The 48,786-nt window shown below is 40.6% G+C and carries 49 protein-coding genes; 29 read left to right on the top strand and 20 right to left on the bottom strand.

Features of this window, described 5'->3' with window-relative positions:
- The first annotated feature begins 280 nt into the window (after positions 1–280).
- From E7C97_RS01795 to groL, 11 genes are all read left to right on the top strand, one after another.
- A complete protein-coding gene (locus tag E7C97_RS01795; RefSeq protein WP_316107914.1) occupies positions 281–1,264 on the top strand; it encodes a substrate-binding domain-containing protein in 984 nt (327 codons plus the stop codon).
- Entirely contained in the window at positions 1,264–2,580 is a 1,317-nt protein-coding gene (locus E7C97_RS01790) for a sensor histidine kinase (protein WP_316107913.1), read from the top strand. Before E7C97_RS01795 ends, E7C97_RS01790 begins: the two co-directional genes overlap by 1 nt.
- Before the next feature lie 6 nt (positions 2,581–2,586).
- Positions 2,587–3,270 carry a response regulator transcription factor gene (locus E7C97_RS01785; RefSeq protein ID WP_006147185.1) on the top strand — a complete coding sequence of 228 codons (684 nt, stop codon included), beginning with the start codon at positions 2,587–2,589 and terminating at the stop codon, positions 3,268–3,270.
- Entirely contained in the window at positions 3,267–4,565 is a 1,299-nt protein-coding gene (locus tag E7C97_RS01780; RefSeq protein ID WP_316107912.1) for a sugar ABC transporter substrate-binding protein, read from the top strand. Before E7C97_RS01785 ends, E7C97_RS01780 begins: the two co-directional genes overlap by 4 nt.
- A gap of 140 nt (positions 4,566–4,705) precedes the next feature.
- Positions 4,706–5,143: a PTS fructose transporter subunit IIA gene (locus tag E7C97_RS01775; protein WP_316107911.1), complete on the top strand. Its 438-nt coding sequence runs from the start codon at positions 4,706–4,708 to the stop codon at positions 5,141–5,143.
- Between the two features lie 14 nt (positions 5,144–5,157).
- Positions 5,158–5,652, top strand: a complete 495-nt coding sequence (locus tag E7C97_RS01770) for a PTS sugar transporter subunit IIB (RefSeq protein WP_000261775.1) — start codon at positions 5,158–5,160, stop codon at positions 5,650–5,652.
- 56 nt (positions 5,653–5,708) lie between these two features.
- The gene (locus tag E7C97_RS01765; RefSeq protein WP_006151610.1) at positions 5,709–6,551 is read left to right on the top strand and encodes a PTS sugar transporter subunit IIC; all 843 of its coding nucleotides are present in this window, start codon (positions 5,709–5,711) and stop codon (positions 6,549–6,551) included.
- Positions 6,535–7,389 carry a PTS system mannose/fructose/sorbose family transporter subunit IID gene (locus E7C97_RS01760; RefSeq protein ID WP_045763711.1) on the top strand — a complete coding sequence of 285 codons (855 nt, stop codon included), beginning with the start codon at positions 6,535–6,537 and terminating at the stop codon, positions 7,387–7,389. Before E7C97_RS01765 ends, E7C97_RS01760 begins: the two co-directional genes overlap by 17 nt.
- 102 nt (positions 7,390–7,491) lie before the next feature.
- Complete coding sequence (locus E7C97_RS01755) at positions 7,492–7,785, top strand: DUF202 domain-containing protein (protein WP_316107909.1); 294 nt, start codon at positions 7,492–7,494, stop codon at positions 7,783–7,785.
- A gap of 135 nt (positions 7,786–7,920) precedes the next feature.
- Entirely contained in the window at positions 7,921–8,205 is a 285-nt protein-coding gene (gene groES, locus E7C97_RS01750; RefSeq protein ID WP_316107908.1) for a co-chaperone GroES, read from the top strand.
- Positions 8,206–8,220: 15 nt separating this feature from the next.
- Positions 8,221–9,840, top strand: coding sequence for a chaperonin GroEL (gene groL, locus E7C97_RS01745; RefSeq protein ID WP_316107907.1), 1,620 nt, complete (start codon positions 8,221–8,223; stop codon positions 9,838–9,840).
- Positions 9,841–10,044: 204 nt separating this feature from the next.
- On the opposite strand, the gene serS is transcribed toward groL, so the two are convergent.
- The 3 genes from serS to E7C97_RS01730 all read right to left on the bottom strand — a co-directional run bounded on the left by serS (position 10,045) and on the right by E7C97_RS01730 (position 13,271).
- Positions 10,045–11,319: a serine--tRNA ligase gene (gene serS, locus E7C97_RS01740; protein WP_045763674.1), complete on the bottom strand. Its 1,275-nt coding sequence runs from the start codon at positions 11,317–11,319 to the stop codon at positions 10,045–10,047.
- 213 nt (positions 11,320–11,532) lie between these two features.
- Complete coding sequence (locus E7C97_RS01735; RefSeq protein ID WP_045763675.1) at positions 11,533–11,904, bottom strand: DUF956 family protein; 372 nt, start codon at positions 11,902–11,904, stop codon at positions 11,533–11,535.
- A 2-nt stretch (positions 11,905–11,906) separates the two neighbouring features.
- Positions 11,907–13,271 carry an aspartate kinase gene (locus E7C97_RS01730; RefSeq protein ID WP_045763676.1) on the bottom strand — a complete coding sequence of 455 codons (1,365 nt, stop codon included), beginning with the start codon at positions 13,269–13,271 and terminating at the stop codon, positions 11,907–11,909.
- A gap of 203 nt (positions 13,272–13,474) precedes the next feature.
- Here E7C97_RS01730 and E7C97_RS01725 point away from each other — a divergent pair, with 203 nt between their 5' ends.
- The 15 genes from E7C97_RS01725 (at position 13,475) to E7C97_RS01655 (ending at position 25,934) form a co-directional block, all read left to right on the top strand.
- Positions 13,475–13,987, top strand: coding sequence for a hypothetical protein (locus tag E7C97_RS01725; protein ID WP_316107904.1), 513 nt, complete (start codon positions 13,475–13,477; stop codon positions 13,985–13,987).
- 110 nt (positions 13,988–14,097) lie between these two features.
- A complete protein-coding gene (locus E7C97_RS01720) occupies positions 14,098–14,883 on the top strand; it encodes an enoyl-CoA hydratase (RefSeq protein WP_000349594.1) in 786 nt (261 codons plus the stop codon).
- A 91-nt stretch (positions 14,884–14,974) separates the two neighbouring features.
- Positions 14,975–15,409, top strand: a complete 435-nt coding sequence (locus E7C97_RS01715) for a MarR family winged helix-turn-helix transcriptional regulator (protein ID WP_000386343.1) — start codon at positions 14,975–14,977, stop codon at positions 15,407–15,409.
- Positions 15,409–16,383 (top strand): beta-ketoacyl-ACP synthase III, encoded by a 975-nt coding sequence (locus E7C97_RS01710; RefSeq protein ID WP_316107901.1) that lies wholly within the window; start codon positions 15,409–15,411, stop codon positions 16,381–16,383. Before E7C97_RS01715 ends, E7C97_RS01710 begins: the two co-directional genes overlap by 1 nt.
- Positions 16,384–16,439: 56 nt before the next feature.
- Positions 16,440–16,664 (top strand): acyl carrier protein, encoded by a 225-nt coding sequence (locus E7C97_RS01705; protein WP_000257840.1) that lies wholly within the window; start codon positions 16,440–16,442, stop codon positions 16,662–16,664.
- A 116-nt stretch (positions 16,665–16,780) separates the two neighbouring features.
- Positions 16,781–17,755, top strand: a complete 975-nt coding sequence (gene fabK, locus E7C97_RS01700; RefSeq protein ID WP_316107898.1) for an enoyl-[acyl-carrier-protein] reductase FabK — start codon at positions 16,781–16,783, stop codon at positions 17,753–17,755.
- On the top strand, positions 17,748–18,668 hold the full coding sequence (gene fabD, locus E7C97_RS01695) for an ACP S-malonyltransferase (RefSeq protein ID WP_316107896.1): 921 nt from the start codon (positions 17,748–17,750) through the stop codon (positions 18,666–18,668). The genes fabK and fabD overlap by 8 nt, the downstream gene beginning before the upstream one ends.
- A gap of 32 nt (positions 18,669–18,700) precedes the next feature.
- On the top strand, positions 18,701–19,435 hold the full coding sequence (gene fabG / locus E7C97_RS01690; protein ID WP_316107894.1) for a 3-oxoacyl-[acyl-carrier-protein] reductase: 735 nt from the start codon (positions 18,701–18,703) through the stop codon (positions 19,433–19,435).
- Between the two features lie 22 nt (positions 19,436–19,457).
- A complete protein-coding gene (gene fabF / locus E7C97_RS01685; protein WP_045763683.1) occupies positions 19,458–20,693 on the top strand; it encodes a beta-ketoacyl-ACP synthase II in 1,236 nt (411 codons plus the stop codon).
- Between the two features lie 2 nt (positions 20,694–20,695).
- A complete protein-coding gene (accB, locus tag E7C97_RS01680; RefSeq protein ID WP_045763684.1) occupies positions 20,696–21,166 on the top strand; it encodes an acetyl-CoA carboxylase biotin carboxyl carrier protein in 471 nt (156 codons plus the stop codon).
- Positions 21,163–21,585, top strand: a complete 423-nt coding sequence (gene fabZ / locus E7C97_RS01675) for a 3-hydroxyacyl-ACP dehydratase FabZ (protein ID WP_006145014.1) — start codon at positions 21,163–21,165, stop codon at positions 21,583–21,585. Before accB ends, fabZ begins: the two co-directional genes overlap by 4 nt.
- Positions 21,586–21,596: 11 nt before the next feature.
- The gene (accC, locus tag E7C97_RS01670) at positions 21,597–22,964 is read left to right on the top strand and encodes an acetyl-CoA carboxylase biotin carboxylase subunit (RefSeq protein ID WP_316107889.1); all 1,368 of its coding nucleotides are present in this window, start codon (positions 21,597–21,599) and stop codon (positions 22,962–22,964) included.
- Positions 22,965–23,148: 184 nt separating this feature from the next.
- On the top strand, positions 23,149–24,012 hold the full coding sequence (gene accD, locus E7C97_RS01665) for an acetyl-CoA carboxylase, carboxyltransferase subunit beta (RefSeq protein WP_316107887.1): 864 nt from the start codon (positions 23,149–23,151) through the stop codon (positions 24,010–24,012).
- Positions 24,012–24,779, top strand: a complete 768-nt coding sequence (locus E7C97_RS01660; RefSeq protein ID WP_316107885.1) for an acetyl-CoA carboxylase carboxyl transferase subunit alpha — start codon at positions 24,012–24,014, stop codon at positions 24,777–24,779. The genes accD and E7C97_RS01660 overlap by 1 nt, the downstream gene beginning before the upstream one ends.
- Before the next feature lie 429 nt (positions 24,780–25,208).
- Positions 25,209–25,934 (top strand): type II CAAX endopeptidase family protein, encoded by a 726-nt coding sequence (locus tag E7C97_RS01655; protein ID WP_316107884.1) that lies wholly within the window; start codon positions 25,209–25,211, stop codon positions 25,932–25,934.
- Between the two features lie 54 nt (positions 25,935–25,988).
- On the opposite strand, the gene nusB is transcribed toward E7C97_RS01655, so the two are convergent.
- The 9 genes from nusB to gatC all read right to left on the bottom strand — a co-directional run bounded on the left by nusB (position 25,989) and on the right by gatC (position 33,265).
- Positions 25,989–26,411, bottom strand: coding sequence for a transcription antitermination factor NusB (nusB, locus tag E7C97_RS01650; protein ID WP_000203647.1), 423 nt, complete (start codon positions 26,409–26,411; stop codon positions 25,989–25,991).
- Positions 26,404–26,793, bottom strand: coding sequence for an Asp23/Gls24 family envelope stress response protein (locus E7C97_RS01645; protein WP_049503061.1), 390 nt, complete (start codon positions 26,791–26,793; stop codon positions 26,404–26,406). The genes nusB and E7C97_RS01645 overlap by 8 nt, the downstream gene beginning before the upstream one ends.
- A gap of 28 nt (positions 26,794–26,821) precedes the next feature.
- The gene (efp, locus tag E7C97_RS01640; RefSeq protein WP_000568646.1) at positions 26,822–27,382 is read right to left on the bottom strand and encodes an elongation factor P; all 561 of its coding nucleotides are present in this window, start codon (positions 27,380–27,382) and stop codon (positions 26,822–26,824) included.
- 80 nt (positions 27,383–27,462) lie between these two features.
- Positions 27,463–28,590 (bottom strand): SPFH domain-containing protein, encoded by a 1,128-nt coding sequence (locus E7C97_RS01635; RefSeq protein ID WP_316107881.1) that lies wholly within the window; start codon positions 28,588–28,590, stop codon positions 27,463–27,465.
- Between the two features lie 9 nt (positions 28,591–28,599).
- Positions 28,600–29,556, bottom strand: coding sequence for a zinc-ribbon domain-containing transport protein (locus tag E7C97_RS01630; protein WP_316107879.1), 957 nt, complete (start codon positions 29,554–29,556; stop codon positions 28,600–28,602).
- A 50-nt stretch (positions 29,557–29,606) separates the two neighbouring features.
- Positions 29,607–29,999 (bottom strand): hypothetical protein, encoded by a 393-nt coding sequence (locus E7C97_RS01625; RefSeq protein ID WP_045763692.1) that lies wholly within the window; start codon positions 29,997–29,999, stop codon positions 29,607–29,609.
- Positions 30,000–30,051: 52 nt separating this feature from the next.
- A complete protein-coding gene (gene gatB, locus E7C97_RS01620; RefSeq protein WP_316107876.1) occupies positions 30,052–31,497 on the bottom strand; it encodes an Asp-tRNA(Asn)/Glu-tRNA(Gln) amidotransferase subunit GatB in 1,446 nt (481 codons plus the stop codon).
- Positions 31,497–32,963, bottom strand: coding sequence for an Asp-tRNA(Asn)/Glu-tRNA(Gln) amidotransferase subunit GatA (gatA, locus tag E7C97_RS01615; RefSeq protein WP_316107874.1), 1,467 nt, complete (start codon positions 32,961–32,963; stop codon positions 31,497–31,499). Before gatA ends, gatB begins: the two co-directional genes overlap by 1 nt.
- The gene (gene gatC, locus E7C97_RS01610) at positions 32,963–33,265 is read right to left on the bottom strand and encodes an Asp-tRNA(Asn)/Glu-tRNA(Gln) amidotransferase subunit GatC (protein WP_004251926.1); all 303 of its coding nucleotides are present in this window, start codon (positions 33,263–33,265) and stop codon (positions 32,963–32,965) included. The genes gatA and gatC overlap by 1 nt, the downstream gene beginning before the upstream one ends.
- Before the next feature lie 212 nt (positions 33,266–33,477).
- On the opposite strand from gatC, the gene E7C97_RS01605 reads away from it, so the two are divergent.
- From E7C97_RS01605 to E7C97_RS01595, 3 genes are all read left to right on the top strand, one after another.
- Positions 33,478–34,164: a TIGR02206 family membrane protein gene (locus tag E7C97_RS01605; protein ID WP_316107872.1), complete on the top strand. Its 687-nt coding sequence runs from the start codon at positions 33,478–33,480 to the stop codon at positions 34,162–34,164.
- A gap of 9 nt (positions 34,165–34,173) precedes the next feature.
- Complete coding sequence (locus E7C97_RS01600) at positions 34,174–34,866, top strand: TIGR02206 family membrane protein (RefSeq protein ID WP_316107871.1); 693 nt, start codon at positions 34,174–34,176, stop codon at positions 34,864–34,866.
- A 240-nt stretch (positions 34,867–35,106) separates the two neighbouring features.
- Positions 35,107–36,651 (top strand): peptide chain release factor 3, encoded by a 1,545-nt coding sequence (locus E7C97_RS01595; RefSeq protein WP_316107869.1) that lies wholly within the window; start codon positions 35,107–35,109, stop codon positions 36,649–36,651.
- Positions 36,652–37,262: 611 nt separating this feature from the next.
- Here E7C97_RS01595 and E7C97_RS01590 read toward each other — a convergent pair.
- The 8 genes from E7C97_RS01590 to trkA form a co-directional block, all read right to left on the bottom strand.
- Positions 37,263–38,591, bottom strand: a complete 1,329-nt coding sequence (locus tag E7C97_RS01590; RefSeq protein ID WP_316107867.1) for a dipeptidase — start codon at positions 38,589–38,591, stop codon at positions 37,263–37,265.
- Positions 38,592–38,609: 18 nt separating this feature from the next.
- On the bottom strand, positions 38,610–40,118 hold the full coding sequence (locus E7C97_RS01585) for a YfcC family protein (RefSeq protein WP_045763699.1): 1,509 nt from the start codon (positions 40,116–40,118) through the stop codon (positions 38,610–38,612).
- A gap of 93 nt (positions 40,119–40,211) precedes the next feature.
- Positions 40,212–41,159, bottom strand: a complete 948-nt coding sequence (gene arcC, locus E7C97_RS01580; protein ID WP_045763700.1) for a carbamate kinase — start codon at positions 41,157–41,159, stop codon at positions 40,212–40,214.
- Between the two features lie 258 nt (positions 41,160–41,417).
- The gene (argF, locus tag E7C97_RS01575; protein WP_198921496.1) at positions 41,418–42,431 is read right to left on the bottom strand and encodes an ornithine carbamoyltransferase; all 1,014 of its coding nucleotides are present in this window, start codon (positions 42,429–42,431) and stop codon (positions 41,418–41,420) included.
- A 67-nt stretch (positions 42,432–42,498) separates the two neighbouring features.
- Complete coding sequence (gene arcA, locus E7C97_RS01570) at positions 42,499–43,728, bottom strand: arginine deiminase (protein WP_301559751.1); 1,230 nt, start codon at positions 43,726–43,728, stop codon at positions 42,499–42,501.
- Between the two features lie 356 nt (positions 43,729–44,084).
- A complete protein-coding gene (locus tag E7C97_RS01565; protein WP_049527337.1) occupies positions 44,085–44,777 on the bottom strand; it encodes a CPBP family intramembrane glutamic endopeptidase in 693 nt (230 codons plus the stop codon).
- Positions 44,778–45,621: 844 nt separating this feature from the next.
- Positions 45,622–47,061, bottom strand: coding sequence for a TrkH family potassium uptake protein (locus tag E7C97_RS01560; protein WP_045763704.1), 1,440 nt, complete (start codon positions 47,059–47,061; stop codon positions 45,622–45,624).
- Positions 47,062–47,064: 3 nt separating this feature from the next.
- Positions 47,065–48,414: a Trk system potassium transporter TrkA gene (gene trkA / locus E7C97_RS01555; RefSeq protein ID WP_316107860.1), complete on the bottom strand. Its 1,350-nt coding sequence runs from the start codon at positions 48,412–48,414 to the stop codon at positions 47,065–47,067.
- Positions 48,415–48,786 lie beyond the last annotated feature (372 nt).

Here is a 48,786-nt window from a genome sequence, read left to right as displayed (position 1 = left end):
TCGCTTTTCATTATAGATCTTATGGGACTTTTTTTCTACACAAAAATAGGCTCCATAATATCCATAGGGGATTTACCCACTACAAATATTATAGAGCCTCAAATAGAAGAGCTGGTTCGCCTATAGACCAGCTTTTTCTATTGTTTTTGTAGTATTGTTCGGAAATTAATTCTTAAATAGGTCAAATAAATGCACTTGTACAATAAAATCAAGCACTTTTTTTGAAAAAGTAGTAGAATAAAGTAATATATATTCAAAATTTTCAGAAAAGGAATGAAATTTGAAGAATAATAAAGAGAAAATAGAATTGTTGAAATGGCTGATAAAGCGTCTATTACTGCTGATTCCAGTGGTCTGTGTTCTCTTATGGGTTTTCGGCCGTTGTCAAACAAGTGGCACCAAGGATCAGACTAAAATTGGTGTCACCTATATGACCATGAACAATGGGTTCTATAAAAGTATTCATTCGGAAATTAGTCGAATTGCCGATGAAAGAGGAGCTCTTGTTTACGTCCGAGATCCAGAATTGGACGAAGAAAGACAGAGCCAACAGATTGATGATTTTTGTGCTCAAAAAGTTGATATGATAGTGATCAATCCGGTCAAGGGGGATAGCCAGTCAATTTTAACTGCTCTTGAAAAAGCTAGAAAACAAGGAATTAAAATCATTGCGGTCGATACCCAACTGAAGAATTTTAAGCCAGATGCAAGTATTGTTTCCGATAACTACCAAGCGGGAGTATTGATTGCTAAAGAGTTGATGAAACGTTCTTCTAGTGCTCGGGTCCTCCTTTTGGAACATAAGGGGACTGTTTCAGCAGATACGCGGATTCAGGGCTTTAAAGACACTATAGAGGAGCACAGTTCTTATCAGATTGTATCGGAACTAGAAACCAAGGGGCAAACGGAAATCGCCATGCCGGCTGTCCAGAATTTTTTACAATCAGGGGTTGAAATTGATACCTTGGTTGCCTTAAATGACCGCTCAGCTATAGGAGCTCTGGCTGCAATTAAGGAGCAAGGAATAACTTACCCTATTGCAATTTATGGAATCGATGGTTCACCAGATATGAAATCTTTGTTGCACTCGACGGATGATGTTGTGGGAACCGTTGCTCAGTCTCCTTTGAAGATGGGAGATCGCGTGATGGAGGTCATTCAAGATATTGCTGAAGGGAAGAGCTATACCAAAGAGGTGAGCATTCCAGTTGAAATAATGACAAAGGAAAACATTGATCAGTTTGATGTGAATGGGTGGCAGTAATGAGAAAGTTTAGAGGTGTTCGATACAGTTTGGCCATTCTTATGGTCGTCAATTTTATCGCTGTTATGCTAAACAGTATCATCTATCTTCAAGCAACCAACTATATCATAGCTCAACGCCAAGCTTCTCTATTATTAGAGCGCCTAGAGCGTATTCCCTTTTCTCCATCTACGACTTTTTGGTTGTCTGCAGTTTTGTTTGCTGGGATTGCTTTGATATCGATGAGTCGATATCGGCCTCAAACGAGTCGATGGTCTATTTTTGATAAGAGGAATATTCTGGAGATTCTCCTGATGCTGCTTCTGATGTGGGTTCAAAATGTAGCTTATAACGGGCTCATTCTCTTGGTTTTTGCGGATATCTTCTATGGTTCCAAAGAGTTGAATACTAAGAGAGATCGGAAGTATTGGTTTGCTTTTATCCTAGTGAGCTTCTTGATGCTTCTTGTGACAAATTCAGATGTCTTTTCGCTTTTCTTCCCGATTCCGTCCTTAGATGTCTATATTCATTTTTATCCTGAATCTATCCGCATTCTGGCCTTTTTCTTAAAGAATTCCCTATATGCCTCGAATATGGTACTCTTCATTATTTCACTTTTGTTTTATATTATGAACGTTCTTGCGGAGAACCACGAAGTAGAGGAAGAATTGGCCATGGTGTCCAAGGTTAATACGGAGTTGAACAATTATATGGCCCTGTCTGAGAAGATTGCAGAGGATCGGGAGCGTAAGCGGATTGCTCGTGAGATTCACGATACTTTGGGGCACGCACTAACAGGAATCTCAGCAGGTTTAGATGCTGTTGGGGTCTTGATTGATATCGACCCAAATCGGGCAAAAGAACAGGTAAAAAATGTGTCAGAAGTTGTCCGCGAAGGGATCCAAGATGTGAGAGGTTCTCTTAATCGTCTTCGTCCGGGAGCCCTTGAGGGACGAACTCTCAAAGACGCTTTAGAAAAGACCATCCGCGAGTATCAAATTCTTTCCAACTTACAAGTTGATCTAAACTATGAATGGATAGATGTCGATATGGATGTCATGATTGAAGATACAATCTTTCGTGTGATTCAAGAGTCTATGACCAATGCGGTTCGCCACGGTCATGCCAGCCAACTAAAACTCCATTTTTTTGAGGATAAAGAGAATTATTTGATCGCTTTGCAAGATAATGGAGTTGGGTTTGAAACCTTAACTTATGGTTATGGACTCAAACAGATGATGGAGCGTATTTCAATTCTAGGAGGCCAGCTTCAATTTGAAAGTCGCGATGGATTTTTCACACGTGTCAGTTTACCAAAATACAAAGAAGGGAGATAAGATATGGTGATAAAAGTAATGGTGGCAGATGACCAAGCCTTGATTCGAGAATCTTTGAAAATTATTTTGTCGGCTCACTCCGACATCGAAGTGGTAGCTACAGTGGAAGATGGGAATCATGTCTTGTCCAGCATTCCACAGACGCATCCGGATCTGATCCTGATGGATATTCGGATGCCAGGCATGGATGGGGTTTTGGCTACAAAAGAAGTAAAAGAACACTATCCGGATATCAAAATTATTATTTTAACAACCTTTGACGATGATGAATTTATCTATAGTGCACTCAAGTATGGTGCTTCAGGATATCTTTTAAAGGGAGCCTCGACAGAAGAACTCTATGAGGCTATTAAGGTGGTGCATCAGGGTGGAGCTATGATCAACCCCAATATCGCAAGCAAGGTCTTTCAGATCTTCTCTCAAATGGCCAAATCGAATTTCTCTATTGCTGTGGATGAGGACAACGTCAAGGATTTGAGCACGACAGAATGGCGAATTATTCAAGAAGTCGGCTATGGCGAGTCAAACAAAGAAATTGCTGCAAAACTCTTCTTATCAGAAGGAACTGTGCGCAATTACTTATCAACGATTTTGGCGAAATTAAACCTAAGAGATCGAACGCAATTAGCAATTTGGTCAGTTCAAACAGGAGTGACTAGACGCGATTTTTCAAAAGGAAATACGGAATGAAATTAAACCGAAAGCATCTTTGTTGGGGAATCGTTCTCCTTTTTGTGCTCTCTTTGAGTACTGGTTTTTATTGGTGGAAACAACAACCAATCGTTCTCCATATAGGCGTTTATGCAGGATCTAGTTGGGATGTACCGACCAGTCAACTCTCCCATGCTTTGGATCTTGCGATTCAAAAATTTGAAAAGTCCCATCCTAATGTCCGTGTGGAATATGAAAATGGGATTCCACAGTCGGATTATTCAGACTGGCTCTCAGAAAAGATTGTTTCAGGAAAGACGCCGGATGTGTTTATGGTTTCTGAGCAAGATCTGTCCTTATTGGCGGCACGTGGCGTTCTAGAAAAGTTAAATGGCTATATGAATCAAGAAGACCAAGCTGCATTTTATCCTGTTGCATTTGAATCAGGTGTCTATCAGGGGCAATCCTATGCCTTACCTTATGAAAGTAATCCTATTTTGATGTGTGTCAATAAAGATTTGCTGGACAAAGAAGGCATTGAGGTTCCCAAGGAAGGTTGGAGCTTGGAAGAGTTCTATACAATTTGTAAAAAACTAACCAAAGATACCAATGGAGATGGTCAATTGGATCAGTTTGGGAGTACAGAATATACATGGAAAGAAGCTTTGGCAGCAAATGGGGGTAGTCTCTTTCAAGGTGGGATGCTTAAACTTACGGCTCCAGAAGTCAAAGAATCATTGACTTTTTTACAAAAATTGGAAGAGCTGAATAAGAACTATAAGGTGAGTTCCAAAGATTTTGACCAGGGAAAAGTCGCTTTTTATCCCATGACTTTGGCTCAATATAGAACCTATAAACCTTATCCTTACCATGTTTCAAAATATTCAAACTTCACCTGGACCTGTATCCCTATGCCTGCTAAGTCAAAAACTACCAAGGCGACTTTGGTTACGACGACTTCTTTTGCCATGTCTGCTCGGACTCCTCATTCCAAGTTAGCTTGGGAATTGATGCAATTGTTGACAGAAGATCCAGAAATTCAACAACTCCTCTTTGCTCAATCTCAAGGGATTTCCGTTATGCCACAGGTGGTCCAAAGTCAATCTAGTAAAGATCTTTTACAGGTAGATGATTTTGGCACGGACTCCTTGACCAATCAGACCTTGAATCGTATCATGGAACAAGCTGTTGAAAGTAGTCCCAAGAATGTCTCTAAAGAAATGTTGGAAAAGCTGGACTACTTGATTGGCAATGCTTTGCGCGATCAAGATGTCGAGAACCGCTTGCCTCAAATTCAGAGGGAAATTGAAAGTAGTCTTCAGGTAGGAGTTTAAAGAAAAATAAGATGACATTGTGTCAAGTGACAGATGTCATTTTTTTGTTGCTAAATGTCATGTTTATCATGTGACATTTGACAATGTAAAAGCGCTTCCAAATATTCTACAATAGAGTCAAATAAAGGAGGTGTAGCAAAATGAAATATCTCATTTTAGTCAGTCATGGTGGATTGGCAGAAGGACTAAAAACATCGCTAGCTATGTTTGCTGGTGACAAGATGAATCAGGTCATCGCAGTTGGACTTAAAGAAGGAAAATCAGTCGATGACTTTGCAGTTGATTTTAGAGAGAGCATTTCAGAATTGACAGCAGATGATTCTGTGCTGGTCTTGGCAGACATTGTAGGTGGTAGTCCATTAACCACGGCAGCCAGTGTCCTAGAAGAAGCTGGAAAGCTAGATGGAACTTTGATTCTTGGTGGGATGAACCTGACCATGGCCCTGACAGCAGTTGTGATGAAGGATGTGTTGGATGGAGACGATTTGTCAGCAACTATCTTATCAGAAGCAAAATCTGCACTACAACCTTTTGAAGTTTCAGCCACTAGTGCTGAAGAAGATGATGACGATATTTAATTGGGAGGTACCTTATGGTAGTAACATTTGTACGGATTGATGATCGCATGATTCACGGTCAAACAGTCACACGCTGGGCAAAAGAAAAACCATGTGATGGTTTGATTGCCGTAAACGATGCAGCAGCATCAAACAAGGTTTTGATCCAAGCTTACAAAGGCGCATCAGACAAGAAAACCTTTGTATGGACAAAAGAAGCCTTTAAAGAAAAGTCAGCAAAAGTAACGGAATCTGACAGTCGGTACTTCTTGATTACCAAAAACCCAATCGATATGAAGGAAATTTTGGTGGATCAAGGTTTTGTCCCAGGAGATGTTAAAGAAATCATCGTTGGCCCTGCAAATGATAGACCTGGTGCAGTGAAATTGGGCAATAACCAATCCATCACCCAAGAAGAAGCAGAAGCCTTTCAGGCAATTCAGGCAGCAGGTTACAAGGTTAAATTCCAATTGTTGCCGGATGTCTCAATTGGTTATTGGGACGATTTCAAATCTAAATTTGGTTTTTAAACCTAACAGTTTTATTAGTTAGGTAAATAAATTTACAAACAAAAGGAGCGTTTGTTATGACAATTTCATGGATTCAAGCAATCTTGCTTGCTGTTTTCGCCAGCTTGTCTTCAATGCCAGGTATGGGAGGTTCCAGTATCGGGAACTATACACTCGGTCGTCCCTTGATCGGTGGGTTGATTTCAGGTTTAATTCTTGGAGATGTGACAACTGGTATTATGGTCGGGGTTGCCCTTCAAGTCGTTTATATCGCCTTGGTAACACCTGGTGGAACTGTATCTGCCGATGTTCGTGCCATCTCTTATATCGGTGTTCCTCTTGCTATCTTGTTTGTGCATGCAAATCACATCACAGACGAAGCTGGAATTGCCGCAGCTGCAGCCCCAATCGGTGCAGCCGTTGGGACAATCGGTACTGTTCTTTTCTACGGTACAGCTACAATGAACTTGCTTTGGCAACACATTGGTTGGAAAGCCGTTGAAGAAGGAAACTTCAAAAAACTCTACGCAGTTGACTGGGTTTATCCTTGGATCTCTCACTTCCTCTTCTCTTTCCTTCCAACTATGATTATCACCAAATATGGTGAAAACATGGTTGATTTGATGAAACTTTACCTTCCTATGGATGGTTTCTGGATGAAAGCTCTCTTTACAGTCGGAGCTCTTCTCCCATGTGTCGGTATTGCTATCTTGTTGAAACAAATTGTTACAAAAGCAACTGACTTCATTCCATTCTTTGTTGGATTTACCTTGGCTAAATCTCTCGGCTTGAACTTGGTAGCTAGTGCGGTTGTTTCATTGATCTTTGCAGTAATCTACTATGAACTTGAAGTAATCAAATCTATGAAAGCTGCTCCAGCTGGGGTTGTTTACGTAGACGATGATGAGGAGGATATTTAAAATGGCTGATAGAAAGAAAATTTCAAAGAAAACATTAGCAAAAGCATTTCATCATTGGTATTATGGTCATTTGACTTGTTTCTCTCAAGAACACATGCAAACCTTTGGGTACTTGACTTCTATGCTTCCAATCGTAGAAGAAATGTATGATACAAAAGAAGAACAAAAAGATGCTATGCAAACCTATACTGCCTTCTTCAATACTGAACCACAACTTGGCTCTCTCGTTGTAGGGATTACGGCTGGTTTGGAAGAAGCGCGTGCAAACGGAGATGCAGTGGATGGTGAAACTATCAATGGTATGCGTGCCGGTTTGATGGGGCCAATCGCTGGTATCGGTGACTCTTTGGTCGTTGGGACCTTGATTCCAGTTCTTTTGGGGATTGCCCTGGGTCTCTCTAAAGGTGGTAACATCGCTGGTGCTATCTTCTACATCATCGTATGGAACCTCTTAGTATACTTTGGTATGCGCTTTGCCTTCTTTAAAGGGTATCAATTAGGGGATAAAGCCGTTGAATTCCTAGTAGGACCAAAAGGACAAGCACTTCGTAAAGCAATCAGTGTTGTCGGCGGTATGGTTATCGGTGCGGTAGCAGCAACTTGGGTATCTGTTACAACAGCTCTTCAATTCGAGAATTCTGAAGGAAAAGTCTTCTTAAATATCCAAGAAAAGATTGATGGTGTTTATCCAGGTCTCTTGACAGCAACTTTCATCACTATTTGCTGGTGGTTAATGTCTAAGAAAAAAGTTTCACCAAACAAAGTAATGTTGCTTCTAGTTGTTGTCGCTTTGGTCGGTGTTGCTCTAGGTATCTTTGACCCACATCTTAATTACTAAGCTCAAGAAAAGCACATATTTACTAGTAGGAAATTTTGAGAATGAAGTAGACTAACCTCCTTCTCTTGCCCTTCATTCTCAATTTTTGTCAGGAGGATCCTCATGGTTACAAAACAAGAACTTGTTAATGGATATGAAACAGAAATTAAGTATCAACGTCATATGATTGAAAATCTTGGCCGTTGGTTTAGCTTACTCTTTATCATTGCCAGTATAGGTATAGTCTTAATTTATCTCTTTCATAAAAGCTTCCTCCCAATCTTAATTTTTGGAATTTTACTTGCCTTGGTTGGAATATTGGGAATGGTGGTTTTTGGATATGGTATCTATCGAGGACGGATCAATCTCCAAAAAGTCGTCGATGATTTTAATCGAAAATTAATCATTCTAAAGTGATCTTTAAGGAACATCTCATTCATTTTGAGGTGTTTTTTTCTTGACTATTTCTGACTAAGTGATACAATAGAACTATGATTTAGCACTCGTTTGTAAAGAGTGCTAACAATATGATTATGTTATGGAGGAAGACAGATGTTGAAACCATTAGGAGACCGTGTAGTCTTAAAAATTGAAGAAAAAGAACAAACTGTTGGAGGCTTTGTCCTCGCAAAATCAGCCCAAGAAGAAACGAAAACAGCTACAGTAGTGGCTACTGGACAAGGTGTTCGTACCTTGAGCGGTGAACTAGTCGCTCCAAGTGTAAAAGTTGGAGATCAAGTTTTAGTCGAAGCTCATGCAGGTATCGAGGTCAAAGATGGTGACGAAAAATATATCATCGTGGGTGAAGCTAACATCTTAGCAATCGTTGAAGAATAATAGGAGGAAGTAAGTATGTCAAAAGAAATTAAGTTTTCATCTGATGCACGTTCAGCTATGGTCCGTGGCGTAGATATTCTAGCAGACACTGTTAAAGTAACCTTGGGGCCTAAAGGACGTAACGTTGTTCTTGAAAAATCATTCGGTTCACCATTGATTACCAACGACGGTGTGACAATCGCTAAAGAAATTGAACTAGAAGACCATTTTGAAAATATGGGTGCCAAATTGGTATCAGAAGTAGCTTCTAAGACTAATGATATCGCTGGTGACGGGACAACTACTGCAACAGTCTTGACACAGGCAATCGTTCGTGAAGGAATCAAAAACGTTACAGCAGGAGCAAATCCAATCGGTATTCGTCGAGGGATTGAAGCAGCGGTTGCTGCAGCAGTAGAAGCTTTGAAGAATACGGCTATCCCTGTTGCTAATAAAGAAGCCATCGCGCAAGTCGCTGCTGTATCATCTCGTTCTGAAAAAGTTGGTGAGTACATCTCTGAAGCCATGGAAAAAGTTGGTAAAGACGGAGTTATCACTATTGAAGAATCACGTGGTATGGAAACAGAACTTGAAGTTGTAGAAGGAATGCAATTTGACCGTGGTTATCTATCGCAGTACATGGTGACAGATAATGAAAAAATGGTTGCAGACCTTGAAAATCCATACATTTTAATCACTGACAAGAAAATTTCAAATATCCAAGAAATCTTGCCACTGCTAGAAAGTATTCTACAAAGCAGTCGTCCACTCTTGATTATTGCTGATGACGTTGACGGTGAAGCTCTTCCAACTCTTGTTTTGAATAAGATTCGTGGAACTTTCAACGTAGTTGCTGTTAAGGCACCAGGTTTCGGGGACCGTCGTAAAGCTATGCTTGAAGATATCGCCATCTTGACAGGTGGTACCGTTATTACTGAAGACCTTGGGCTTGAGTTGAAAGATGCTACCATCGAAGCTTTAGGTCAAGCAGCTAAAGTGTCTGTAGATAAAGATAGCACAGTTATTGTTGAAGGTGCAGGAAATCCTGAAGCGATTGCTAACCGTGTAGCTGTCATCAAGTCTCAAATCGAAACAACAACTTCAGAATTTGACCGTGAAAAACTCCAAGAACGCTTGGCTAAATTATCAGGTGGAGTAGCAGTCATCAAGGTTGGTGCTGCGACTGAAACAGAATTGAAAGAAATGAAACTCCGCATCGAAGACGCCCTCAATGCGACTCGCGCAGCTGTTGAAGAAGGAATCGTTGCAGGTGGTGGTACTGCCCTTGTTAATGTTATCTCTGCTGTTGCTGCCTTGGAATTAGAAGGCGATGAAGCAACAGGTCGCAATATTGTTCTTCGCGCCTTAGAAGAGCCTGTTCGTCAAATCGCTTATAATGCAGGGTATGAAGGTTCAATTGTTATTGATCGTTTGAAAAATGCAGAACTTGGAACAGGCTTCAATGCTGCAACAGGTGAATGGGTCAACATGATTGAAGCAGGAATTATCGATCCTGTTAAGGTTAGCCGTTCAGCCCTTCAGAACGCAGCTTCAGTAGCAAGCTTGATTCTAACAACAGAAGCAGTCGTAGCTAACAAACCAGAACCAGCTGCACCAGCGCCAGCTATGGATCCATCTATGATGGGTGGTTACTAATAAATAAATAAAAACAGGTAGAATGAAAGATTTCTACCTGTTTCTTTTGAATTACTCAAAAAGAGGAAGCTCATACTCTTCGAAAATCAAATTCAAACCACGTCAGCGTCGCCTTACCGTACTCAAGTACAGCTTGCGGCTAGCTTCCTAGTTTGCTCTTTGATTTTCATTGAGTATCAGCCTCCTCTTTTTACATTTATTTAATTATGGTTTGATAACTTCAACTCCACCCATGTATGGACGAAGAACTTCTGGAATGGTAACAGAACCATCTTCGTTTTGATAGTTTTCAAGGATAGCAGCGACTGTACGTCCAACAGCAAGTCCAGAACCATTCAAAGTATGAAGAAGTTTAACCTTACCATCGGCTTCATCACGGTAACGGATTTGGGCACGACGAGCTTGGAAATCTTCTGTATTTGAACAGCTTGAGATTTCACGGTAGGTATTTTGAGCAGGGATCCATACTTCCAAGTCATAAGTCTTAGCAGCAGAGAAGCCCATATCTCCAGTAGAGAGAGCAACCACACGGTATGGAAGGTTGAGTTTTTGAAGGATGTTTTCAGCGTTGGCTGTCATCTTTTCTAGTTCTTCGTATGACTCTTCAGGTTTGGCAAATTTCACCATTTCTACCTTGTGGAATTGGTGTAAACGAATCAAACCACGAGTATCACGACCAGCTGAACCAGCTTCAGAACGGAATGATGGACTCATAGCAGTAAAGTAGATTGGCAAGTCTTTTCCATCAAGAATTTCATCACGGTAGTAGTTGGTCAGAGGAACTTCAGCAGTAGGAATGAGGACGTAGTTCGTATCTTTCAATTCAAATGTATCTTCTTTGAATTTTGGATATTGACCAGTACCGAACATAGAATCATGGTTAACCATGTAAGGCGTGATGACTTCGGTATAGCCCTCTTTACCATGCTCATCCAACATGAAGTTGTAGATAGCACGTTCCAAACGAGCCCCAAGTCCTTTATAGAAGAGGAAGCGCGCTCCAGTTACCTTTCCACCACGTTCCCAGTCAAGAATACCAAGATCTTCACCTAGATCCCAGTGAGCTTTTGGTTCAAAGTCGAACTCGCGAGGAGTTCCCCAACGGCGAACTTCTACGTTATCGTCTTCGTCTGCACCGATAGGCACGCTATCAGCTGGGATATTTGGAAGTGTAGTAGTAAATTCAGTCAATTTCGCATCGATTTCTGCCAATTCAGCATCAAGAGCTTTGACCTCAGCAGATAGGGTTTGCATAGCTGCAATCTTGTCGTCTGCATTTTCCTTGTTACGTTTAGCTTGGGCAATCTCAGCAGAAACTGTGTTACGTTCAGCCTTGAGGGTTTCAACCTTAACCAAGATGTCACGTCGTTTGGCATCGATTTCTTTCATCTCGTTCAAGACAGCAGCATCTACACCACGTGTAGCTAGTTTTTCAGCGACAGCATCAAAGTCTGTACGAATACGTTTGATATCTAACATATAAACTCCTTTATGAAAAAAGCACACCCGACAAAGCGTTGGAGTGGCAGGGCCACGGTTCCATCCAACTTCACAGGTGTGCACTTGATTCTGTATTTGATTTAAAACAACGGTAGAATTTCAATTAAATCTTCTATCTGCTCGCAGCATCCGCAGACTTTCTGAAAGAAGGAAGTAAGCTACTTATCCGTTGCTATGATTATACTAAACTTTTTATTTTTTTGCAAATAGATTTTTAATTTTTCGACCAATGATTTGGACTAAGGTAGGAAGTTTGACTACCTTGTCATTTCCCAGTTTTTCACGAGCTATTTTAAGAATTTTTCCAGAGTCTTTTGAGGCGAAGAGAAATTTCCCTTGATCTGTAAAGACTTCAAAATGACGACTAACCTTGCGGCCTGAAACATTGGCTCCGATCTGATTAATGCTGGACCATGGGATTTGAATATAGTCCTCGACATTACGATCTGAGTAAAATTCTAGGGCATGATCTCCGACCAGAAATTTTCCAACCTTTCCTGTAATGGAGAGATAGGAGGTTCCAGTTGTTTGCAAGTCGACGACCTTGTTGAGGGATTGTGCCATGTTTAGTCTTCCTTATTTTCACCGAAAAATGCTTGGTAGAGAGCTTTAAGAGCGGCTTTTTCTTGGTCTTTATGGACAACAAACATGATAGAAACTTCACTAGAACCTTGAGACATCATTTGGATGTTGATGTTGTTCTCAGATAAGGCACGAGTGGCTGTAGCAGTTACCCCGATATGACGCTTCATTTTTTCCCCAACAATCATAATGATAGAGAGGTCGTGTTCGATTTCAGCGTGGTCTACCTCTGCTTTTTGGACTAATTGACGAAGGATTTCTTCTTCCTTGATCGGAGTTAATTCTCGTGAACGTAAGATGATAGACAGGTCATCGATACCAGTTGGCATGTGTTCCCAACCAATATTAAGGTCCTCAAGAATCTGAAGAACTTTACGACCAAAACCGATTTCGCGGTTCATCAAATACTTAGACATATTAATGCTGACAAAGCCAGAATCTCCAGCAATACCAACAACTGGGAATTTGTCGCTGCCATGTTGTAGCACAATGCGAGTACCTGGGTGGTCAGGGTTATTGGTGTTCTTGATAACCAAAGGAATTTTCCCACGGTAGGCTGGTAGAAGTGCTTCATCGTGTAGTACAGAGAATCCAGCATAGGCCAATTCACGCATTTCACGGTAGGTCAATTCAGGGATAGAGTGTGGCTTATGGATAATACCAGGGTGAGCTGCAAAGATTCCGTCTACATCAGTAAAGTTTTCATAGAGGTCAGCCTTGACACCAGCAGCGATGATGGAACCAGTAATATCTGATCCCCCACGTGAGAAGGTACAAATTTGATCTTCTTTCGTAACACCGAAGAAACCAGGGATAACAAGAACTTCAGTTGAATTTGTCAATTCCTCGATTTTATCGTAACTTGATGGGATGATACGTGCATTTCCAGGTTCGCTTGTCACAACGATACCAGCTTCTCTAGGATGAACATAACGCGCTTCCAAGCCATTTTGGTTAAAGTAGGCTGCAATCAATTTGGCATTGTTATTTTCTCCAGCTGCTAGAAATGTATCATAGAGAAACTTATTATCTTCAATTGGAAGAGTAGCCAGAGAGCGAATGCTTTTTGAAATTTTATCTAAAACGGCTGGTTTAAGACCTAATTCGCTAACCATAGCAGCATAGCGATCAATAATCCAATTTTGGCTTTTGCTAATGTCGTTTCCAGCTACATAGTCGCGGTAATATTTAATTAAGGCATCTGTCACCTTAGTATCTTCAGAATTGCGTTTACCAGGGGCAGATACAACCACAAAACGACGTTCTGGGTCACTTTTGACAATATTTAAAACTTTTTCTAATTGACTAGCAGAGGCAAGCGAGCTTCCACCAAATTTAACAACCTTCATAAGAACTCCTAAAGTAAGTATTTTATACGATTATAGCAGAAAGAGGGGCTTTTTTCAATCTGGAAAATGTCCTATATAATTGTTTGAACGTCTCATCAGGAAAGCTTATAATAAAGGTGTAGGGGGAAACCTCTTCACATATAAAGGAGTTGGGAAAGATGATTAAAAGAGTGTTTTGTTTAATACTATTCCTTACCTTCGTGATGATTCCTACAAGTATCGGAGCAACTTCTCATCCTCTTCCCAGTGGTCGTTTGACCGGAGAAGAATTAGCGATTGAGTATGCTCAGGAAGGTCAGATATCAGTTGAGAGGGCTAAAAATATCTTATCTATCGATTTTTCAGATAGTAAGTCAAGGACTTATCGAATTCTCTCTGAAAAGGTTATAGTCAATCCTAACTATGAAGCTAGAGTCAAGTTTTACTGTCGAACAGATGAAAGTGGACAATTTAGAGGAATCACGAAACTCTTAGCTGCAAGTCTGGTCAACAAGGACGGGGATAAGGAAGCTCCTTTTACAGGGAATCTTTTTGCCTACCTAGAAGATCCAAATCGTGTTTTTTACATGGTTTCAGGAGAATTCTACCATAAAGGATTCAACAAAGAACAGCTCTACCAGAGAGAAGGCGGGCGGATGATTGAAGTTATTTATGATTTCAAAGATGATGCAAGTACTGGTTTTCCTTCATTTTTAGAGAATAAACTAAGCTTTTAAAATCGGCCGAGACACTTTCGGTCGATTTTTCTCTTGTTTAATAAATCAAAAAAAGATATAATTTGAAAATAAAATAATTTAATCTTCGTTGTAAATTGAAAGGAGTGCCTATGGATCATATTCTCTATCAAGTTCAAGACGATTTAGCGATACTAACTTTAAATCGTCCTGAGGTGGCCAATGGTTTTCATATTCCTATGTGTCAAGAAATTCTAGAAGCATTGGAATTGGCTGAAAAAGATGCTTCGGTTTCGTTTATTCTCATTAATGCTGCTGGCAAAGTCTTCTCCGTTGGAGGGGATTTAGTAGAAATGAAACGTGCAGTCGATGAGGATGATATTGCCTCCCTTACCCAAATTGCGGAGTTGGTAAATACGATTTCCTATAAGATTAAACAAATTCCTAAACCAGTCATTATGGAGGTGGATGGAGCAGTTGCTGGAGCTGCGGCTAATATGGCTTTAGCAGTTGATTTCTGTATTGCTTCTGACAAAGCTAAATTCATTCAGGCCTTTGTAGGTGTGGGCTTAGCTCCTGATGCGGGTGGCTTATTCTTGCTTACACGATCACTAGGTGCGACTCGGGCAACGCAATTAGCTATGACTGGAGAAGCTTTCACAGCAGAAAAAGCACTGGAAGCTGGAGCTGTCTATCGTCTGTGTGCTAGTGATCAACTGGAAAAGACAAGAGAACAACTGTTGAAGAAGTTGAGAAGAGGCTCCTCTAACTCTTATGCTGCTATTAAGAAGTTAGTCTGGGAAAGCGAGTTTAAGCAGTGGCACGAGTACGCACGGCTAGAACTGGAATTGCAAAAATCTCTATCTTATACGGAAGATTTTAAAGAAGGTGTTCGTGCACATTCTGAAAGACGACGTCCAAAATTTATCGGAAAGTAAAAAAATACTTGCACAATTCTTTGAAGTTTGATATACTTTTTTTGTCAAATGTTTTGATAGTTAAACTTTTTTGATAAGGGAGGGAAGAGAATTGGACTACCAACGGATCAATGACTATTTAACATCTATTTTTAATAACGTCCTGGTGATTGAGGAAGTGAGTTTGCGAGGTAGTCGTTTCAAGGACATCTCTATCAAGGAAATGCACACAATTGATGTGATTGGTAAGTTTCCAGATGTGACACCAAGTCAAGTGTCCAAAGAGTTGATGGTAACTCTAGGAACAGTGACAACTAGCTTGAACAACTTGGAACGAAAAGGTTACATCGAACGCTTACGTTCAGATCAGGATCGTCGTGTAGTACATCTGCATTTGACCAAGAAAGGTCGACTCGTACATCGTCTCCATAAACGTTTCCACAAGGCCATGGTCGAAAGAATTATCGAAGGCATGAGCCCAGAGGAAATGGACGTCATGAGTAAAGGTTTGACCAATCTTTATCAATTTTTGGAGGATTTGAAATAATGGCTTTTGCAAAAATAAGCCAGGTTGCTCATTATGTACCAGAGCAGATTGTCACAAATAAGGATTTGGCTCAGGTCATGGATACGAGTGATGAATGGATTTCAAGTCGAACTGGGATTAAGGAACGTCGCATTTCTAAGACAGAATCAACAGGAGATTTGGCAACGGCAGTTGCAAAACAACTCCTAGAGAAGTCAGGGATTTCTGCTGAAGAGTTGGATTTTATCATTCTAGCTACGATGACACCTGACTCGATGATGCCTTCAACAGCCGCTCGTGTTCAGGCTAAAATCGGCGCTCACAAGGCTTTTGCCTATGACTTAACAGCTGCCTGTAGTGGATTTATCTTTGCTCTATCAACTGCAGAGAAGTTCATCTCTTCAGGAGTTTATCGTAAGGGCCTGGTTATCGGAAGTGAAACCATGTCAAAAGCTTTAGACTGGTCAGATCGCTCAACTGCTGTCCTATTTGGAGATGGAGCTGGGGGCATCTTGTTAGAAGCAAGCGAAGAGCCACATTTCATAGCGGAGAGTCTCAATAGCGATGGTTCGCGTAGTGAGTGTTTGACATATGGACAGACTGGTTTAACTTCACCATTTTCAAATCAAGAAAAGCCCGATGCTTTCTTGAGAATGGATGGCCGAGAAGTTTTTGATTTTGCGATTCGAGATGTTGCTAAGTCTATAAAAAAAACCATAGTAGAGAGTCCTCTGTCGGCAGAAGAACTAGATTATCTCTTGCTTCATCAAGCTAATATCCGCATTCTAGATAAGATGGCTAGAAAGATTGGTGTAGATCGAGACAAGCTTCCTGCCAATATGACCAAGTATGGAAATACTAGTGCGGCAAGTATTCCGATCCTACTTTCAGAGTGTGTAGAGGAAGGGCTCATTCGTTTGGATGGTAGCCAAAATATTCTCTTGTCAGGCTTCGGTGGAGGTTTGACATGGGGCACGCTTATTGTTACAATTTAGGTAATCATGTGGTGAACACATTGTTATAAAAACTATTTATTTTAAAGGAGTCTATCATGGCAGTATTTGAAAAAGTACAAGAAATTATCGTTGAAGAACTTGGAAAAGATGCATCAGAAGTAACACTTGAATCTACTTTTGATGATTTGGATGCAGATTCATTGGACTTGTTCCAAGTGATCTCAGAAATCGAAGACGCTTTTGATATCCAAATCGAAGCTGAAGATAACTTGAAAACAGTTGGCGACTTGGTTGCTTACGTTGAAGAGCAAACAAAATAATTAAAATAAAAGAAGAAGGAGTAGGGGGAACCCACTCCCTCTTGTTTAGGTAATAGTTTGACTGTCAAATTATAATGTAGTCGAACTATTACGTAAGCAAGACATACGGAGGCACTATGAAAACACGTATTACAGAATTATTGAATATTAAATATCCGATCTTCCAAGGTGGAATGGCTTGGGTTGCAGATGGTGACCTTGCTGGAGCTGTTTCAAAAGCAGGTGGTCTCGGTATCATTGGTGGAGGAAATGCTCCTAAAGAAGTGGTTAAGGCTAATATTGATAAGATTAAATCATTAACAGACAACCCTTTTGGTGTCAACATTATGCTTCTGTCTCCATTTGCTGATGATATTGTGGACCTTGTGATTGAAGAAGGAGTTAAGGTAGTTACAACTGGTGCAGGAAATCCAAGTAAATATATGGAACGATTCCATGAAGCAGGAATCACCGTTATTCCTGTAGTACCTAGCGTGGCTTTGGCTAAACGTATGGAAAAAATTGGTGCGGATGCTGTTATTGCTGAAGGTATGGAAGCTGGTGGACACATCGGTAAATTAACGACCATGACCTTGGTTCGTCAAGTTGCAGCTGCTGTTTCAATTCCTGTTATCGCTGCTGGTGGTATTGCAGACGGTGAAGGAGCTGCTGCTGGCTTTATGCTTGGTGCAGAGGCTGTGCAAGTAGGAACTCGTTTTGTAGTTGCTAAAGAATCAAATGCCCATCCAAACTATAAAGCTAAAATTTTAAAAGCTCGTGATATTGATACAACGATTTCGGCACAACATTTTGGACACGCAGTTCGTGCCATCAAAAATCAATTGACTCGTGATTTCGAGCAAGCTGAAAAAGATGCCTTTAAACAAGAAAATCCAGATTTAGAAATCTTTGAACAAATGGGCGCTGGAGCCTTAGCTAAGGCTGTTGTCCATGGTGATGTGGATGGCGGTTCAGTAATGGCCGGCCAGATTGCAGGTTTGGTATCGAAAGAAGAAACTGTTGAAGAAATCTTAAAAGATATCTACTATGGTGCAGCTGAAAAGATTCAATCAGAAGCTGCTCGTTGGGCAGGAGTTACAAGAAATGACTAAAACAGCCCTTCTATTTGCAGGTCAAGGAGCTCAATACCTAGGAATGGGTCGCGAGCTCTATGACCAATATGCTATCGTCAAGGAAACAATCGATCAAGCTAGCCAAGTCTTGGGTTATGATCTCCGTGATTTGATTGATAATGATGAAACAAAGTTACATCAGACTCGTTATACGCAACCAGCTATTTTAGCTACTTCAGTTGCAATTTACCGACTTCTAGAGGAAAAAGGTTACCAGCCTGATATGGTGGCAGGTTTGTCGCTTGGAGAATATTCAGCCCTTGTAGCTAGTGGCGCTTTGAATTTTGAAGATGCAGTGGCACTAGTTGCTAAACGTGGTGCTTATATGGAAGAAGCGGCACCTGCAGGATCAGGGAAAATGGTAGCTGTGCTCAATACACCAGTTGAAGTTATCGAACAAGCTTGTCAAGAAGCTTCTCAACTTGGTGTTGTAACTCCAGCAAACTACAATACTCCAAGCCAAATTGTTATTGGTGGTGAGGTAGCTGCGGTAGATCGTGCAGTCGAACTCTTGCAAGAAGCAGGAGCAAAACGCTTAATTTCGCTCAATGTTTCTGGGCCTTTCCATACAGCTTTATTGGAATCTGCTAGTCAAAAATTAGCTCAAGCCCTGACAGAAGTTGAATTTTCTGACTTTGCTTGTCCACTTGTTGGTAATACAGAAGCGAAGGTCATGGAAAAAGAACGTATTGCAGAACTTTTGACTCGTCAAGTCAAGGAGCCTGTCCGTTTTTATGAAAGTATTGCAGTCATGCAAGAAGCGGGTGTCACTCGTTTTATCGAGATTGGACCTGGTAAAGTTTTGTCAGGATTTGTCAAAAAGATTGATAAAACAGCTCAACTTTCTAATGTGGAAGATCAAGCAAGCTTACAAGCACTCTTAGAAAATTAGACCAAAATGGTAGAAGTTCTGAAAGGAGAAAAATGAAACTAGAACAGAAAAATGTCTTTATTACAGGCTCAAGTCGAGGAATTGGTCTTGCCATTGCTCATAAATTTGCCAGCTTGGGAGCCAATGTTGTCTTGAATAGTCGTGGTGAAATCTCCGAGGAGCTTCTAGCCGAATTTAAACCATACGGGGTGAAGGTTCTTGCTATTTCTGGTGACGTTTCTGATTTTGCGGACGCAAAACGTATGGTAGACCAAGCCATTGAAGAGCTGGGTTCAGTTGATGTCCTCGTTAATAATGCTGGGATTACTCAAGATACTCTCATGCTCAAGATGACAGAAGAAGATTTTGAGAAGGTCTTGAAAGTCAATTTGACAGGTGCCTTCAATATGACGCAAGCAGTCTTGAAACCGATGATAAAAGCTCGCGAAGGTGCTATCATCAATATGTCTAGTGTTGTTGGTCTCATGGGAAATATTGGTCAAGCCAACTACGCTGCTTCTAAGGCTGGTCTGATTGGATTTACCAAATCAGTAGCACGTGAGGTTGCCAATCGCAATGTGCGTGTCAATGCCATTGCTCCAGGAATGATCGAATCAGACATGACTGCGGTTCTATCTGATAAGGTCAAAGATGCTATGTTGGCACAAATTCCGATGAAACAATTTGGCCAAGCTGAGCAAGTCGCAGAGGTGACAGTCTTTCTTGCAAGTCAAGATTATCTAACGGGACAGGTCATTGCAATTGATGGTGGACTAACCATGCAATAAGAGTTAAAATAGAGGTATGAAAATGAAACTAAATCGTGTAGTAGTAACAGGTTATGGATTGACATCTCCAATTGGAAACACACCAGAAGAATTTTGGAACAGTCTTAAAAATGGAAAGATTGGAATTGGTGAAATCACCAAATTTGATCACAGTGCTTTTGACGTTCATAATGCGGCAGAGATCCAGGATTTTCCGTTTGATAAATACTTTGTAAAAAAAGATACCAATCGTTTTGATGACTATTCTTTGTATGCCTTGTATGCAGCTCAAGAAGCAGTGAACAATGCTAATCTTGATGTAGAGACTCTTGATAGAGACCGCTTTGGTGTCATCGTTGCATCAGGTATCGGTGGAATTAAAGAAATTGAAGATCAAGTGCTTCGACTTCATGATAAGGGACCAAAACGTGTAAAACCATTGACACTTCCAAAAGCTTTGCCAAACATGGCTGCAGGAAATGTTGCTATGCGCTTTGGTGCCAATGGGATTTGTAAATCTATCAATACTGCTTGTGCTTCATCAAATGATGCTATCGGGGATGCTTTCCGTTCTATCAAGTTTGGCTTCCAAGATATCATGTTGGTTGGTGGTTCAGAATCATCTATTACTCCATTTGCGATTGCAGGTTTCCAAGCCTTAACAGCTCTTTCAACAACAGAAGATCCAACTCGTGCTTCTATTCCATTTGACAAAGATCGTAATGGATTTGTCATGGGTGAAGGATCAGGTATGTTGGTTCTTGAAAGCTTAGAGCACGCAGAAAAACGCGGGGCAACTATCTTAGCTGAAGTTGTTGGTTACGGTAACACTTGTGATGCCTACCATATGACTTCACCACATCCAGAAGGACAAGGGGCTATTAAAGCTATCAAACTTGCCTTGGAGGAAGCTGAGATTACACCAGACCAAGTAGCCTATGTCAATGCTCATGGTACCTCAACTCCTGCTAATGAAAAGGGAGAAAGTGGAGCGATTGTAGCTGTTCTTGGTAAGGAAGTACCTGTATCTTCAACTAAGTCATTTACAGGACACTTGCTCGGTGCAGCTGGTGCAGTTGAAGCCATTGCAACAATTGAAGCAATCCGTAACAACTATGTACCAATGACAGCTGGAACAACAGAATTGTCAGATTACATCGAAGCAAACGTTATTTATGGACAAGGCTTGGAACGTGAAATTCCTTATGCTATCTCAAATACTTTTGGATTTGGTGGGCATAATGCAGTTCTTGCTTTCAAACGTTGGGAGAATAAGTAAAGATGAATTTAAATGAAATCAAAGACTTGATGGCGCAGTTTGACCAGTCGAGCTTGAGAGAATTTTCTTATAAAAATGGAACGGATGAGTTGCTCTTCAGCAAGAATGAAGCAAAACTTGTTGTAGAAGCAAGTCCAGCACCTCAACCTGTGGTTCCAGCAACTGCACCTCAAGATCCAACTTCAACACCAGCTGTAGAAGCAGTTTCAGAATCAAATGTTATTGAATCTGTAGCTGAAGGAGATCTAGTAGAAAGTCCACTTGTCGGAGTTGCTTACTTGGCTGCGGGACCAGACAAACCTAATTTTGTTTCAGTCGGAGATACTGTTAAAAAAGGTCAAACCTTGGTCATCATTGAAGCCATGAAGGTCATGAACGAAATTCCAGCACCTAAAGATGGTGTTGTAACAGAAATTCTAGTTGAAAATGAAGAAATGGTTGAGTTCGGGAAAGGCTTGGTACGTATCAAATGATTGATATTCAAGGAATTAAAGAAGCTTTGCCTCACCGTTATCCCATGCTCTTAGTGGATCGTGTCTTAGAAGTTAGTGAAGATACAATTGTTGCCATTAAAAATGTAACGATTAACGAACCTTTCTTCAACGGACACTTTCCAGCCTACCCTGTAATGCCAGGTGTCTTGATCATGGAAGCTTTGGCACAAACAGCGGGTGTTTTGGAATTATCAAAGCCTGAGAACAAAGGGAAGTTGGTTTTCTACGCTGGTATGGACAAAGTGAAATTTAAAAAACAAGTTGTTCCTGGTGATCAGCTTGTCATGACAGCAACTTTTGTCAAACGTCGTGGCACAATCGCCGTAGTAGAAGCGAAGGCAGAAGTAGATGGTAAGCTTGCAGCAAGCGGTACTCTGACCTTTGCTATTGGAAACTAGGGAGGTTTTCCATGTTTCGTAAGATTTTAATTGCCAATCGTGGTGAAATCGCTGTTCGTATTATTCGTGCGGCACGAGAATTAGGAATTGCAACAGTCGCTGTCTATTCGACTGCTGACAAGGAAGCTCTCCACACGCTTTTGGCTGATGAGGCTATCTGTATCGGCCCTGGGAAGGCTACAGAATCTTATCTGAACATCAATGCCATCCTATCAGCTGCGGTCTTGACTGAAGCTGAAGCTATTCACCCTGGATTTGGTTTTTTAAGTGAAAATTCCAAATTTGCAACCATGTGTGAAGAAGTTGGGATCAAATTTATCGGACCATCAGCTCGTGTCATGGATACCATGGGAGATAAAATTAACGCCCGTGCTCAAATGATTAAGGCAAACGTACCTGTCATTCCAGGATCAGATGGAGAAGTCCATACTGCAGAAGAGGCCCTCGCTATCGCCGAAAAAATTGGTTATCCAGTTATGCTGAAAGCTTCAGCTGGAGGTGGTGGTAAAGGGATTCGTAAGGTTGAAAAGGCAGAAGATCTTGTTTCAGCCTTTGAAACAGCCTCTAGTGAAGCTAAAGCCAACTTTGGTAATGGAGCTATGTACCTCGAGCGTGTGATTTATCCTGCTCGACATATTGAAGTACAGATTCTTGCTGACCAAATGGGACATGTTGTTCACCTAGGTGAGCGTGACTGTTCGCTTCAACGGAATAACCAAAAAGTTTTAGAAGAAAGTCCTTCAATTGCTATCGGGAAAACACTTCGTAATGAAATTGGTGCTGCAGCTGTTCGTGCAGCGGAGTCTGTAGGCTACGAAAATGCTGGTACCATTGAATTCCTACTAGATGAAGCAAGTGGGAAATTCTACTTTATGGAGATGAATACGCGTGTCCAAGTGGAACACCCAGTAACCGAATTTGTTTCTGGTGTGGATATTGTCAAGGAACAAATCCGTATTGCGGCAGGTCAACCTTTGACTCTGAAACAAGAAGATATTGTTCTAAAAGGACATGCTATTGAGTGCCGTATCAACGCAGAAAACCCAGCCTTTAATTTTGCACCGAGCCCAGGTAAGATTACTAATCTTTATCTACCAAGCGGTGGTGTTGGCTTGCGTGTTGACTCTGCAGTTTATCCAGGTTATACCATTCCACCATACTATGATAGTATGATTGCTAAAATTATTGTTCATGGCGAAAATCGTTTTGATGCTCTCATGAAAATGCAACGAGCTCTGTATGAACTCGAAATTGAAGGGGTGGTCACCAATGCTGATTTTCAACTCGATTTGATTTCAGATCGACGCGTGATTGCAGGAGACTACGACACCTCATTCTTGATGGAAACTTTCTTACCACATTATCAAGAAAAAGAATAATGTAATACTCTTCGAAAATCTCTTCAAACCGGGTCAGCTTCGCTTTGGATTATATATGTGACTGACTTCGTCAGTCTTATCTACAACCTCAAAGCAGTGCTTTGAGCAACCTGCGGCTAGCTTCCTAGTTTGCTCTTTGATTTTCATTGAGTATAAAATAGTATAAGACTGAAAAGGGGGATGCATGGCTCTATTTAGTAAAAAAGATAAATATATTCGAATCAATCCCAATCGTTCGACTGTAAATCAACCTCAGATCAAGCCAGAGGTTCCAGATGAGCTCTTCTCCCAATGTCCAGGTTGCAAATATACAATTTACCAAAAGGACTTGGGGAGTGAGCGGATATGCCCTCACTGTGGCTATACCTTCCGTATTTCAGCTCAAGAGCGTCTAGCTTTAACCATTGATATGGGGACGTTTTTGGAAATGTTTAAAGGGATTGAAACTCAGGATCCTTTGAATTTTCCAGGCTATCGTAAAAAATTGACTTTGATGCGTGAAAAGACAGGTCTTGATGAGGCTGTTGTAACAGGAACAGCTTTGATTAAGGGAGAGAAGGTTGCCCTTGGCATCATGGATTCTAACTTTATCATGGCATCGATGGGAACAGTTGTTGGTGAGAAAATCACTCGCTTGTTCGAATATGCGACCGCTGAAAAATTACCTGTCGTATTGTTTACAGCTTCTGGTGGAGCACGAATGCAGGAAGGAATCATGAGCTTGATGCAGATGGCCAAAATCTCTGCCGCAGTCAAACGTCATTCCAATGCAGGTCTCTTTTATCTGACAATCCTTACTGACCCGACGACTGGAGGAGTAACAGCTTCCTTTGCAATGGAAGGGGATATCATCTTGGCGGAACCTCAAAGTTTGGTAGGTTTTGCTGGACGCCGTGTGATTGAAAATACAGTAAGAGAAGACCTACCAGAAGACTTCCAGAAAGCAGAGTTTTTACTGGAACATGGTTTTGTGGATGCAATTATTAAACGGCGAGAATTGCCAGATATGATTGCTCGATTAGTAAGACTACACAGGAGGGAGAGTTGATGAATATTGCGAAAATCGTTAGAGAAGCTCGTGAACAAACTCGCCTAACAGCCTTGGACTTCGCAACAGGAATTTTTGATGATTTTATTGAGCTGCATGGGGATCGCTCTTTCCGAGATGATGGTGCTGTTATTGGTGGTATCGGTTGGTTGGGAGACCAAGCAGTAACTGTTGTTGGAATTCAAAAAGGTAAAAGCTTACAAGATAATCTTAACCGTAACTTTGGTCAACCTCATCCTGAAGGTTACCGAAAAGCCCTTCGTTTGATGAAGCAAGCAGAAAAGTTTGGTCGTCCAATTGTAACCTTTATCAATACTGCTGGTGCCTATCCTGGTGTAGGCGCAGAAGAACGTGGTCAAGGTGAAGCCATTGCTCGCAATCTCTTTGAAATGAGCGACCTAAAAGTGCCCATAATCGCCATTATTATCGGTGAAGGGGGCTCTGGTGGAGCTCTAGCTCTAGCAGTAGCTGACCGTGTTTGGATGCTAGAAAACTCTATCTATGCAGTTCTCAGTCCTGAAGGCTTTGCTTCCATCTTGTGGAAAGATGGTACGCGTGCCATGGAAGCAGCTGAGTTGATGAAAATCACTTCCCATGAACTTTTGGAGATGGAAGTCGTAGATAAGGTTATTTCAGAGAGAGGTCTCTCTGCCAAAGAGCTGCTAGCTCGTGTAAAAAATGAACTTCAAACAGAAATTGAACAATTAAAACAATTATCGTTGGAGAAACTTTTGGAAGAACGTTATCAACGCTTTAGAAAGTATTAAACAGAAAGCTAGAACTAAAAACGGTTCTAGCTTTTTGGTTTCTCTCAAAAATTCATTTCAGGATTAAAAATTGACAGTTGAGGAGATGGAACTGAGAGTCGTTAACAAAAGATGTATATTATATAATAAGGAATGATAATCTATAAGTGCTACAGAGAATAGATTAATACTCAATGAAAATCAAAGAGCAAACTAGGAAGCTAGCCGCAGGTTGCTCAAAGCACAGCTTTGAGGTTGTAGATAAGACTGACGAAGTCAGTCACATATATAATCCAAGGTGAAGCTGATGTGGTTTGAATTTGATTTTCGAAGAGTATAAGTTTTTATAGATTTTATGCTGTGCTAGGTCAGTATATAACTAATAAATTGAATAGGGGATTGTTATTCTTTTCCTCCATCAAGGTAATTTAAATTTTTTAAGGAGTGAGTATGAAAAAACTTTGGCATTTGGGAGTCTATACATTCTTTATATTCCTCTCGGTTTATCTACTAGAGTTTAGTAGTCTTCATCTGACTAAGTTTTTAGGATTGGGGATAGATGGTTATTATAGCATTTCAGCAGTTGGGGAAGTAACTCTTTTAGTGATGTTTGTCTGCTGGTTAAAAAAGAAAAAAATGCTCTATATTCTTGAAACAAAGGGCTCGAAGAAGTCAAGATTCTTTTACCTTGTAATAAGCCTAGTGGCTACTTATTTTGTTCGTCAGTTGTTGAATACTTTTCAGTTACAGTTTCATCCCTTAATTAATAACAAGTATATCTTTCAAGACCTTATTTCGACATTATATTCTAATGGACAACCTACTTTTTTAGCGACTAGTTTCCATTTTATATCGAGTGTCATCGTGGCCCCTATATTTGAGGAGATGGTTGATAGAGGATATTTTATGAATACCTTCTTTCCAAACTCCAAGTATTATCTGGATGTTATCTTATCAGCTCTTATATTTGGAATCAGTCATTTGGTGTTTTCCCATCGAGATCCCATCAGTTTGATGTTTTATAGTTTAGGAGGCCTTTTCTTTGCCCTTGTCTACCGTTGGACAAAGAATCTAAAAATCACAATCCTATGCCATAGTTTTTTCAACTTTCTCACTTATGCCAAGCCCATCTGGATTTTTGTTTATAATTATGTCTATTACCACTTTTTTAGATAGTGGAAGGCAAAGAAAAAAGTGTTTGATAACTGTCAAACACTTTTTCTATATTATTTAATCTTCTTCTGTCACAAATTGACTGAGGAGTCCATTGATGAAACGGGCTGATTTTTGATCTGAAAAGCTCTTAGCAAGTTCAATAGCTTCGTTAACAGCTACGAGCTGAGGAGTATCAAATGAAGTGATTTCAAAAACTCCTAGGCGTAGTAAATTCTTTTCTACCAAAGTCAGACGATCGATGGTCCAACCAGTTTTCAAATGTTGAGTAATTTGTTTGTCCAGATCATCCTTTTTAGCTTGGACACCAGAAACGAGCTCTACAAGGAAGTTAGGAAGTTGTACGTCTGTATCTTCGCGATCATGTGTGTAGGCGAAGCGACAAGCAGTTTCTAAATCTGAACCATATTCAAGACTCATCAAGGCTTGGAAAGCACACTTACGTAGTTCACGTCTAGATTCTAATAATGGACTAGTCATTGAGGAAGTCCTCGTCGAATAAGTCTTTCAATTCTGGTTTTGGTGTTTTATCTGGAACGATACCTGCAACGTGAATGTTGACAGCAGAGATTTCAACATCAGCCATGTTACGGACAGCATCCTTAACAGCTTTCTGGATAGCCATAGCAACCTTAGGAACTTTGACACCGTACTCTAGGTAGAGGTAGATATCAGCTGTGAGCTCATCGTTTGCTTCTTTTAGATATACGCCACGACCAAGAGAAAGTTTTGAAAGGGTGTCAGATACTGATTTGTTTGAAAAAGAGTGTACGCCTTCAACTTTCGCAGTTGCAATAGCAATGATTTTTTCAAGTACACGTGGGGCGATGACGATTTCGCCAAGTTGTTCTTCAATTCCCATAGAATGACCTCTTTCTAGTTTCTAGAGATTAGGCGCGAGAAACGTAAGTTCCTTCTGCAGTGTTGATAATCAATTTTTGACCTGCTTCGATGAAGTCTGGAACGTTCACAACAAGACCAGTTTCCATTGTTGCTGGTTTACCAGAACCTGTAACAGTAGCACCTTTGATAGATGGTTGTGTTTCAGCAACTGTCAATTCAACAGTAGTTGGTACAGTCACACCGATTACTTCAGTTCCGTAGAATTGGATTTTTACATCTGAGTTTTCAAGGATGTAAAGCAATTCGTTTTCAACATTCACAACAGGAATTTCGTATTGGTCATAAGTTTCTGTGTTCATGAAGTAAGCTGTGTCATCCATTTTGTACAAGTATTGAGCTGGAACTGTTTCGATGATCGCTTGCTCAAATTTTTCTTCTGGGCGGTAGCTTGTTTCAAAAGTTGAACCAGTACGGACATCACGCAATTTCATACGCATGATAGTGTTTCCTTTACCTGGTTTGTGGTGGCTAGCTTCCAAAACGCGGATCAATTTTCCTTCAGCTGTTTCAAAAGTCATACCAGCCTTTAGTTTACTTGCTTCAATCATGATTTTACCTCTTTAATAAATAGTTTACTCTTTATTGTACCATAAAATGCAATAATTCTCAAATATCAGATTAGCTTGAATTAGTTGACTGGTACGATATTTCCTTCTTCATCTTTGGTTACGAGAACATACTTACCGTCTACCTCGATGTAAAAGTTCTTGCTTGCAGTTTGCCCATTATTTTGAATAGGGGCTTGAGTTTGGGCTTGTTGGTTGAGTTGACCACCAAGTGTTTGTCCTAGGTTCATTCCCATAATCATGTTCATACCATTACCATTGCCTTCATTGTTAGCAGCAGCGATGAGAGCTTCATTACGAGCACGACGTTCTTCAATCTCAATCGTATTGTACTTCATGGCGACAAGCTCGCTATCAAGCTTACGGACAATATCTAAGCTTTCTTGATCATAGCTTAAATCTTCAAGTAGGATGTTAGTTGTTTCAATCCCATAAAGTCCAGCCCATACCTTATTAACTTCTTGTTTAGCTAGCTCATTGAAAGTATCTTGATTGGCATTAAGGCTATAGATATCTACCTTGTTTTCATTGGTAAATTTAGCAATTGCAATGGCAATCTTTGGTGCGATATTTTGTCGGAGTGTTCCTTGAGCTACATTTTGTAATGTAAAGGCTTTATGGTCTTCAATTTGTTGACTGATGGAGCTAACATAGAATAGGACTGGATCAGCAACTTTGATATCAAACAAACCGTAGAAGCGGATGTTGAGCAGTTGTTGATAACGTTCACTGAAATATTCTACAGCATTCTGTGTACCGAATTTATTTCCGGCAACGGGTTGCATACGAATAAAGATGATTTCTTGTTGGGTAATGACTTGACCACCAAAAGAGAAGCGGTTTTTGAAGTTTTCCCAAGTACCCTTTATACCACCTTTTTCAAGGAGCCAGGCATTATCTCCTGAACGCCATTCGTGGCTACCAGCTTCTAAGACATCTCCAAGGAAGGTACCGTTGTTCACTAGAATAGCGACATAGCCTTGAGGAACAATAACGACACTACCATCTGTTAGTAGTCCAGTGTTTTGATTGCTTTGTCTAGATTTGCCATCTGGATCTTTTGAAAGAAGTTGGCCTTTAATGGCCAAAGCATCGGCTGTTAGGTTATTTGGAAGTACGATAGCTTCTTTAAATTTGCTGTCGTTGAAACTATTAAGCCCTGAAGATAGAGCGGCACGAATAAATCCCATAAATTCCTCCTAATTATAAAGTTCGTCTTCATCCACAACATCGTAGGTATCGAGTACCCATTGATTTGGACTACGTGTGAGCTCAGCTCCGCAATATTCACATTGGCTAATAGCTGAGATTTTCAATGGTGCACCACAGTTTGGACAGTGGTCGCTAACAGCTTCATCTTGAACATTGTTTTCGGTTTGGCTACCATGTTTGCGGATGAAGTTCATTTGATAGACTGTAAACAAGTCCTCTTGAGGATCACCTTCGATGACACGTTTGCTTTGGTCTTCAATGACATAGTCTCTGAGTGTAGATGACAAGATAACAACAAGGGTATCGTTACCATCTGGATTTTCGTAGAAATCTTTAATGCGGATATTTTCAACATAGACTTTTTCTAAAACATTAGTTGTTTTTGCCCGAATATGATCTTCGAGTTGAGTACTATGTTGGGAATAGAGACTAGTACTTTCGAGAGAGCGGACCAAATTCCAATCCTTTTTAGTCCAGGCTGCCTGCAACTGAATATAGACTTCTTTAACCCATGAAGCGAAGGCATCAGCATCAAAGTTTGGATCACCATATTTGAGACGACTAACGGCTAGTGTGTTGTGTTCTACTCGACGATGGCTAGGTGGATTATACCCAGTTGAACTACCGTAAGACTTGCCAGAAGATGAATTCTGGTCTCTTAGATATTTGATGAACATGTAGAGTAAGAAACCTCCAACACCAAACATGATAAGCATGTTCATACCAGTACCTAAAGAACCACCTGAACTAGAGGAGCTACTTCCAGAGCGATAGCTACTTTTATAAGAGGAGCTGCGACTTGAGCTACTGCGGCTGCTACTTCTTGAACTGCTTCGGCTAGAGCTACCACTTCGCGAATGGCCAACGCCAGCATCAATTGAGTTAAATGGTGTGAAGAAGAACAACAATAAACAAGTGGCGAGAAGAGTATATAACTTTTTCATATGTCTCCTAACTATGTGAGTACAAAAATAGTTTTTGCTAAATTTTATGTCTATAAAGAGTTTTGGAGTTTTATAGTTTTATTTTCAATAAACCACCCTATAATCCAACCAAATACGAGTATATAATTCTCGATAGCACCAATCGCATTAACAGGAGAATGATATTCAATAAAATTTAACAAATGATTTGTTCCTATTCCTATACCACCAATGATGAGGGCAAGAAGGGCAATTCTCAGGTAAAACCAATCGTACTTAATATTAACGGCAAGAATAATAATTAAGACAGCTAGATTCCAAATTCCAATTTCTCTTTGCCATCCTGCAGAAATACCGTAACCAGAATGCTCTCCCATATATGATGGGAGAAAGATTTGTAGAATAGAAGCACCCAACATGGCGACAATAACTAAAATAAATAGTACTCGTAAAAATTTGTTCATTTATTCTCCTTATTCTATTTTTTAGTAGAAAAGGCTATTAACGAAAGTATATTTACTCATTCTCTTTCAACTTAGCCAATTCTTGGGCAAGTAGTTTAAGGGCTACTTGTGGGTTGGCTTGACCCTTGGTTGCTTTCATGAGGAATCCTGTGAAGGCCTTGTCGGCGTTACGTTTTCCTGACTTGAAGTCGGCAACAGCGGCTTCGTTATCCGCAAAGACTTGATGAATAATTGGAATCAAAACATCAGGATCTGAGATTTGAACTAAACCAGCTTTTTCCACGTATTCACGCGCTCCACCGCCATTTTTAGCTAGATGGACAAAGACTTTTTTGGCAATCTTAGAAGAGATAGTACCGTCTTCGATGATGGCAATCATTTCTACCAAGTTTTCTGGTGTCAATTCGATTTGTTCCAGTGTCTTGCCTTCCGCGTTCAAGAATTGAGCGACTTCACCTTGGAGCCAGTTAGAAACTTGTTTAGCATCACCACCGAGGGCGACAGCTTTTTCAAAGAAATCAGAAGTGACTTTGTTTGCAGTCAACTGGCTAGCATCGTAGTCTGATAGACCAAGTTGAGATACGTAGCGAGCACGGCGTTCTTTTGGAAACTCTGGCAATTCAGTACGCATTTCCTCAATCCACTCATCTGAGATTTCAAAGAGTGGTAGGTCTGGTTCTGGGAAGTAGCGGTAGTCTGCAGCACCTTCCTTGACACGCATGAGGATAGTTGCCTTGTTAGCTTCGTCGTAACGGCGTGTTTCTTGGCGGATTTGACCACCTGAACGAAGGATTTCAGCCTGACGTTGCACTTCGTATTCAAGACCCTTACGCACGTTTGAGAAGGAGTTTAGGTTTTTCAACTCAGTTTTGGTACCGAATTTCTCTTGACCATAAGGACGAAGGGAGATGTTGGCATCTACACGCATAGAACCTTCTTCCATCTTAACGTCAGAGATACCAGCGTATTGGATCACTTCCTTGAGGGCTGTTAGATAAGCGTAGGCTTCTTCTGGTGAGCGCATGTCGGCTTCAGATACAATCTCAATCAATGGCACGCCTTGACGATTAAGGTCGACATAAGAGAAACCATCTGTACCGTGGGTGTTCTTACCAGCGTCTTCCTCTAGGTGAGCACGTTCAATACCAATTTTCTTAGTTGTACCATCTTCTAACTCCACTTCAATCCAGCCGTTGTATCCGATTGGCTCATCAAATTGAGAAATTTGATAGGCTTTAGGATTATCAGGATAGAAGTAGTTTTTGCGATCAAAGTGCATCTTCTTGTGGATGTCCATGTTGAGGGCAAGAGCTGCCTTGATACCAGCGTCGACAACACCCTTATTGAGAACTGGCAGTACGCCAGGGAAAGACCAGTCAATCACGTTAGTATTGGCATTTTGGTCATTTCCGAAGTGGGCAGAAGTAGGTGAGAAGATTTTGGAATTGGTGTTAAGCTCTACGTGGACTTCAAGTCCAATGACTGTTTCAAAGTTCATTAGTTATCACCTCCAAAAATCACGGGTTGTTGCTTGTGGTAGTCTGTTGTTGCTTCAAAAGCAGCAGCAGCTTGGTAGATAGTCTCTTCTGAGTATTTAGGGCCAATCAATTGGAGCCCGACAGGTAGACCTTGGGCAAATCCTGCAGGAATTGAAATTCCTGGAAGTCCAGCCAAGTTGACTGGGATAGTCAAGAGGTCAGCCAAGTACATGGCAACTGGATCGTGGTTGAGTGAATCCAAGTCAAAGGCCACGCTTGGAGCTGTTGGACCAAGGATGAGATCGTAATCTGCAAAGACTTTTTCAAAATCTTTGATGATGAGGGTACGAACTTGACCAGCCTTCTTGTAGTAGGCATCGTAATAACCTGATGAAAGGCTGAAAGTTCCAAGCATGATACGACGTTTCACTTCATCACCAAATCCTTGGCTGCGAGTATTAACGTAAATCTCGTCCAAGTTTTTAGCATCTTCAGCACGGAAACCATAGCGGATACCGTCAAAACGTTGTAAGTTTGATGAAGCTTCTGATGAAGCGATGATGTAGTAGACTGCCACACCGTATTTAGAGTGAGGAAGGCTCACTTCTTCAACGATAGCACCAAGTTTTTCAAAGTGTTTAGCAGCGTTCAGAATGGTTTCCTTAACTTCTGGGTCAATCCCTTCGCCAAGGTATTCCTTAGGCAAAGCAATTTTCATGCCCTTAATGTCTTGACCGATTTTTGAAGTAAAGTCAGCAATGCGGATTGGAGCAGAAGTAGAGTCTTTGGCATCTTGACTGGCAATAGCATTGAGCAAGAGCGCATTTTCTTTAACGGTTGGTGCGAAAGGTCCAATCTGGTCTAATGAACTACCAAAGGCAATCAGACCGAAACGTGAAACTGTTCCGTAGGTTGGTTTGAGACCAACAATCCCGTTGAAGGCAGCTGGTTGGCGGATGGATCCACCTGTATCAGAACCAAGAGACAAACGGACTTGTCCTGAAGCTACAGAAGCTGCGGAACCACTAGATGATCCACCGGGAACCTTGCTGTGGTCCCAAGCATTTTTAGTTGCACCGTAGTAAGATGTTTCACCAGAACCACCCATGGCAAACTCGTCCATGTTGGTTTTTCCGACAACAATCATGCCCTTAGATTTTGCATTGGCAACAGCTGTCGCATCAAAGATTGGCTCATAGTTATAAAGCATTTTTGAGGCAGCAGTTGTGAGGATGCCGTCTGTAGAGATGTTATCCTTAACTGCTAGCGGAATTCCTGAAAGGACATTGTCAGCGTCAATTCCAGTTTCGTCAATAGCTTTGGCTTGAGCAAGAGCTTGCTCTTCAGCGATAGTGACAAAGGCATTGATAGCCTCTTCACGCGCCTTGATATCTTCAAGCGTTGCTTGCGTTAGTTCGGTTGCAGAAATCTCCTTAGATACAAGGAGGTTGTGCAACTCTTCAATCGTTTTATTGTTAAAAGTCATTAGGCATCTCCTCCATCGTCCAGGATAGCTGGCACCTTGATATAGTAATTGTCTTTTTCAGGTACATTTTTAAATAAGCGATCACGGTCAGTTCCTTCTTCGGCTACGTCTGGGCGAAGAACGGTCTTGCGATCTGCCATGGTAGTCGTTGGTTCAACACCAGTAGTGTCGACTTCGCCGAGCAATTCGACCATATCAACAATCTTAGACAAGGTTGTCGCAAACTCAGCAGTTTCTTCTTCTGAGAATTTTAATTTTGAAAGATTGGCAACGTGTGTTACCTCTTCTTGCGTAATTTTCATCTGATATCCTTTCGTGAAATGATGATTATTTATCTGTTCTATTTTACCATATTTTCCTATAAATAAGGTAAGTCAAGTTGAAAAGAAGTAGAAATTGAAAAAAGGATTTTAATTCGATATAATGGTTGAAAATAGAAGCAAGAATAGCATTGGTTTTTAGTCGGCAAACAAGATGGAGACATTTACCGACTCGAATAAGTTAAGGAGAACATATGACAATTTGGGATTTACTTTTTACCAGTAAAAAAACAGTCCCTCCAGACTTGGGGACATGGTACATTTTGTTACCGACTTCTTTACTAGTCATAGCTGCTCTATCAATTCGCTATGCCTCCTCTAAACCTTATCGAGATTTTTGGTATTGGGGTCAATTGATTCAATTACTGATTATCAACGCTTGGTATATTGCTGCACGCCTGCCCCTATCTGAGGCTCTCCCTTTTTACCATAGTCGCATGGCTATGTGGATGATTCTTTTTGCCCCTAATAAGACCTTTTTCAAACAATACTTTGCCTTGGTTGGAGTATTTGGTTCTATTATGGCTTTAGTTTATCCAGTTTTTTATCCGTTTCCTTTCCCTCATGTTTCCTCGGTCAACAATGTTTTCGGACACTGGGCCCTCTTGGCTAACTGCTTGATTTATCTTATTAGATATTATAAAGTTGAAAAAGGGGATGCTTGGAAAATATGTCAGATGACCTTTGGTGTCAATGCAATTATCTTTCTAGCCAACCTCTTGACAGGAGGGAATTATGGCTTTTTGAGTAATCCCCCTGTGATTGGGGATCATGGCGCCTTGGTTAATTATTTGATAGTAACTAGTTTGATGACAGGGATTCTCGTCCTCATCAATCAATTTGTTAAATATAAACTGAAGAATCGTCAGCTAATAAATTAAGGAGATCTTATGCATCATTTTATTACAAGAACCCAAACCACACCACCGCCTATTCCGATTTTTTGGTACGGTATCATGATAGGCCTTCTTGCCTTGTCTATTTATGGATCTCTTACTTACTACAAAAATCCCAAATTTGTTCGATTGTTTAAGTGGGTTCAAATAGCGCAACTGCTAGCTCTTTACACTTGGTATATTGGCTTTAGCATTCCATTTTCAAATAGTCTACCTTTATACCATTGCCGCTTGGCCATGTTTGCAGTAGTTTTCTTGCCAGATAAATGGAAAACAAAGCAGTATTTTGCCCTTATGGGAGCTAGTGGAGCAGTATTTGCCTTGGGTTATCCGGTTTTTGATCCTTATGATTTCCCACATATTACCAGTTTTTCATTCCTGATTGGACATTATGCTCTCCTGGTCAATTCCCTGGTCTATCTCATGAATCATTATGATAAAACCCTGCTTAAAAAGTATCGAATCATCGCCTACACTTTTATTCTCAATCTATTTCTAGTAGGGGTAAATCAAGTGACAGGTGGAAATTACGGACTCTTGAATACCACGCCTTTTATTCCAGATGCTCCTATTTGGATAAAATATCTGTTGGTTTCAATCATTCTTTCTTCAGCCTTAGTACTCTTTGATATCTTGTTTAAGAAACGCTGGCAAAAGAAAATGGCACTAGAATCAACTCTTTCATGATTTAGATTGTAAGCTAAAAGAAGATATAGAATTTGAGTCGACCAATCACAAAACACAAATTGCAACATCCATTATTTAAAAGCAAGTCTATTATAGAGACCTGCTTTTTCTTGTGTAGGCGATTGAAAAACTCCCTAAAATCCGATATAATGGAGTGTTGAAAGGAATTTTAGGGTCCAATGTAACAAAGAGCGATTAGAAATTCAAATAATTCAAAAAAAGTAAAAAGAAAGAGAAGTTATGAGTATTCAAGAAGAAATCAAAAAACGTCGTACCTTTGCCATCATCTCCCACCCGGACGCTGGTAAAACGACTATCACTGAGCAATTGCTTTACTTTGGGGGAGAGATTCGTGAGGCAGGTACTGTAAAAGGGAAGAAGACAGGAAACTTTGCTAAGTCTGACTGGATGGATATCGAGAAACAACGTGGGATTTCGGTAACCTCATCTGTCATGCAGTTTGACTACGATGGCAAACGTGTCAATATCCTAGATACACCAGGGCACGAGGACTTCTCAGAAGATACTTACCGTACCTTGATGGCGGTGGATGCGGCTGTCATGGTTGTGGACTCTGCCAAGGGTATCGAGGCCCAGACCAAGAAATTGTTTGAGGTTGTCAAACATCGTGGTATTCCAGTCTTCACTTTTATGAACAAGCTTGACCGTGATGGCCGTGAGCCACTAGACCTCTTGCAAGAATTGGAAGAAGTCTTGGGCATCGCTAGCTATCCGATGAACTGGCCGATTGGGATGGGGAAAGCTTTTGAGGGACTCTATGACCTTTACAATAAACGCTTGGAACTTTACAAAGGGGATGAACGCTTTGCTAGTCTGGAAGATGGGGACAAGCTATTTGCTAGCAACCCATTCTACGAGCAAGTCAAGGATGATATCGAACTCTTGCAAGAAGCTGGAAATGAATTCTCAGAAGAAGCCATCCTTGCGGGTGAATTAACTCCAGTATTCTTCGGTTCAGCTCTTACTAACTTTGGAGTACAGACCTTCCTTGAAACCTTCCTCAAGTTTGCTCCAGAACCACATGGTCACAAGAAAACAGATGGCGAAATTGTGGATCCTTACGACAAGGATTTCTCAGGCTTTGTCTTTAAAATCCAAGCCAACATGGACCCTCGTCACCGTGACCGTATTGCCTTTGTCCGTATTGTCTCTGGTGAATTTGAGCGTGGTATGAGTGTTAATCTCCCTCGTACTGGTAAGGGAGCTAAGCTGTCAAATGTTACTCAGTTTATGGCAGAAAGTCGTGAGAATGTCACTAATGCCGTAGCAGGAGATATTATCGGAGTTTACGATACTGGTACTTATCAGGTGGGAGATACTTTGACAGTTGGGAAAAACAAATTTGAATTTGAACCACTGCCAACCTTTACCCCTGAAATTTTCATGAAAGTTTCTGCTAAGAACGTTATGAAGCAAAAATCCTTCCACAAGGGAATAGAGCAATTGGTTCAAGAAGGAGCTATTCAGCTTTATACCAACTACCAAACGGGTGAATACATGCTTGGGGCAGTTGGTCAATTGCAGTTTGAAGTTTTCAAACATCGCATGGAAAATGAGTACAATGCAGAAGTCGTTATGAGCCCAATGGGTAAAAAGACCGTTCGCTGGATCAAACCAGAAGACTTAGATGAACGCATGTCATCGAGCCGTAATATCTTAGCAAAAGACCGTTTTGACCAACCTGTCTTCCTCTTTGAAAACGACTTTGCCCTCCGCTGGTTTGCGGACAAGTATCCAGACGTTGAGCTAGAGGAGAAGATGTAACTCAGTACCAACAATTGGAACTAAAGTTCCTAATTGTTGGACGCTAGCCGCTATTTTGCGGTCTAGCTAACTGCCTTACTAACTGCGTTTGGCAAATAAAATCGATTTGCCAAACTCCGTGTCGTAGTTCAGTAAATTTATGTGGTTGTATAACAATCTAAGTAACTAACGCCAAGTTTTTATGGACTTGGCTAGGCGCTCCACTAGTAAAACTTTACGTCGTAAGGATTAGATAGTGTATTACCTACCTGCCTTACTAACTCATCGGCGAAAAATAATCGTTTTCGACTCTTCGTGTCGTAATGCTCTGTGTCGTAATCTAACAATTGGTAACCGTTAAGGCGATTTGCCTAAACGCTTCATTAGGAAAAGTCCACGAACGGTATCGATTCGTGGGCTTTACCGTCGTAACAGTTAGAAAGTAGTCTAGCTGCCTGCTATTGCCATACTAATTGTGTGTTGTAGCGGAAAATGAGTACCTTAGGTGGTCACTTACCTTAAATCTATTGTAAAAAAGCCAAGAAGATATTTTTCTTGGCTTTTCTTGTAGCTTGCTATTCAAAATTTCCCTAAAACTCCGCCCCAATGTGGGACGGAGTTTAGGAGGTCTTTTAGGTCGCTAATCGGTAAACAGCTTCAGCATAGATATCCATAGCATGATAGAGATCATCTAAGATAGCATATTCATTTGCTTGGTGTTCTGTTTGTTCTCTTCCTGGGAAGAGGGCGCCAAAAGCGACACAGTTTGGCATGGTACGTGCAAAGGTTGCACCGCCAGATGATAGAGCGGGACTCTTGTCACCAGTTTTTTCTTCATAAACCTGCATGAGTGTAGTGACGAGCAGGCTATCTCTTGCAACGTAAAGTGGTGCCAAGTAGTCAAATTCTTGGTAGCTAAGTTGGTAAGCTTTTGCACACTTTATCAGCTGATGAACAAGGGCATCCTTGTCTGCAAGGACTGGGATTCGGATATCAATTCGAATCTCAGAACTTTCGGGAGTAATGGTTAAGGCGGCCACATTAAAGGATAAATGTCCAGAAGGCTGGTCGCTGATATCACCAAAGATTCCTTTTCCTTGACCATCTTGACCAACTTCTTTGGCAAGAAATGTAAGTGCAGGATGGGATTGAATGGAATCAAGCACGGTGGCTAATCGAATGACTGCATTAATCCCTTGGCTAGCATCCTTAGCATGCTTAGATACTCCTAGAACAGTAAGGTTCTGGTCATTTTGTTGATAATCGTAACCAGCAGATATTAGCCCTTCTTGGATCTGTTCCATAAGCGGTCCTTGATAAGTTGCCTTATCAGGAACGACATTAAAGGCTCCACCTACCTCTAAGACGAGTTGTTCTGATCCAGGTCCATGAAGTTTGACCTGAAGGAGTCCTTTTTCTGCATAGGTTAATGGGAATGAGGAGTCAGGAGCAAATCCCATGCTGGCTTGCTCTTCAATGGCATTATATCTTGCCATACAACGCCAAAGGGTTTCTTCATCAGTACCAAATATGAAACGAACCCGTTTTTTGAATTGAATTCCTTGGTCAAGCAAGCTTTTGACTGCGTAAAGGGCTGCAAGAGAAGGTCCTTTATCATCCTGAGAACCCCGACCATAAATCCGACCATCTCTGATACTAGCTTCAAATGGAGGAGTTTCCCAGTCTGTCAAATCACCTGCAGGAACGACATCTAGGTGGCAGAGGATGGCAAGGAGATCCCCCTCACCAACTTCTGCATACCCATAATATCCTTGAGGATCAAGATAGGTTTTAAAACCAAGTTCTTGACACAAGTCCAGAGTTTTTTTCAGGACATCTTGAATTGCTTGACCAAAGGGAGTGCCATTTTCACCTTCATTGAGAACAGAAGGATAAGAGATGATTGTTTTCAAACTTTGAAGAAAATCCTCTTTGATTGATTCTGTAATATAGGATTTCATCCGTATCTCCCTTTGTTTCTATAAGAATGGCACTAAGGTACCTAAGATAAGAAGTAGAATACTTGCAACGACAATGACGATGACGAGTTTTCCAACAAATTTCCACCAAGTTCCAAGGCTGACACGACCAAGAGCAAGAGCACCCATAACAATACCTGAAGTAGGAGTTACAAGGTTAAGGACACCAGATGCAGATTGGTAGGCAGTGACGATAAGGCTTGCTTTAACATTGACGAACTCTCCAAGAGGAGCCATGATACCCATAGTTGCACTAGCAAGACCAGATGAAGAAGGAATGAGGAAGGACATAGGTAGGTAGAAGATATAGGTCAATACGATGAAGATTTGAGGAGAAAGACCTTGAAGGCCAACTTCACCCCAGTGTAGGATGGTTGCAGTAATCATACCATCGTTCATGATAACTTGGATACCACGAGCAACCGCACAAATCAAGGCTACTGAAAGCAAATCTGCAGCACCAGTTAGGAAGGTTGAGACAATCTTGCTTTCTTTGAGACCATAGACAACACCGATCAAAATCCCCATAACGGCAAAGAGCATAGCGCCTTCTGGGAAGTACCAGCTACCAAATGGTAGAGCATCTGAACCGATAACTCCTCCAATTACAGGAAGGCCGATTAACCAATTCTTGAAGTCTTCAAATACAGTAACATGCAAATCAACCCAAGGGATGAAACTTGCAATCATAATGATAAAGGTTAATACAAATAAAGCGAGGACATGTTTTTGTTTCTTGCTCAAGGTAGATGGTGCATCATCGTTATCTGAAACATTAAAGTGTTTGATATCTTCTTCGCGTTGAGCGTAAACGAGTGATTTAGTAGGATCTTTTTGAATCTTTTCTGCATAACGATAGACAAAGTAAGTGCTGATACCTGTCATTACGAACCAGAAGATAACACGGAGAATAACCCCATCCATAGAAGAAATTCCCGCAGTATCAGAGGCGATAACAGTAGCAAATGGATTCAATGTAGATGCCAAACAACCAACTTGAGAACCTAGTAAGATGATGGCTACGGCAGTGATACTGTCAAAACCAACTGCCATCATTACAGGAATAAGAAGGGGATAGAAGGCCATGGTTTCTTCTCCCATACCATAGGTAGTTCCTCCAAGTGCGAAGAGGGGCATGAGGATGAGAATCAACATTTTTTCGCGACCCTTGTATTTTTTAACGATGGAGGCAATCCCTACATCGAGTGTACCAGTAGCGTTTACGACACCAAGGAAACCTCCGACCATAAGGATAAAGAAGGCAACGTCGATAGCTGCGCTGGTTGGTTTGTGACCGAGCATGGCACGAATTGGTGCCATAAGGATATCGTAAATCCCTTGAGGATTTGAGTCAACAGTTTGATAGGTACCTGCGATGAGGTTACCTGCTTCATTGGTATCATACTTACCTGCTGGAATGATCCAGGTTAAAAATGCCATAATGGCAATGATGATAATCAAAACAGTGTATGATGAGGGCATTTGAAACCTTTTTTTATTTTCACTCATTTGTTTTTCCTCCTAAACTATGTCACACAGTATAAAAACGAATGATGTGGCAAGAGTGCTGACTAAACTTTCTTGAAAGGTATGACTAAACTATTATTCTTTCACAATGATTGTTCCACTTTCAGATTCAATCAAGGCTCCTAGATTGATAAGAGAAGTGATAACTGCTTTTCCTGCTGGACGATTGGTCACAAAATCAATGGCAGCTTGGATTTTTGGCAGCATACTACCAGGAGCAAATTGCCCCTCTTGGATGTATTCTTGGAGTTGGCTTACAGTTACCCGTTCCAATTTTTCCTGATTTGGTTTGTTATAGTTGATATAGGCATAATCGACACCAGTTAAAATGATGAAGAGATCTGCTTCGACTAGCTCTGCCAAGCATTGCGATGCAAAGTCCTTATCGATGACAGCTTCCACTCCCGAAAAGTAACCGTTTTCATTTTTGGCGATAGGAATACCTCCACCGCCTGCTGCGATGACAATTTGTCCCTTATCTAAGAGTGCGCGTATACTGTCGATTTCTTTGATGTAAATGGGTTTTGGAGAAGCCACTACCTTACGCCAACCACGACCTGCATCTTCTTTAAAGTTAGCCCCAGTTTTTTCGCTTTCCGCTTTAGCCTCTTCTTCTGAGTAGAATGGACCGATTGGTTTGGTTGGATTGAGAAAGGCAGGGTCATCCTTGTCTACGACAACCTGTGTGACAACAGAAACGACAGTTTTATCAAGATGAATATCCTGTAAAGCATTTTCTAGAGCATTCTGGAGCCAAAAACCGATGCTACCCTCTGTCATAGCAACAAGTGAATCTAGAGGAAAGGCGGGATTTTTTTCGGAATTCGCTGCTAGGTGTTGGAGGAGTAGGTTACCAACTTGCGGTCCATTGCCATGGGTGATAATCAATTCATCGCCATTTTGGATGAGTTTCACCAGATGACGTGCTGTTTCTGCCAGAGCAGCTTCTTGAGCTTGAGCAGATGGATCTGTGGACAGAATGGCATTTCCTCCAAGAGCGACAACGATTTTACGATGAGACATGAGCGCTCCTTTCTTTTGGATGAACAAAAACCAATTTTGGTTAAAAGCTTGGATTTGGAAGTTGAGAAGAAAGACTCTGTAGGGACGAGTTGAGTTGGAATTTCGAAATGCGGATAACTGGAAGGCAGTTACTTGTTATGAGGTTTTTGCTTGAATGGTGACTATTGGGGAATTTCAACTCAGAGCTCGTAACTTCTACAAAAAGGGACTGGACTAAAACACTAGTCTCAGCCCCTAAGCTGTTTGTTATAGTTGGCATCACACTTTAGGAATATAGAGATTTCCTAGTGTAGCGGCCATAACGGCTTTAATGGTGTGCATACGATTTTCTGCTTGATCAAATTGACGAGCATACTTGCTATGGAAGACCTCATCAGTTACTTCCATTTCTTTTACGCCAAATTTCTCAGCTACTTGTCTGCCATAGATAGTGTTCGTATCATGAAAGGCTGGTAAACAGTGGAGGAAGATTAAGTTTTCATTGCCTGCTTTCTTAACAAGATCCATATTGACTTGGTAAGGTTTTAGCAAAGCGACGCGTTCTGCAAACTTATCTTCTTCGCCCATAGATACCCAAACATCAGTGTAAAGGACATCAGCCCCTTTTACAGCTTCATCAGCATCTTCTGTGATGAGAATGTGAGCCCCACTTTCTTTGGCATATTCCTCAGCCAGTGCAACAACTGCTTGATCTGGGAAGAGTTCTTTTGGTGAAAAGACATGAACGTTCACACCAAGGATCGCTCCTGTTACTAGAAGGCTATTGGCAACATTATTACGACCGTCACCACAGTAAACCAAAGTCAAACCTTCAAGATGTCCGAAATTTTCTAGTACTGTCAAATAGTCTGCAAGCATTTGAGTTGGGTGCCATTTATCCGTCAAGCCATTCCAAACAGGAACACCAGAGAATTCTGCTAATTCTTCAACCATATCTTGACTAAAACCACGGAATTCAATACCATCAAACATACGTCCTAAAACTTTTGCGGTATCTTCAGTAGTTTCTTTTTTACCTAGTTGAATATCGTTTGCCCCCAGGTATTCTGGATGTGCACCAAGATCGATTGCAGCAGTTGTAAAGGCTGCGCGTGTACGGGTAGAAGTTTTTTCGAATAAAAGAGCAATATTTTTACCAGCTAGATAGCGGTGTTCGATGTTTCGTTTTTTAAGATCCTTCAAGTGAGCTGAAAGTCCAATCAAATATTCGAGCTCTGCACGGGTAAAATCTTTTTCAGCTAGAAAACTTCTTCCTTGAAATACTGAATGTATCATTCTATATATCCTTTTCTAACAAGTATTATTCTGCTAACAGATGCTAGGCAGAAATAGGAAGAATCTAAATGTCTTCGCGTTCAAACGGCATTGACATACAACGAGGTCCACCACGTCCACGTACCAATTCCCGTCCGCGAATCTTAATGAGACGAAGTCCATATTCTTCAAGTTTCTTATTGGTCACAGTGTTGCGTTCATAAACGACTACGACACCTGGTGCAATAGCGAGTGTGTTAGAGCCATCATTCCATTGTTCACGAGCAGCTGCAACAATATTACCATCACCACAAGGAATGAGTGTAACTTTTTCTAAACCAAGGTTTTGAGCAAGGAGCTCTGCCAAATCTCCTTTTTCTTCAACAATCTTGAGTTCTTCATTTTCGTAAGTGACAGAATAGACGTGAAGATTGCCTTGGATTTCTGGGTGGATTGTAAATTTATCATAGTCTACCATGGTGAAGACAGTATCCAAGTGCATGAACTTACGGCTGTTTGAAAATTCAAAAGCCAAAACTTTCTTGAAGCCAACATTCTTTTTGAAGATATTAACCAAAAGTTTTTCGATAGAAGCGGCATCGGTCCGTTGAGAGATTCCAACTGCTAGGACATCTTTTGAAAGAACAAGTTCATCTCCACCTTCAATCCGAGTAGTTTCTTCACGGTTATAGATGAGCTCTACCTTACCACCATAGATTGGGTGATGCTTGAAGATATACTTACCATAAAGTGTTTCGCGATTGCGTGTATCGGCGTACATGTGATTGAGTGATACTGCATTCCCGATAGTCGCAAATGGGTCGCGGGTGAAGTAAAGGTTTGGCATTGGATCGATGGCAAACGGATAGTCAGATTCAACCAAGTCAGTTAATCCTTTGCCTTCTTCAGGGATGTCAGGCAATTCAACTTTTTGAACACCTGCCATTGTTTTCTTGATCAGTTCAAGATTGTCGTCAATATCATGAAGCAGTTTTCGGATGGCATTTTTAGTTTGTCGACCACGAATATTTGCTTCATTGAGATATTCTTCTATGAACTGGTCACGTATTTCAGGAGAAGTTAATGATTCAGCAGCCAATTGTTCAAGATAGAGCACTTCGATTCCCTCGTCACGGAGTGCTTGAGCAAAGGCGTCGTGTTCACTTTGGGCATCTGCTAAAAATGGGATGTCATCAAAGAGCAACCTCTCAAGGTGATCTGGCATCAAGTTTTCTAATTCTTGACCCGGACGGTGCAACATAACTTTTTTCAGTTTTCCAATTTCTGAGAAAACATGAATTGGATGTGAAGACATGTGTTTCCTCCTTTTTTCTCGTGTGTACCAAACTATATTGGTATCGCTTACAAGTTAATAGTATCACAAATTAATATGCATTACAAGGGATATGATAAGGCCAAAAAGGCTTGAAAATGGCTATTTTATAGGATTTCTTACATTTTTTTATAAGAATATTCACAAATATACATGTTAAGTTAACTTATATTTATATTCTATAAAATTTATGCATAAAAATATTTTTAAAATTTTTTAAAAAAATATTGAGATTGTAGAAAAAGGTGGATTTTCTGAGGTGAAAAGTTTCTTGAAACAAAAAAAATCCCTTAGACTGGAACGAAACATTCTAGTCTAAGGAAATGGATAGTTGGGTATTAGATACCGAAATTTTTCATAAAAATTGTAAAGAGTGCCAGTAAGATGAAGCTGATACTATTAAGTAGCATATGGACCGAGATAGACATTTCCAAACGTCTAGTACGATAAGCAGTCCAAGTGAGGACAGTAGACATCCAACCATAAATCAAGAAGGAAGGGAGATTAGAAGGCGTATGTGCAAGGAGGAAGATTAGCCAACCAATAATATATCCAAACTTTTCATAGCCTTGGAAGAGTTTGGTAGGAATAATCCCGCGACAGATGATTTCTTCACAAATAGGTGCGATTAAAACGATGAGGAAGAAACTGCTAATCAGAGAACTTTCAGAAATAAGGTTGTTAATTACTTGTTGATTAGAAGTTGTTGTTTGCTTCATGAGTTGTAACCAGATTCCACCTACAAGATTTCCAACATAAATAGCTAGGTAGCTAAAGACAATTCGAGGAACATCGTTAACGGTAAAAAGTTTAGATTTTAAATCCAGCAACTTGCTCTTATGGGCTCCGTATAAAAAGATAGCAAGTACAAGAATCGAAATAAGGGACACAAGAATTGTTGACCAAATTGGATTAAACTGAATTTTAGTTAGTATAGCTAGAGTTAGCATAGGAGTTTGAGAAAGAAAGATAGCTACTAACAAAATCCCAAACCAAGCGAGTCGCTTACGAAAATCTTTAAAAAAGTTCATTGATGTATCTCCTAAAAAATTTTTATTAATTATAACATAATTATTGCAAGGATTCTATTTGTTACCATAAGAGGAGAGTACAGACGACGAATAGAATATCCCGAATCAAATGACTGTAGAATGATACCTCCTGTCTCAAATTTTTGGGGAATAAAAAACTGAGAAATAAAGCACCAAGACCAATATAAAAAGCAATCGATAAAATGGTGATTGGATTACGTAGGAAGATTAAAATGGAAATGATGATGACGGAAAATCTCACTTCCTTGCTACTGGAATTTTTTTGTAACCTTCTCCATTTTTTCAAGGGGAGAAAGGTGACGAGATCAACTCCAAAGAGAAAAAAGAAGGAAGGGAGGATGAGTTCCACGGCTTCTTTTTGAAGTAAGTTGACAGTAACGATAGTCTCTGATAGAACCAGCCCAACTCCACAGAGATTGACCACAATCATCATACTATAAAATAAAAAGATAAAGCGACTCCTGTCAATCAGTCTATCTCTTTTCAGGTTGTGACTAGATAAATAATGCATAAAGGCACAAGACCCAGATAATCCCAATAAAGCCAGTAGAAAATAAAAACAGGATTGTTTGAGGGCCAGAGAGGTTCCAGACCAAAAGATACAACTACAAAGTGCCAGTTGGATTAAGGCAAAGAACAAAAGTAGTCGAATTGATTTTATGACTTTTTCCATAAAGTATCCCCTATATTTTTTTCTTATTATAGCTAAAAGATAGGTGAGAAAAGTCCTTAAATTCCCAATTGTCGATTTTTAGAGCTGTCTTGTCTTTTGAAACTAAAAAATCCCCCTTCAAGGGTTCCTTGAAGAGAGGAGATAGGTGTTCTAACGTTTAGACCAAGTGCGCTTCATAAAGAGTAGTATGATTGGATAGATTTCAAGACGTCCTGCAATCATTGCAAAAGATAGTAGAAGTTTTGAAAATGGACTAAAAATTGAGAAACTTGCAGTTGTTCCTAAAATAGGACCGATATTGTTAAAACAACTGAAAACAGCACTCGTAACAACCATTAAATTATTGGTATCTAAACTGACGATGAAAATCAAACTGAGTAGAATCATGATGTAAACCACAAAGTACTTCAGAATCTTGTGCTGAGTATCCTTATCAATAACCGTTTGATTAACCTGAAGGGTTAACACACGGTGAGGTGATATGGTAGACAAGACTTGATTTTTAGCAATTTTAGATAGGATGACTCCGCGAATAACCTTGAGACCACCTGCAGTGGAGCCAGCAGAACCACCGATTGCCATCAGCATTAGCAAGATGTATTGAGAAAACAAAGGCCAGTTCGTGATATCCCCATATCCAAAACCGGTAGTGGTAATGATGTTAGATACTTGGAAGAAGGCCATCTCAAAGCTTTGTGAAACTCCGCTGTAGAGGTGGAGTGTGTTAAGCGTGATTAAGCCAGTTGATATGGCTACAATCAAGAGATAGGCTCGGAGTTCTTCATCAAAAAAGAATTCCTTGATACGACGGAGCATGAGGTAGTAGTAGAGGTTGAAATTGACACCAAACATCAAAACCCCGATACTTGTCAGATAGGTAATGAGAGAACTGTGATAGTGGGCAATTCCATCATTATAAACAGTAAAGCCACCTGTACCAGCAGTACCCATAGCGATGACAAAACTATCGTAAAGTGGCATCCCAGCAAGGTAATAGATAACCACAAAGAGGGCAAACATAGCCAGGTAGAGGATATAAAGGATTTGAGCTGTATTTTTTAGTTTAGATACAACCTTACCAAATACTGGTCCAGGAACCTCTGCCTTCATAACCTCTAAGTGACTGTTTTTTGCATTGTCCATGATAGCTAGGGCAAAAACCAGCACCCCCATCCCTCCGATAAGGTGAGTAAAACTCCTCCAAAATAGAAGGGAACGGCTTAAGACAGAAACATCATTTAAAATAGTTGCTCCCGTTGTTGTGAAGCCAGAACTAATCTCAAAGAAGGCGTCTATCATATTGGGAATTTGTCCTGAAAAGACAAAGGGAAGGGCACCAAAGAATGACCAGAGAATCCAACAGAGAGCCACAATTAAGACCCCTTCTTTTGCATAGATTCGCTGTTTTTTAGGCTTACTGATAATTCCCAGAAGACCTAGAACAACAAGGATTCCGATGGTAGAGAAAAGAGCTGTAAAAACTTGACTCGATTCTCGATAATAAAGAGCAATGCTAACTGGAACTAAGAGTAGACCAGCCTCGATCAAGAGTAGCTTTGCAAGAAGAAATCGTACCATACTTCTATTCATAGCTTACCTCTCTAACAGATCATAGATCTTGGTGATATTTGATAGTAGTGTGATGACAACTAACTTATCACCGACTTGAAGGCTATCTTCACCTGTGGGGAAGATTGTTTTTCCATTGCGGATAATAGCAGCAATTAAAATATCTTTTTTGAGTTTCAATTGAGATAAAGGTTTACCAGTCATCTTGTTAGCTTCCTTGATAAGGAATTGAAGAGTTTCAACCTGTCCATTTGCTAGGTGGTGCATCGCTTGAAGATCTGAATATTGAGCATTGGCACGACCATGGATAAAGTGCATAATCGTATCAACAGCGATAGTTTTTGGTGTGATGATACTAGAAAACTCAGGTGCATGGATAATCTCTAGGAGACTAGTTCGATTGACCTTAGTGATGTTTTTCTGAACACCAACACTATCCAAGAACATAGATGTAATAATGTTTTCTTCGTCAACTCCAGTAAGGGTTGCGACAGCATCGTAGTGTTGTGCACTTTCTTCCAGGAGAATATCTTTTGCAGTCCCATCCCCTTGTACAATGTAGAGTTTTGGATATTTTTGACTGAAAAATGCTGCGCGATCTGGATTGAGTTCAATGACCTTGGTATCAATACGGCTATCTTTCAAAATACCAACAAGGTAGTAGGCGATTTTGCCGGCACCGATAATGAGTAAGCTCTTAACGACACGAGATTTGACATAGTTATGAAAAAGCATCATATCGATACGATGACCTGTTACAAAGATACGGTCTTTATCTTCTAAAATAAGGTCGCCACTAGGGATCATCAGTTTATGATCGCGCTCAATAGCACAAACAATCACATTGCCAAACTTTTTCCGGAAGTCTGCGATAGACATCTGACAGATATTGCTATCCTTACGGACAACAAATTCCATCAAACTAACCAAACCACCTACAAAACGCTCAACAGAAAGAGCGTTTGGGAAGTCGATGATGTTAGCAATAGCACGAGCCGCTAGGAGTTCTGGATTGACAATGAGAGAGAATCCGAGAATATTTTTTTCTTTGAAATAGGGGTTGGAATACTCAGGATTGCGGACACGGACGATGGTTTCTTTAGCCCCCATCTTTTTAGCTAAGACAGCAGAGACCATATTGACCTCGTCATATTGAGTCATAGCGATGAAAATATCGCAGTCTTGAACATTGGCAGCTTCTAGCATGGCAAAGTCAGCCCCATTACCTGCAATTCCAATAATATCAAAACGGCTTGTCATGTAATTAAGAACGGTTTCGTTCTGTTCAATTAAGACAACATCATGATTGTCAGCGACAAGTGAACGACAAAGGGCAGAACCAACTTTCCCCCCTCCGACAAGAATAATCTTCATGTTATATAACCTACTTTTTCAATATATATCTATCATACTCTTTTTTAGAATAAAATGCACTCGGCAACCGACTCTTTTCATTATTAGGGTGGGAAATTGTCCTATTGATAATCTTCCTTATTAAAAATTTAAGATATAAATCAGCTATTTTCGTCTAATTCTAATGAATACAGAAACATTTTTAACTAATGTAAATATGTTTGTAAAAAAATTGAAAAAATCAAGTCATTTCTATTGACAATCAAGCTGAAAGTGATATACTAAAACAGTAGTTTCGCTGATTTACTTCAAACCTGTTGTGAGGTAAGTTAACGATGCCTTAACCACGCTGTTTGCTGAGCTTGACTCCGGGCAGTGTGGCTATTTTTTTGC

The sequence above is a fragment of the Streptococcus sp. genome, assembly GCF_032481935.1.
GTDB lineage: Bacteria > Bacillota > Bacilli > Lactobacillales > Streptococcaceae > Streptococcus.
The sequence above is the reverse complement of the archived record's forward strand: the minus strand, read 5'-3'. Positions and strand labels throughout refer to the sequence as shown.

Excerpts from the sequence above, each read along its gene's own strand:
- E7C97_RS01790 (WP_316107913.1), top strand. The coding sequence starts at position 1,264 with ATGAGAAAGTTTAGAGGTGTTCGATACAGTTTGGCCATTCTTATGGTC.
- E7C97_RS01780 (WP_316107912.1), top strand. The coding sequence starts at position 3,267 with ATGAAATTAAACCGAAAGCATCTTTGTTGGGGAATCGTTCTCCTTTTT.
- E7C97_RS01775 (WP_316107911.1), top strand. The coding sequence starts at position 4,706 with ATGAAATATCTCATTTTAGTCAGTCATGGTGGATTGGCAGAAGGACTA.
- E7C97_RS01770 (WP_000261775.1), top strand. The coding sequence starts at position 5,158 with ATGGTAGTAACATTTGTACGGATTGATGATCGCATGATTCACGGTCAA.
- E7C97_RS01765 (WP_006151610.1), top strand. The coding sequence starts at position 5,709 with ATGACAATTTCATGGATTCAAGCAATCTTGCTTGCTGTTTTCGCCAGC.
- E7C97_RS01760 (WP_045763711.1), top strand. The coding sequence starts at position 6,535 with ATGAGGAGGATATTTAAAATGGCTGATAGAAAGAAAATTTCAAAGAAA.
- E7C97_RS01755 (WP_316107909.1), top strand. The coding sequence starts at position 7,492 with ATGGTTACAAAACAAGAACTTGTTAATGGATATGAAACAGAAATTAAG.
- groES (WP_316107908.1), top strand. The coding sequence starts at position 7,921 with ATGTTGAAACCATTAGGAGACCGTGTAGTCTTAAAAATTGAAGAAAAA.
- groL (WP_316107907.1), top strand. The coding sequence starts at position 8,221 with ATGTCAAAAGAAATTAAGTTTTCATCTGATGCACGTTCAGCTATGGTC.
- serS (WP_045763674.1), bottom strand. The coding sequence starts at position 11,319 with ATGTTAGATATCAAACGTATTCGTACAGACTTTGATGCTGTCGCTGAA.
- E7C97_RS01735 (WP_045763675.1), bottom strand. The coding sequence starts at position 11,904 with ATGGCACAATCCCTCAACAAGGTCGTCGACTTGCAAACAACTGGAACC.
- E7C97_RS01730 (WP_045763676.1), bottom strand. The coding sequence starts at position 13,271 with ATGAAGGTTGTTAAATTTGGTGGAAGCTCGCTTGCCTCTGCTAGTCAA.
- E7C97_RS01725 (WP_316107904.1), top strand. The coding sequence starts at position 13,475 with ATGATTCCTACAAGTATCGGAGCAACTTCTCATCCTCTTCCCAGTGGT.
- E7C97_RS01720 (WP_000349594.1), top strand. The coding sequence starts at position 14,098 with ATGGATCATATTCTCTATCAAGTTCAAGACGATTTAGCGATACTAACT.
- E7C97_RS01710 (WP_316107901.1), top strand. The coding sequence starts at position 15,409 with ATGGCTTTTGCAAAAATAAGCCAGGTTGCTCATTATGTACCAGAGCAG.
- E7C97_RS01705 (WP_000257840.1), top strand. The coding sequence starts at position 16,440 with ATGGCAGTATTTGAAAAAGTACAAGAAATTATCGTTGAAGAACTTGGA.
- fabK (WP_316107898.1), top strand. The coding sequence starts at position 16,781 with ATGAAAACACGTATTACAGAATTATTGAATATTAAATATCCGATCTTC.
- fabD (WP_316107896.1), top strand. The coding sequence starts at position 17,748 with ATGACTAAAACAGCCCTTCTATTTGCAGGTCAAGGAGCTCAATACCTA.
- fabG (WP_316107894.1), top strand. The coding sequence starts at position 18,701 with ATGAAACTAGAACAGAAAAATGTCTTTATTACAGGCTCAAGTCGAGGA.
- fabF (WP_045763683.1), top strand. The coding sequence starts at position 19,458 with ATGAAACTAAATCGTGTAGTAGTAACAGGTTATGGATTGACATCTCCA.
- accB (WP_045763684.1), top strand. The coding sequence starts at position 20,696 with ATGAATTTAAATGAAATCAAAGACTTGATGGCGCAGTTTGACCAGTCG.
- fabZ (WP_006145014.1), top strand. The coding sequence starts at position 21,163 with ATGATTGATATTCAAGGAATTAAAGAAGCTTTGCCTCACCGTTATCCC.
- accC (WP_316107889.1), top strand. The coding sequence starts at position 21,597 with ATGTTTCGTAAGATTTTAATTGCCAATCGTGGTGAAATCGCTGTTCGT.
- accD (WP_316107887.1), top strand. The coding sequence starts at position 23,149 with ATGGCTCTATTTAGTAAAAAAGATAAATATATTCGAATCAATCCCAAT.
- E7C97_RS01660 (WP_316107885.1), top strand. The coding sequence starts at position 24,012 with ATGAATATTGCGAAAATCGTTAGAGAAGCTCGTGAACAAACTCGCCTA.
- E7C97_RS01655 (WP_316107884.1), top strand. The coding sequence starts at position 25,209 with ATGAAAAAACTTTGGCATTTGGGAGTCTATACATTCTTTATATTCCTC.
- nusB (WP_000203647.1), bottom strand. The coding sequence starts at position 26,411 with ATGACTAGTCCATTATTAGAATCTAGACGTGAACTACGTAAGTGTGCT.
- E7C97_RS01645 (WP_049503061.1), bottom strand. The coding sequence starts at position 26,793 with ATGGGAATTGAAGAACAACTTGGCGAAATCGTCATCGCCCCACGTGTA.
- efp (WP_000568646.1), bottom strand. The coding sequence starts at position 27,382 with ATGATTGAAGCAAGTAAACTAAAGGCTGGTATGACTTTTGAAACAGCT.
- E7C97_RS01635 (WP_316107881.1), bottom strand. The coding sequence starts at position 28,590 with ATGGGATTTATTCGTGCCGCTCTATCTTCAGGGCTTAATAGTTTCAAC.
- E7C97_RS01630 (WP_316107879.1), bottom strand. The coding sequence starts at position 29,556 with ATGAAAAAGTTATATACTCTTCTCGCCACTTGTTTATTGTTGTTCTTC.
- E7C97_RS01625 (WP_045763692.1), bottom strand. The coding sequence starts at position 29,999 with ATGAACAAATTTTTACGAGTACTATTTATTTTAGTTATTGTCGCCATG.
- gatB (WP_316107876.1), bottom strand. The coding sequence starts at position 31,497 with ATGAACTTTGAAACAGTCATTGGACTTGAAGTCCACGTAGAGCTTAAC.
- gatA (WP_316107874.1), bottom strand. The coding sequence starts at position 32,963 with ATGACTTTTAACAATAAAACGATTGAAGAGTTGCACAACCTCCTTGTA.
- gatC (WP_004251926.1), bottom strand. The coding sequence starts at position 33,265 with ATGAAAATTACGCAAGAAGAGGTAACACACGTTGCCAATCTTTCAAAA.
- E7C97_RS01605 (WP_316107872.1), top strand. The coding sequence starts at position 33,478 with ATGACAATTTGGGATTTACTTTTTACCAGTAAAAAAACAGTCCCTCCA.
- E7C97_RS01600 (WP_316107871.1), top strand. The coding sequence starts at position 34,174 with ATGCATCATTTTATTACAAGAACCCAAACCACACCACCGCCTATTCCG.
- E7C97_RS01595 (WP_316107869.1), top strand. The coding sequence starts at position 35,107 with ATGAGTATTCAAGAAGAAATCAAAAAACGTCGTACCTTTGCCATCATC.
- E7C97_RS01590 (WP_316107867.1), bottom strand. The coding sequence starts at position 38,591 with ATGAAATCCTATATTACAGAATCAATCAAAGAGGATTTTCTTCAAAGT.
- E7C97_RS01585 (WP_045763699.1), bottom strand. The coding sequence starts at position 40,118 with ATGAGTGAAAATAAAAAAAGGTTTCAAATGCCCTCATCATACACTGTT.
- arcC (WP_045763700.1), bottom strand. The coding sequence starts at position 41,159 with ATGTCTCATCGTAAAATCGTTGTCGCTCTTGGAGGAAATGCCATTCTG.
- arcA (WP_301559751.1), bottom strand. The coding sequence starts at position 43,728 with ATGTCTTCACATCCAATTCATGTTTTCTCAGAAATTGGAAAACTGAAA.
- E7C97_RS01565 (WP_049527337.1), bottom strand. The coding sequence starts at position 44,777 with ATGAACTTTTTTAAAGATTTTCGTAAGCGACTCGCTTGGTTTGGGATT.
- E7C97_RS01560 (WP_045763704.1), bottom strand. The coding sequence starts at position 47,061 with ATGAATAGAAGTATGGTACGATTTCTTCTTGCAAAGCTACTCTTGATC.
- trkA (WP_316107860.1), bottom strand. The coding sequence starts at position 48,414 with ATGAAGATTATTCTTGTCGGAGGGGGGAAAGTTGGTTCTGCCCTTTGT.